Origin of the sequence: Bradyrhizobium canariense, from assembly GCF_019402665.1 — a bacterium.
GTDB classification, from domain to species: Bacteria; Pseudomonadota; Alphaproteobacteria; order Rhizobiales; family Xanthobacteraceae; genus Bradyrhizobium; species Bradyrhizobium canariense.
Window position 1 is genome coordinate 1 of sequence record NZ_VSST01000006.1, and the last position, 57484, is coordinate 57484.

The window sequence follows — 57484 nt, forward strand, 5'->3', positions numbered from 1 at the left end:
CCCAACGGTAGAGCGGGAAAGGAACTCTCAGCACGTAGGAAAAGAGGAGACAGCCGGCGACGGTGACGACAGCGGCCAGAACGGCGGAACCTCTGACGGTAGCGGTCCGGTCGCCGAGCGCGGAGACGAAGACGCACATGAAGGTGGCCGCGGCCATGCCGAAATAGACGCCGAAGAGGACGAACATCAGCGGACCCGCGAGGATGCAGGCCCAGCCTCGCCATTCCATCGCGGCCGGCAAGATGCGCTCTCCCTCTTCAAGAGGCGTCGCCAATCCCGTGACGAAGATCAACGCTCCGACGATCACCATCATGACACCGAGCATGAACGGAAACATGCCCGGTCCCATGTGCGCGAAGGTCCCGAGCGAATAGGTCGTAGAGTTGATATCGATCCCGGCGCCCAGCAGCACCATGAGTAGCCCGGCGTAGAAATCCTTCTTTCGCAACGTGATCGGCATTCTCGGCACCTCTATGCGGTTTTGCTCGCTATCACGACGAGCGCCGATGCCGGTTCGGAAGACACCTGGATCAGCTTGTGCGGGATCGTGGAATCGAACTGAATGCAGTCGCCCGGATTGAGCGTTTCCTTGCGCTTCCCGATGACGAGTTCGATCCGGCCTGTGAGGATGAACAAGATCTCCTCACCTTCGTGGTGGCTCATGATGCGACCGCGTTTTGCCGTTTTGGTCGGCCTCACGACGAAGGCGCGCATCGTGCGTTCGGGAGCGAGTCCAGCGACGAGCGACAGGTGCGTGTCGATATCGCCCGCCTTCCCGTTCTTCGCGCGGACAATCGTGATCGGATCGTGGTCGTCGGGCTGGCCGTAGAAGTGGTCCAAAGTCGTTCCGAGAGCCTCGGCGATCTTGATCGCGGAGCCTATCGATGGAGAAGAGAGCCCGCGTTCCAACTTGGAAAGATAGCTGCGGGTCAGACCGGAATCGGCCGCAAGCTGCTCCAGCGTCATGCCGCTCTGCACGCGGAGGAATTTGAGGTTGAGTGTCATTGCGCCCGGATCTTTCCGAAATGATTGCCTGCATCGATCTCGCACCAAACCATCGACAATTCAAACCGTGAACCAAGCGCCTCAACCGACTACAGGTCGAGCACCAGTCGCTGTCCCGCGCAGTCGCCCACGCAGACGATGAGTTCATTCTGCCGTTCGGCGGGCGACAGCACGCGATCGCGATGGATGGGCGGTCCCTCGGACCAGCGCGTGCGGCAAGCGCCACAAATACCGCCGCCGCAGGACACGGGTACGTCGACGCCGAGCGCGTCCAACGTCCCGAGAAGACCGACATCCGGCGTGACGGTCGCCAGCTTCTTGCTCGCCGATAGATAGAGTTCGTAGGGAGGCACATCGCTTTTGGCGGAGACTTTCGGCGGCGTGAACATCTCAATGTGCTTTCGCTCTTCCGGCCAGGCCGAAACGGCATCTTCGAAGGCCTGCAGCATCGGGGCAGGTCCGCAGCAGGCCGCCAGACCAGACCCGACGAACTCCCGCACGATCGCGGCGATGACGGGCTTGGCCTGGGTGGTCGTGTCGTACAGGCGAACACGGCCCGCTTCGATCGCCGGCACAATCATGTCGGGCAGGACCGGCTGCCCGCGACTGGTCCAATGCAGCACGTAATTCGAACGCCCCCGACGCTCGAGATGCCGGATCGCAGAGATGAACGGGGTCACGCCGATGCCTCCGGCGACGAACACGTTCGTCCCTTCCGGATCCAGCGCGATTCCTCCGCGCGGCAGCGAGACGGAAATCGGCTGCCCTGCCTCGACACGGTCGTGCAGGAAGTTCGAGCCGCCGCGGCCTTCGCGTTCGCGCTTCACCGCGATCACGTAACGCCGATTGTCATCCGGCTCATTGCAAAGCGAATAGGTCCTGACGAGACCCTGCCCCAGATGAACGTCGATGTGCGCCCCGGGCCGGAACGGTGGCAGCTCCCAATCGTCCTGATCGACCAGCGTGAAGCGCTTAGTGTCGTTGCCGAGATCCTCGACCTTAGAGACAACGGTGGAGACCGTCTTGATCGCCTTCGCCATCTATATCGGCCTCACCGCATCGCCGACGCGCAGCGTGCCCCCCGCGATGATCTTGCAGTTCAGCCCCGACCGGTTGATCAGTGGATCGAAGACCGACTTGCCGAGTATCTCTTCGATGTGCCGGCACGGCGTCGAAAGACGGGTCGCCTCAACGATCGTCTCTCCCAGTCGGAAGCGATGGCCGACGAGATGATTCAGCGGGACGCCTTCGACCGTCACGTTGCGGCGATGTTCCTCCGGCAGCAACTCGATCTTGTGGTCGCGTCGCAGCGCCTCGAGCGTCTCCATCTCAAACAGGGTGACCTGCCGTCCCTCCTCCGGCTTGTGGGAGTAGAATCCGGTTTCGTGACCGACGAAATATCGATCGCCCTCGATCCCGCGTCCGGCGACGAGCTCGAGCGAAGGAAACGAGCGCATCGGCAGAAACGCGCGCGGGGTCTTGTGCAAGAAGCGCACGACGCCCTGCCAGGACATCGCGACCTCGGGTTTCTCGATAGCGATCGCGTCCATCTTGGTTCTCCTAGGGTTCAGTTCGAAGGAACTCTGCGTGAGGCGGCGAGCGACTTGTCGAGTGTCTGGCGCACGTCCGATCGCACCTCGATGACGACCGGTCCCCCGGCCGTCATGGCCTCTGCGATCGTCGACGGAGCGCTCTCCGCGTCCTCGACGACGAATCCCTTCGCGCCGAAGGCACGCGCCAAGGCGGCGAAGTCGGGGTTAGAGAGGTCAGTGCCGTAAGGACGATCTGGAAAGGCCCGCTCCTGGTGCGATCGGATCGTCCCGTAGGACCAGTTGTTCGATACTACGATCTTGAGGTCCGCCCCTCTGGCGACGGCCGTCGCCAGTTCGTTGCCCGTCATCAGGAAGCCTCCGTCTCCGCAAAAGGCTACGACCTGTCGCCCCGGAAAGCGAAGGCTCGCGGCGAGCCCGGACGGGACCCCGCTGCCCATCGCGCCACAAGCCGAGCCGAGTAGTCGTGCGGTCGGCTCGAAGCTGAAGATGCGATGGACCCATCCGGCGAAATTGCCGGAGTCCGTCGTGACGACGCCGTCGGGCTTGAAGTGTATGGCGATGGCCGCCACGGCGTGACCGAAGACGTCTGCGGACGGTACGCCGAAACGAGGCCAACCGTGGGTGGCCGTCCGCACCGCGGCTGCTGCTCTGAGCCACTCGGTCCGGTCCGGCGCTGCCGTGGAAACGGCCAGCATGGCCGACACGAACGCATGCGATCCGGAAACGACCGCGACGTCGGTCTGGACGCGCTTTCCGATCGCATCGGGATCCGGATAGACGTGGACCAACGGCTGGCGCGGCTCGGCCTGCCTCGGAAACGCAAAGCCGAGCGAGGACAGGTCGCCCAGACGCGTTCCGACGGCAACGACGAGGTCGGCTCGTTCGAGCAGTTTGGCGTGAGGTTGGGAGGGAAAGAACCCAAACTGACCGCCCCACAGCGGGTGAGCGTTCGGAAATTGGTCCTGCATCTTGTTCATGGTGACGACCGGGACGTTCCACATCTCGGAGAACGCGACCAGATCTTTGCGAAAAGATGCCGTGCGGCATTCGCCGCCGACCAGCAGGATGGGCCGCTCCGCCGCCGTCAACGCCGCCGCCGCCTTTTCGATGGCCGCACTGCCCGGCTCCGGACGTGCGAGTCCGTTGATCCTGACGGCAAACCCCTCTGCGGCTTCCTCAAGGAGATCCTCAGGCAGTTCGACGGCGACCGGGCCGGGCGTTCCCACACTGGCCACCGCGAACGCGCGGGCCATCATCTCAGGAACGAGATCCGCCGAGTTCAGACGCACGGACCATTTCAGCACGCCATCGAACGAACGGCCACAGTCGATCTCCTGCACAGCGTCCCGCGCAAGGTTCGGACGGTCGACTTGACCGACCAGCATCACCAGCGGAATCGCTTCCTGCGCGGCGACATGCAGTCCAACCGCGGCGTTGAAGGCGCCTGGGCCACGGCTCGCCATCACGACTCCGGCGCGACCCGTGAGCTTGGCGTCGGCGACGGCCGCAAGGCTTGCACTTCCTTCGTGCCGACAGGTCACCAGATCGAAATCGCTGCGGTCGCGCAGCGCATCCAGCAGCGCCAGAAAGCTTTCTCCCGGCACGCCGAAGGCCCGGTCGATCCCATGGGCGACGAGACTGTCGGCGACCAGTTCGGCGACGCGATAGGTCATGCGACGCTCCCGTCCTGCTTGATGGTCCGGACCTCGCCGGCGACGTGCAGCGGCGCCTCCGTCCGATCGCGCAGCGCCTCGATCGTGAGGCCCTCGAGCAGCGCCTGGACCGCCAGCCCTTCCCCGGTGACCTCGATGATGGCGAGGCTGGTGAATATCCGGGTCACCACTCTACGCGCGGTGAGTGGATACCCGCATCGCTCCACGATGCGGGAACGACCATCCTTCGTGGTGTGATCCATCATCACCCAGATCGACTTCGCGCCGACGGCTAGATCGATTGCTCCACCGATGCCGGGCGGAGACCCATTGTCTCCGGTCGTCCAGTTGGCAAGGTCGCCGTCCTTGGAGACCTGGAACGCGCCGAGCACGGCGACGTCGAGATGGCCGCCCCGCATCATCGCGAATGAGAGGCTGGAGTCGAAGTAGGAGCCACCGGTCCGAAGCGAGATCGGCATTTTCCCGGCGTTGATGAGATCCCAGTCCTCTTCGCCTGCCGCCGGTTTTGGGCCCACGTTGAGGATGCCGTTCTCGCTGTGAAGGATTACGCCCGAACCGGCCGGCAAGTAATCGGCCACGTGCGTAGGAGCGCCGATCCCGAGATTCACGAAGCCCTCCGCCGGCAGATGAAGCGCGACCATGCGCGCCAATGCGTCGCGTGAAAGCGGGGTCATCGAAGGCTCCTTGCGAAAACGCGGTCGACGAAGATGCAGGGCGTGACAATGGCTTCCGGATCCAGATCGCCGGCTTCAACCACGCGGTCGACCTCCACGGCCACCGTCCGGCCCGCGGTCGCCATGACCGCGCAATGATTGCGCGCCGTCTTGTTGTAGGTGACGTTGCCGAGCGTGTCGGCGAGATGCCCCTTGACGAAAGCAAAATCTGCCCGAAGCGGAAGCTCGAGAATGAACTCTCGTCCTTCGACGACGATCTTCTCCTTGCCCTCCGCGAACACCGTTCCGACGCCGACGGGAGAAAGGAAGCCGCCAAGACCGGCGCCACCCGCTCGGATGCGTTCGACCAGCGTTCCTTGCGGAACGAGCTCGAGTTCGACGGTGCCGGCACGATATTGTTCGGCAAACTGCTTGGCGCTGCGGGGATAGGAGCAGACGATCTTGCGGACGATCCTGGCCTCGAACCACAGCGACAGATCGTCCTCCGTGGAGCCGGCATTGTTCGATATCAGCGTCAAGTCGCGGACGCCCCTGTCGAGCACCGCCTTGACCACTCCCAGCGGAAGGCCCGCCCCGCCGAACCCGCCCATCATGACGGTGTCGCCGTCCTTGATGCCTTCCACGGCCGCTGCCGCATTCTCAACCACTACGTTGCGCATCGTTTCGTCCGCCGTGTTTGCTACGGGATTGACTTGGGGTACGTCGTCGACAGGCCGCGACCGACCCGATCGAGCAGCATCTCGTTGGTGCCGTCGGCGTAGGCCGCCATCCGGACCTCGGCGAAATGCATATTCAAGCGGTGGGCCGCGCTGGCGCCGGTCGCGCCCACGATCCGGACACACTGATCGATGCCCCAGAGCGCGGTATCGACGGCGAACTTCTTGGCTTGCGCCGCGAGCGCGACCGGATTGCCTCCGGTCTGTATCTGTTCAGCGGCTCGGAAGACGAGTGAGTTGGCGGCCTCGAGCCTGACCGACACCTCGGCGAGTTCCCATCGCAGGCCCTGATGCCCGGTCAGCGGTTTTCCGAAGGCCTGCCGGCCTTCGCAGTAATCGACCGCCTCGCACAGCGCCGCATGCAGCGTCGCGACGCACATGGCAGCCACGTGGACGCGAGCCGCGTTGACGGAAGTCATCGATGCTTTTAGCGCGGCGCCCGGCGCGGCGATCAGACACCACTCCGGAATGAAGTGAGCGTCGAAGGCCACCTCGGCCAGGCGGAAGGAACGCGCTCCCGGAACGACAATCTCGCTTCGCCGGACCGTATTGGCCTCACCGAACGGCACGTAGAAACTGGCGATGTCCCCTGCCCCCGCCGCATCGCCCACGCGGGCCAGGACGATCAAGCCTCCGACCAGCAGGCCGTCCGTCATCCAGGCCTTGGTGCCGCTCAGAGCCCAGCCACCGTCGACCGGAACGGCCGTCGTGGTAAGCGCGGAGACATCGCTCCCGCCCGCAGGCTCGGTCATGGCCGTCGTCAGGAGAAGCTCCCCGCGCAGCGCGGGCTGCAACAATCGCTCGATCTGGATCGGCGTACCTGTCTGGGAAAGGCGCGTCGCTCCGCCCTGGTGATGGTTCAGGCAGAACGCCGCTGCGAAGCCGTGGCGCGCCATTTCCTGCGCGACCCGGATCTTGCAGAAGTAGGACGCTTCCAGACCACCGTGAACTCGCTTGGCCTGAAGCCCCAGCATGCCGAGCGCTGCCCACTCGGCAACCCACTTTTCCGGAAACGCCTCGCCCGCCATGTGCGCGGCCAAGACGCTCTCGGAAAAGGCACCGGCACAAAACGCCCGTGCCGTCGCCACGTGATCGCGCTCGTCGGCGGAAAGATGAGCGTCGTACTGCTGATAGAAGTCCATGGGTTATCCTTCGGGGGCTACTTCTGCAGAGGCGCCCCGATATCCTTGGCCCACTTATTCCAGTAGGCCTCTTCCTTTCCGACATCGGACGTGAAGCTCTCCACCGTCGAACCGGTGATCAGGGTGGCGCCGATCGTTTCCAGTTGCTTCAGGAACTCTGGATCACTCGAAGCCTTGTCGAGGGCAGCGCCAACCTTGGCGACGACGTCGGCGGGAAGGCCCGGCGGACCCGCGACCCCGAACCACGGGGAGATATCGATAGGCTTGCCACCCGCCTGTTCGATCGTCGGCAGATCCGGGAAGGCCGGCGACCGCTCGGCTGACGTCACCGCGAGCGCCTTGAGGGTGCCGGCCTTGACCTGCTGACCGATCGTGGCTTCGGTAAAGAAGCCCACCTGCAAAATCCCCGACATGGAATCGACTATCGGTTGATTGCCGCCCGAATAGTTGATGAACGACATTTTCGTGTCGTAGGCCATATCGAACAGCGTGCCGCCAATGTGGGATGTCGCCCCGAACGTACCGCCGAAGTTTACTTCTCCCGGGTGCGCCTTCAGATAGGCGACGAGCTCCGGTACGCTGGACACGGGAAAATTCGGGTTCACGACTAGCAGATTCCGCTGCTTCGCGACCTTCCGGATGTAGGTGAAGCCCTTCTGCTGATCATAGCGCACAGACGCATAGAGCGCCTTGGCGCGAGTATTCGAGGACTCCACCGCGACGAGGAGCGTGTACCCGTCGGGCTTCGCGCGGGAAACGTTTGACGCGGCGATCATTCCGCCGGCACCGCCGTTGTTCTCGATGATGACGGTCTGGTTCAACTCCTTCGAGAGAAGGCGGCCGATCACGCGGCCAATGATGTCCGTCGGACCTCCAGGCGGGAAACCGACGACCAGCTTGATCGTGGTGGAGGGATAAACATCGGCCGCCTCGGCCGGATCGGCGATATGTCCGACGCAAAGAACAGCCACGCCGACGACGATGGACGCGGCTTTTCGGAACAAGCGAAACATGCAGCACCTCTCTCGAAGAATGGCCAACCTTCGAACTAAGGACACTTTGTGTCAAGTATGAAACTTACATGACGTGACGCGGAACCGCACAATGACTCGGCAAAAACCGCGGAAAAAGCTTTCACTTGCAGCATTTTGCGGCATTTTCAGCGCTATTTCGGTTTCTAGTTCGTCAGGTATTGCGGTTCCATGCTTGCTCAAAGTCGGCTTTTGTGTTCTAGACGATCGGTCTATTAAGGACACAAATGGCAAAATCTTCAGATAATCGCCGCCAACCGGCCGAGGCGTGGCGACACGACATCGGATACGCGCCGACACGCGACGTTCTGATCCGTTGCGGAATGGAAGTGATGACTCAACAGGGATTTGCCGCCACGGGCCTGGACGCACTGCTGCGCCGCGCCACCGTGCCGAAGGGCTCGTTCTACCATTACTTCGAGAGCAAGGCGGAATACGGCCGCGAAATCATGAAGGAGTACGATTCCTTTTTCCGGCACAAGCTGGACCGCGCCCTCAACGACGAAAGGCTCGCGCCGCTGGCACGCATGCGAGCCTTCGTCGAAGACGCCAAGGCAGGTATGGCGAAATACAGCTACACGCGCGGCTGCCTCGTCGGAAATCTCAGCCAGGAAGTCGAGGCGCTACCCGACGATTACAGGTCCGCTTTGGACGAAATCATCAAGGGCTGGCAGCGGAAGGTGGCGCATTGCCTGGAACTCGCGCGCGACGTCGGCGAGATCGGAGATGCCGCGGACTGCGATGCCTTGGCCGAGTTCTTCTGGATCGGCTGGGAGGGGGCGGTGATGCGGGCGCGCCTCGTCAGGAACGGCGTGCCGCTCGATACCTTCATCTCCGGCTTCCTCGCCGGTCTCCCGCGCCCGGACGGGGCGAAGCCGCGGTCCAAAAGAAACGTGAAATAGGAGTTCAAGTTGTTCAAAGCCGTTTTGATCGAAAAGGACGAGCAAGGATACCGCGCCGGGGTGGCCGAGTTGCCCGAGGCTCGCCTTCCCGAAGGAAACGTGACCGTCGACGTCGAGTACAGCACCCTGAACTACAAGGACGGCCTTGCGATCACCGGCAAGGGTCCGATCGTCAGATCCTTCCCGCTGGTGCCGGGGATCGACTTCGCGGGTCTGGTCTCGTCGAGTTCCGACTCGACCTTCTCGCCGGGAGACCGGGTCGTTCTCAACGGCTGGGGGGTCGGCGAACAACACTGGGGCGGCCTGGCTCAGCGAGCCAGCGTCAAGGCCGACTGGTTGATCAAGCTGCCGGCTTCGATGCCTTCCCGCCGGGCGATGATCATCGGCACCGCCGGCTACACGGCGATGCTATCGATCATCGCCCTCGAGAAGTTTGGCATCCGCCCTGGCACGGGCGACGTGCTGGTGACCGGTGCCGGCGGGGGCGTCGGCAGCATTGCGATCATGCTGTTGCACAAGCTCGGATTTCACGTCGTGGCTTCGACTGGAAGACCCGACGAAGGGCCGTACCTCAAGAGCCTGGGCGCAACCGAGATCATCGACCGGTCCCAATTGTCGCAACCAGGCAAGCCGCTGCAGAAGGAACGGTGGATCGCCGCGATCGACTCGGTAGGCAGCCACACCCTCGCCAACGTGTGCGCCGGCATCAAAGCGGACGGAGCCGTCGCAGCTTGTGGCATGGCGCAAGGGTTGGACTTTCCCGCAAGCGTTGCCCCCTTCATCCTGCGCGGAATCGCACTGTTCGGCATCAACAGCGTGACGCGCCCGAAGGCGGAACGCGTCGAAGCCTGGGATCGTCTTGCCGCCTTGCTCACCGAAGCCGATCTGGAGAGATCGGCGGTCGAAATCGGTCTGAGTGACGTCGTCGCCTCCGCGGAGCGCCTCATGAGTGGCCAAGTGCGCGGGCGCACGGTCGTCGACGTCAACAGGTGACTTCGACCCTGAAAAACTGCGATGCGACTGTAGCGGACCGGGCTTCGAAAACCAGACGACGACTACGGCCCACCCAAACGGGAGATTTCGAAACGATGGCCGTCCTCGCGGCGGTATCGCCACCACACGACGGCGGCGAGCATGCCCGCGAGGACCACGCCGGGGAGCAATCCGCCGGTGAACAGCGCCGAGATCGACACGCCCGCGACTGGTTCCGGCGCTCGCTGCGGCCGCAGACAGGTGGCGAGAGCGGCCAGCAGGACGACCTCTACGAGATCTTCCTGTTCGGACCCCACGGCTGACGACTTCGCCCAAGCGCCGGCGCTCGAGCTTCCCCTGACACTGAAGGTAATCAGACAAGACCGACGCTGCGCTGCAGCTCGCCGAGACGGGCCGCCGCCTCGACGCCATCGACCGCAAGATACTGACGGTGCTTCAAGAGGACGCCTCGCTCTCGGTCGCGGAGATTGGCGACCGGGTCGGCCTGTCGTCCACGCCGTGCTGGAAGCGCATTCAGCGGCTGGAGGCCGACGGGGTGATCCTCAAGCGCGTCTCTTTGGTCGACCAGAACAAGAACGGCCTCGGTCTCTCTGTGTTGGTCTCCGTGGAAAGCTCCGATCACTCCGGTGTCTGGCTGAAGCGCTTCGCGGCGGCGGTCAGCGCCATGCCCGAGGTGATGGAGTTTACCGAATGGCCGGCGACATCGACTATATGCTGCGCGTCGTCATTCCGGACATGCAGAGCTACGACGTTTTCTACAAGAAGCTGATCCACGTCGCCCCGCTCAAGAACGTCACCTCGCGCTTTGCGATGGAGAAGATCAAGTCGATTACGGCCCTGCCGGTGCCGGCCCTGATGACCGAGTAAACGCCGCACCGTTTGCGGGAAGCGACACTCCGCGGGTACAGGCAGAACAGATTGTCCCTTTGCTCGCCCGGATATCCTGTTCTACGATGAGCACCTGATCCTGTACCACCGAGTCTGCACACTCTATGGAACGGGTATGAGTACAAAAACGGAGAAGGAGTCGCGTAGCGATGGCGATGCGGTCGATATAGAAAACGTCGCACGAGATCCATTTTGTCTCGGCGATCACTTCGCGAAGATCTCGGAAAATAAGACGTTTCCAATGGTCGGCGCACCAAGGCTCGAACCTGGGCCCCGCTGATTAAGAGTCTCATCTTTCATCAGCAAAGTCAGAGCTTTACCAGTAAAAAGCACTCGAAGCCAGACTTTATGGATCAATAGGTTGCAGCGGGAATGTAAATCGCATCCGGCGTTTTTTCCGACCTGCTATCCCTGCATCCCGCACGTAAGTAGCGATCGAAAAGCTCAACAAAGCAATGAAACTTGCACCTTGCCTGGAAAACAGAGGACTGGTCACGAGATCCTCGAATGGTACGGCATGACCGAGACCGGCATGATCGCCTCCAATCCGTATGAAGGACCGCGCATCCCCGGCTCCGTGGGCCGCTCCCTGTCCGCCGTTGAAGTTCGCATCACGGATCCCGATACTGGCTCCCAGGCAAGCTCTCGGGCCTTTTCTGAAAGCTGATATCCTCTTTCTAGCTCAGCTCGAGGATAATTGCCGATCATCGAGGCCGTGGCGAATGGTTGTCGCTGCATCATCGTCACCAGTCGCACCCGCGATGTGACGGCCGGCAATATAGCCAAAGGTCATCGCCGGACCGAGATTGATGCCGCCTGAGGGGTAATAACCGCCCATCACGCTCGCCATGTCGGCGCCGACCGCGTGCAGCCCCGGTATCGGTCGGCCTTCACAGTTGAGAACCCGGCTACGTTCGTCCGTCTTCAGGCCGGCGAACGTGCCGAAGCTGCCGGGCAGCACCTTCACAGCGTAGAATGGTCCGATTTCGATCGGTGCTACGCAGGGATTGGGTTTCACGTTCGCATCGCCCCCCTTGCGGTTGAAGGGCGTCGAGCCGCGTCCGAATGCAGGATCCTCGCCCCGTCGCGCGTGATGATTGTATCCGTCGAGCGTCCGGCACAGGCCTTCCGGATCGATGCCGCAGGCGCGCGCCAATTCTTCCGCGGTCCGGCCGACTTTGATGTAGCCAGATCTAATATAGGGCGCAACGGGCAAGGGAGCCGGCCGCGAGATGCCAAGACCGTACCGTCGCTGGAAGCTGCGGGTGCAGATTAGCCAGGATGCGACCTCCTGACCCGGCAGCGTTTCACGGATCATGGCGCTGACGTAATCGTAGTAGCCGTCGGCCTCGTTCACAAAGCGGCGACCGTCCGCCAAGACCGCAATAATGCCGGGCTTCGCCCGTTCGATGATATGGGGAAAGCGTCCCACCTTCCCGTCCGGATAGGGGACCAGCGAGACCGGGCACCAAGCGCCCGAGGAAGCGAGGGATCTGTCTACTTCACCGCCTGCCCGTTCGCCGAGACGCAGACCGTCGCCCGAGACAGAGTCCGGCGTGACCGACCAATGTTCTTCTCCCGAGGGCGTGTAGCCGAACAGCTCGCGTCGGCGCTCCCGATCGTGCGGAAAGCCGCCACTCGCCAGAATCGTCCCACGACGAGCGCGGATAGCGTAGTCGGCGTTCGGACCACCGACAATCGCACCTGTCACCACACCAGCCTCGACGATGAGACGCCTTGCGGGCGCCGACACGCGGATTTCGACGCCGAGGTCCGCGGCTGAGAGGCCGAGCCGTGCGGCCAATGCATTGCCGTTCACGAGTTGAGTCGCCCGGCCAAACAGTGCCAGGTCGAGAAGGTGGCGACCAACCCGTCGCGCGACGTGGAATGTGGAGCGAACCGAGCGCGTGACGCTCATGAACGCTGCCAGATCCGCGCCCGCCATGATCGGCAATCCCAGAAAGGACGTTTCGCGCAGCGGCCGCCTGAGCTTGCCGAATAGAGCACCGAGCTTCCGTCCGTTGAAAGGCGCCGCGCAGACCTGGTGGCCGCCTGTTGCGGCCCCTGGCGTCGCGCCATGCATATCCGGGATGGCGTTGCCATCTACGAATTGGAGTTGGGTGTGACGCTCAAAGAACGCGACCATGCGTGGTGCTGCATCGAGAAACGCATCTACCTTGGCCGGGACGTATCGATTGCCGAGTTCGTTGCGGAGATAAGTGCGTGGAGCCTCTGGGTCTTCGTGGATGCCGGCACGGCGGGCAAGCGGATTGCCTGGCACCCACATCCAGCCGCCTGACCACGCCGTCGCGCCGCCGAACACAGCTTCCTTCTCGACGACGATCACCTTCAGGCCGTGCCATGCCGCGGTGACAGCCGCTGACAAGCCGCCGGCGCCCGAGCCGATGACAAGCACATCACACTCATCCGGTTTGCTTGCATCTGATCTCAAGGGCATGGTGACATCCTTCTCATCGCGCATTTGCGTTGGCTTGTGATGAATTCAAGAGCGCGCGCGCCCGCCCTGGGGCGTGCTACCTCGCGGCATGCCGTTCGAAGAACCTTCTGGACGAACCGGCGACGGACTGAATGCGCCGGATGGTCGACCAATTCGCTTCTGCCGCAATCGGCGTCTCGATTACGAGCTGCGTCGCTTTTGGAAGCGCGTCCACTAGTTCATGAAGCGGCATGCTCCCCGTTCCAAGATGCAGCCGCGAACCGCGGGCTTCGGTAGGCAGATCTTTCAGTTCGGGAGAGATTTGAATTGCATCGGAGAGCTGCGCATAGGCGATACGGTTGGCGGAAATGCCCGCGACATCTTGCGGCGTGCCACCCGCGCGATACAGATGCAGGGTGTCGATAATCAGCCCAGCATTCGAACGGCCCGCAGCCTCGACTAGGTCAAGCGCGTCCTTCCAGGTGGCAATATCGCGGTAAAGCATGAACTCGACCCCGACATGCAAGCCGAACCGGGCCGCCTCGTCGCAGAGGCGCCCGAACAGGTCGATACGCTGTGTCGGTTCGAGATATGCGCTGTTGCCGATCACCTCTGTGCCAATAGATGAAATGTGAGTGGCACCCAGTTCCGCTCCAACTTCAAGCGCAGGACGAAACTTTTCAAAATCGCTGGCTGGCGAGAGGATAAACGCTTCGACGTCGAATATGCGCATGTTGTGCGACTTCAACGCCGATTTGACTTTGCGGACGACCTCCGGCCGTCCGACAACCTCGTGCTGGAGGGGGTGCGCGGTGGCGCTCATCAACAATAGCCCTACAGCACCAAAGCCACCGCTTGCGGCGCTTTCAATGAATTCGACGGGATCAACGCGACCGGCAGTAAGGTTGGCGACCGAGACCCGATCGAGTGTAACTTCGTTCTTCATATTCAATTCCGTCAGCGGCTCGATGATTTCGGTTGCCGGTTGCTCTGCTGCCCGCTCTTAGCGATAGCTAAAGCCAGTGCTTGCCGCCCACCAGTTCAAGATGGTGTCACGGTCCTTGAGTGCCTTTTCAAGATCCAGGCTCAGCAGCTTGACCTCGGCCAGGACTGGCAGCCCCTTTGGCGGCGTAACGCCATTGCGCACCGGATAAACACCGGCTTCGGCGAAGATCGTCTGCATCTCGTGACCCAGTGCGAAATCGGCCAGCAGACGGGCCGCATTTGGATGCGGCGCGTTTTTGCTGAGACCGATTGCGTTGAACTGAGCGACGCCACCGGACACCGGCACTGCCATCGTGACTGGAGCTCCCTTGGCGATGATGCCGGAGATCGCAGTCGTGATGTTGAAAAAGTCAAGCGGCCGTTCGCCCGTTTGCAGCTTCGTGGCCATGACGCCCATCGAAGGGTTCAATTCACCCTTGGCGCTGCGGAAGCCTTTTAGGATGGCGCCGCCTTTTTCGGGGCCGAATGTCTGATAGATCGCTGCGACGGTCGCGAACGTCGCCGAGGACGAGCCCGGATTCGACATGGCGCCGAGGCCATCCCATTCGGCCGGCGGGCTGATGTAATCCGTCCAATCCTTCGGCACTTGCTTGTTAGCCATGGAATCGTGGTTGTAGGCAAACAAAATGAGGTTTCCATTGCCGCGAACATAGCCGCCGCCTGGTGGAAGACCGAGCTCGCTTAAACTCCCGGCTTCATCGCTCGCAAAGTCCGCCAAGTACCCCGAAGTTTTCGCCGTGATGACGGTATCCTCGGCCTGATACATCACATCTAACAACGGCTTTCCAGCCGCGTTCTCGGCGACAAAGCGGTTGTATATCTGCCACGCATCACCGGTGGCGGACGTTACTTTGATCTTCGGGTATTTGGCGCCAAACGCCTTAAGCAACAACGGAACGGTGAATGGATCGCCGTAGACGACCAACTGGCCTTCCTTTTCCGCTGCCGCGACAAGCGTCGCATCTGCTGCGAACGCCGTCTGAGCAGTGGACAATCCACCCAATGCGCTGAGGACACCTGCGACTGCCAAACTTTGAAATACTTTGAAGCTGGCCCTTTTCATTCCCATTTGGTTTTCTCCCTGTAAATTTCAATATGATGAATTGTTGTCTTGTCCGCTCCGCTTCATACTTGGACGGCGCCCTGGCGCGGAACACTCCAAAGCCACGTCGAGCTACACCTCGCTGTCGAACAGATGGACATGCTCGGGAGCGATAGAGAGCGAGAGCTGATCGTTGATGGCGAACCGTTCGTATCCGTAAGTCACAACCAATTGCGGTCCTATTGGCGTGTCGACGCGTAGCTCGCGCCGGTCGCCGACAAACGTGACTTCTTGAACGTTGGCCGAGAGCCCGGAACCGGCGCCCTTGGCCACGCGCCAGGATTCTGGCCGCACCATGCACAAGGCATCGCGTTGCGAGGACGCATTCGCCATCTGACCTCGTGAAATGATTTCACCGGAGGGCAATGCGGCGACACTAGCCCCCTCGCTATTCGGGCGTACTGCTACCCGAAACAGATTCGCCTTGCCCAGGAATTCCGCGACGTAGCGAGCCGTTGGTCGGAAATATAGCTCCTCCGGCGGTCCCTTCTGGACCACCTTGCCTTTGCTGAACAGGAAGATCTCGTCACCCAGTGACATCGCCTCTTCCTGATCGTGCGTGACGAACAGGATCGTGGCGCCGATCCGTTGCTGTAGCTGTCGAATCTCATGACGCATCTCGACACGAAGCCGCGCATCGAGATTGCTCAACGGCTCATCCATCAGGATAAGCCTAGGATTGCCGACGAGGCACCGGGCAATCGAGACCCGTTGCTGCTGGCCGCCTGATAATTTCATAGCGCTCTTTTCGGCCTGATCGCTCAAGCCGACAATCCTGAGCGTCTCTTGCACACGCCGTTCAATCTCGGCTTTGCCCAGTTTTTGCGCTCGCAGTGGCATCGCGACGTTGCCGGCGACTGTCAGGTGCGGCCAGACCGCATATGACTGAAACACCATGCCAAGACGTCGCTTCTCCGGCTGGATATCAACGCCGCGGTCCGAATTGAAAACAGTATCGTCGTCGATGATGATTGAACCGCCGTTGGGTCGCTCCAGCCCGGCGATGCAGCGGAGTGTCGTCGTCTTGCCGCAGCCGCTGGCTCCCAGCAACACCGAGATCTTTCCGGTTTGAAATCCTACGCTCAGATCATCGATCGCGCGTAATGGACCGAATGTCTTCGTCAGCCCTTCCACTCGAACGCTCATGTCGTACCTCTCTCGTGGAGCGTCACGGTCAAACCGCCGCGACCTGCCGCTGCTTTGTTATGAGTGTCACGGTCCACATGACGCCCACGCCCATGACGAGCTGCAGCAATGAAAGTGCCGCAACCATGGAGAATTCACCGACGGCCCAGGTATCGAAGCTGAGGATGGATAACGTCCGCGTTTCCGCCGTATAAAGAGGAAGCACCATCGACAGCTCAGAGATGAAAATGCTGTAGACCATGACCCAACTCGAAATGATGGCCGGCATCACCAGAGGCAATGTCACGCGGAACATCGTATTGCCCCAACCGAATCCGGAGATGCGGGCGCTCTCCTCAAGTTCGGGATGGATTTGAATGAGACTGCTGGTAATCGTGCGAACGGAATAGCTCACGTAGCGACCGATAAGCCCTACAATGATGATCCACATCGTCCCGTAGATGCTCAACGGCATCCAAAGCCAAAAGAAGCTGACTCCAAGCGCGAACGCAAGGCTTGGAACGGACATCGGTAGTAGCACCACGTGTTCAACGAGCCGACGCCCCCACATGCGGGTCCGCGTCGTGATCCAGGCAACGGCGAGCCCCAGCATCGTTGCCGCCGTTGCAGCGATGACCGTGACTAACAGGCTGTTGACGACTGTCGCCCGTACATCTTCTGACTGCCATAAATACGCAACGTTGGCCGATGTGAACCGGCCTGACCACGTAAAAGTCGAAAATGCTGCCGCGGTGATGATAACGATCGGTCCGATGACAGTGAGCGTGAGATAGAACCAAATGACCGCAGCCACGACATAGCGACCGCCCGTCAGCTCAATGATTTTTGGCCGAAACCCCTTGCCAGTTACGGTGATGAAGGAACGCCCACGCAGTGCAATGCTTTGCAATATGTTCGCGAGCGTCGACATGAACATCAGGTAAATCGCGAGCACCGCAACGATCCCGAAGCTCGGTGGAAAATGCTGTAATTCCAGGTAAATCCGCGACGTGATTAGATAGATCTCTTTCGTCATGCCGAGGAGCACCGGCGTGCCAAACAACCCGATGCTGATGACGAAGGCGAGAACGGCTCCGGAAAGGATCGAGGGGGCAACCACAGGGAGCGTGACGCTCAGCATAGTGCGTAGGCGACTGAGCCCGCACACCTGTGCTGCCTCTTCCAGGCTCGGGTCCATGTTTCTTAGCGCCGCCGCCACGATCATCATGACATAGGGCGCGATGTAGATGCCTGTGGTCCAGATGATGCCCGTGTAGGTGTATATATCCATTGGGTCACCGAGCCCGAGACCGCGCGCGGGCAGATTGAACAGCCCCACCCGCGGCGCGCCGATCAAGACCCAGGCAAAGGCACCAATGAACGGTGGAATGAAGATCGGCAACGTCGCCAGTTGCTCGAGCGTGCGCGCAAACGGAACATTGGTTCGCACCAGACACCACGCCAGAACGACACCAATCGCCGTTGCGAGCATCATTGCACCAAGAGAGATCACGACGGTGTTCCACGTCGCCATCCAGTAGCCTGACTCTTTCAGAACGGCGTGCAGCGCTTCGAAGGAGAGAACTGTGCGTCCATCCTGCGTCTCTAAGAAGCCACGGAGCACGAGGGCGACGAGCGGCATCAGCGCAAAAACGGCCAGAACCACGCAGAACAGCGTCAGCCAACCTCTCTGCACGAGGACGCGCGACGGTGTCGGGGCGAAGACGTTTCGGGCTCGGCTCGCACCCGATCGCTGTGCTATCGTGGAGGTGGAAAGCATCATGTGTTCGGCCTCACGAGAAACATCACATTGCAGGGTCGCGAAGTTCGATCTGCCTGCTCCGCGCCGACTGAAGCTGCGGCTCAGCAATCCACAGTCATGGCTAATAGGTCGCGCGACCGCCGGTCAGATCGAATGTAAAGCCGGTGGTGAAGCTGCAATCAGGGCCTACGGCAAACGCGACCATCGCGGCCACTTCGGGAGCCGTTATGAAGCGCCCCATCGGAATCTTTGCCTTGATCGTGGAGATAAATTCGGGCGTCATCTCGCGAAGCAACTCGGTCTCCGCCATAGTCGGCGCGACGCAATTCACCAGCACGCCAGATTTCGCGAGCTCCTTCGAAATCGATTTCGTATAGGCAATCACGCCGCCTTTCGCAGCTGCGTAGGCGCTGCCGCCGGGATTACCTTCCTTGCCCGCAATCGAAGCGACGTTGACGATGCGGCCGTAAGCCTGTTCACGCATGTGAGGAATCACGGTACGGCAACAATAGAACACGCCCGTCAGATCGATTGCGAGGACGCGATCCCAACTCTCAATCGGGTACTCCCAGGCGGCAGCAATCGGGCCGTTGATCCCTGCATTGTTGACCAAAATCTCAACTGAGCCTGCAGCAGCCAGCGCATCCTGAAAAGCAAGCTGAACCGCGGCCAGATCCGCGACATTGACCGTTTGCTGGAGCACCGGCGTGAAGCCGGCTGTCGATCCATCGAAGGCTGGGATATCCAAGTCCCAAAGGATGATCCGGCAGCCTTCGGCCGATAGCCGCTGCGCAATGGCCAGACCAAGGCCGCGGGCACCGCCAGTGACAATGGCGGTTTGCCCCTCAAGATTCCTACGCGTGGCAGTGACCGTCATGATTTCATTTCTTCCCTTAAGCCGCCAGCTGGCGCCTTTCCTGCGCTATTCTCGACTATGGAAGCGCTTCCATAATGACTATTTGGCTTGTTTCCCGGAGTCAAGCCTTTTTGGAAGCGCTTCCATGGCCTACCATGCGGATTCGGTGGAAGCCGGTTTCCGCTGGGATTGAGCGAAGGTGTCAAATTTGAGCCAGGAGATCGTCAAAGGCGCCATTCGCATCGCCGATGTTGCCCGCCACGCCAAGGTCGGGGCCGGAACTGTATCCCGGGTCCTCAACGGCTCCCAAAACGTCGCCCCGGAAACGCGTGACCGGGTTTTGGCGACGATCAGCAAACTCGGGTACGTGCCCAATCTCGTGGCCCGCGGCCTCGCCGCCAACCGCACTGGCGTCATCGCGGCGATCATTCCGGTGATTGGATATTCCCAACACTCCGAGGTCATTCAGGGAATGACGGAAGTTCTCCATGAGCACGGAGTGACCGTCATGATTGGCTCATCGGGCTACTCGCAGGAGATGGAGGAAAAGATCGTCGCGACGTTCCTCGCGCGGCGTCCCGACGCTTTCTACGTGACCGGCACATGGCATTCCCAGAAAACCCGTAAGTTGCTGAGCGCGAGCAGCATACCGGTCATCGAAGGGAGCAATCTGACCGACGATCCGATCGACACAGTCGTTGGTTATTCGAACTTTGCAGCCGCCAGGGAGCTGACCCTGATGCTTGCATCGCGCGGCCATCAACGTATCGCGCACGTGACCGTCAAGCGTGATCTAAATGATCGCATCGGAGATCGATTGACAGGTTATCGTGCTGCGTGCAACGACGGAGAGAATACTCAGCCTGCGCTGGTGATCGAATGTGAGAACAGCTTTTCAGGCGGAGCGGATGCCGTCGCCTGGACGCTGGAATCCTCCGATACGATCGATGCACTGTTTTTTGCGACCGACGTGATGGCGGTCGGAGGTCTTCTCGAATGTCAGCGGCGCGGCATCGCAGTACCCAAGCAATTGGCGATTGCAGGATTCGACGATCTGCCGATCGCATCATCCGTTATCCCCACTCTAACCACCGTGCAGGTCGATCGCGTCGGCATGGGGCGAAAGATTGCGAACGTTCTATTGCAACGAATCAATGGAGAGCCTTCTCCATCAAACAGGATAGACGTTGGGTTCCAGATTAGGGAGCGCGACAGCACCCTCAAGCCGAGGCTTGTATAAGGTCGTCGTATCATAGGCGATGCGTGCCTAAGAACGGTCGCCAGTTCGCGCGGGCCGCTGACATGCACAGGTCAGATCCAAGCTTCGCAATCAGCGATGCTGACGTTCGCTCGATTGAATGTAGCACGGCTCTCAGACAGGAGCTCCGAAGCAGTACTTCAGCTAACGAATTGAAGCTTTGATGTCGGTTAGAACGCCGACGCCAGCGTTACGCGCCAGGCTCGCGGTTCGGCCGGATGCACATGACGGTCGGCGATGCCGCCGATCGGCTCACCCGGTAGCCGCGATAGATAGTAATATTCGATCTGGTTCGTCTGGGCGTCGAACAGGTTGAGCACGTCCAGCTGCAATCGCGCACCATTGTCAAATCGGTAGCCTCCGCGCGCATTGAAGATCAGCGAGGAAGCCGAACGCACGCTATCGTCCTCAATCAATGGACGGGGACCGAAATAGCGCGCCTTCAGCGCGCCGAACCAGCCAATTTCACGACCGACGATGATGCTGCCGCTGGCGATCCAGGCCGGGGCACCGGGAATGCGGTCGCCCGCGAGATCGAGATCGCTGAAGCGCGCCCGGGTATAGGCAAGATCAAGGTCGAAGGTCAGCCAGGACGCGGGCTTGTAACTATTGGTCCACTCCACTCCGGCACGTCGGCTCGGCCGGCTGGGTTCGGTCGTTCCGGCATCGCCAACGAACAGGAGCTCAGACTCGAAGTCGAGCACGAAGACTGCGACCGAGCTGGTAAGGCCATCGATCGCCCTGGTGCGGATGCCTAGCTCGGCGCCACGCGAGCGCACCAGGAGCGGAACACGATCGAGCGGGGTTACCTTATCGCGGGGATCAACGCTGATGGTCGCGCCGCGGATATCATTGCTGTGCAGGCCGTAGCCGGCATTGCCGTAGAATTCGGTCTTGAACCAGGGTCCAAACACGATGCCAGCTTTCGGACTCATCATCGACGCCTGGGCGTTACCAGAGTTCTGCGGCGTATCGCTGAGAACGCGTCCGGCAAAGATGTCCTCGCGAATTCCAACAGTGGTCCGCAACCACTCGGCCAAGCGTGTGGTGCTATCCATCCAGAGGCCGACATTTCCTTCCTCCACACGGTCCGCGCGTACGGTCGAAAGCCACGCGCGCTGCTCGGTCGCGAATAGGCCGATCTGGATATGATCGTGGCGGCCCTCCACGCCAAAACGGGTATGTGTTTCAAACCCACCAAAGCGCCAGTCGAACGCATGCCGCGCATCAAAGCCGCCGAGTGTGCGACGATCGAGCTGACTGAATTGGTCGCCGTTCAGCGGATCATCGAGGACATAGGTGAAATTGTTGAAGAGCTGTAGCTCAGAACGGACGACATAGGCGCTGATATTGCTTTGACCGTACTCGCTTGAACCAGCCCAACTGCCGGAGAGACTGAAGCGGCTGGAGGTGCCGCCGTCGGTCGGATCGAGCGAGCCGAAGCGGCCGATGACACCCAGCTCAACGGCACGCTGCGCGATCTGATCAGTCGAATTCCAGCCGTTGGAGTAGGCCATTCCAGTGAACGTGAATCCGTCGGTTACGGTACCCTGACTATAACGCAAGACGCTGTTGATTTTCCGCACATTGTCCGGCACGTCCCAGGGACCGTCGTATTTGCTACTCTCGACCGCGGCGAGCAGTGTAGCGTCGCTCACCGTGGTGGAACCCGCCACCAGCGCACGGCGATACCCAAAACTGCCAATGGTCATCTCGGCGATGCTTTTCGGCAGCTTGTTCATGTAGTCGATGCTGACCGCGCCGGCGGAAGCGAAATCGCCGACGTCGGCGAAGTATGGACCTTTGCGGATACCAACCGACTGGATCAGCTCGGGGATCAGGAAATTGATGTCGGCGTAGCCCTGCCCGTGTCCGTGCGTTGGCATGTTGACAGGCATGCCGTCGAGACTGATCGCGAGGTCCGTACCGTGATCCAGATTGAAGCCCCGCAGAAAATATTGGTTGGCTTTGCCTTCGCCGGAATGCTGCGTGACGATCAGTCCAGGAACGACCTCCAGCGCCTCGCCTGGCCGCGCGAACGGAATGGCATTCACCTGCTCGCTGCTCACAAGCAAGGCGCTCGCGGCGGTAGGCTGAATGGGCCCTACTGCGTTGCGCGACGCACCCGGCATGACCCCGCCGGTGCCTGCAGTCGCTATTTCCGGCTGATCAGAGTGCACCACATTGCTACTTCGCGACGGCCTATCTTGCGCCGCTTTTGGCCTGGCGGCCCGCCTACGCGGCGTGACATCCGGCGACGTCACCGTGACCGAAGGAAGCTGCATTGGCTGAGCCGCCGCAAGCTCTTGCGCAGCCGACGGCACCGCGGGCCCAGTTAGGGCGGCGAAAGCTCCCCAGCAGAGCGATCCTCGCAGGAATTGCTTCGTCCGGTCAACTCTCACGGGGCCGCTCTGACGCACCTCTGGAACAGCAATGCATAGAGACCGGCAGAGCTCGCAAGCACGAACGGCTCCAATCATACCCGGCCAAAGCGCATGTCATCTAATTTGTCGCGAAACTGTAGGCGATTGCCGTGGTATAGACAGTCAGAGCCCCCAGTCCGATCGTGACAGCGCCGACGACACCCTGGATTGCACGATTGGTCCAAGTCAGCCAGCGGGCCGAGATCGCCAGCGGCACGGCGATGATGATCGAAAGGCAGGCCATTCCAAACATCGATCCGACGCCGAACAGCCCGACGTACAGCATTCCGTAAACGGGATTGCTGATTTGCGATACCGCGAGCACCAGCAACGCGGCCGAACCGGCAATCCCATGGACAAGCCCCACCATCAACGAACGCCAGCGAAACCCGTGCGCATGGGTGTGCGCGCTTCGCTGATCTATCGATCTTTCATTCCGATGGCTATGAACATGTGTGTGCTTTGTTCCGTCGAAATGCCCGTGGCGATGAAAGTGAACGCGATCACGCCGTAGCTTCCAGAGAACATTGATCCCGAGGCCGATCAACATCACGCCAACCGCAGTTTCAAGTGGTTGTGCAAGGCTTTCGGGGATCGCATGACCTAGCAGGATGGCGACGCCAGCGAAGACGAAAAGCGCGAGCGTATGTCCGAGCCCCCAGGTCAGCCCATGCCTGACGATATCGCCGATATTGGTACGCCGGGCTGCGATGCTGGAGACTGCAGCGATATGATCCGCTTCCAGCGCATGTTGCATGCCGAGCAGGAATCCCAGCCCCAAAATCCCGAACATCTGCGCCCCCGCGGTCTGTGGCAGACATACCCCGTTGCACATCGGGGAACAGCCGGCCGTTCGCACAACAATCAAGGTTCGCGCAGATCGCGTATGTCCATCTGCGACAGAGAAGCGTCAGAGCAGAACACTGAAGCGAGGCGCTAATCGGCGCCATCAATGCTCTAGGCGAACACCGCCTCGCCCGCTTTGCTCAATTCACGGCGCAACCAGCCGTACCAATCGGCAAGTCCCTCGCCAGTTCGCGCTGAAAGCTGAAACACAGTGATGTCCGGGTTAACAGTCCGCGCATTAGTCACCGCCTGCGAGACGTCAAAATCGACATGCGGCAGCAGATCGATCTTGTTCAAAACCATGATCTCTGCAGCACGGAACATGTGGGGATATTTCAGCGGCTTGTCTTCGCCCTCGGTCACCGAGAGGATCACAACCTTCGCGCGCTCTCCGAGGTCGAACATCGAAGGACATACCAGATTGCCGACATTCTCGATCATCACCACTGATCCCGCCCCGGGTTGCAGCTCGCGCAACCCGCGGGCAACCATGTCGGCCTCGAGATGGCACCCCGTGCCGGTGTTGACTTGGACGGCCGGCGCTCCTGCGGCCCGAATCCGCTCGCCGTCATTGGCGGTCGCCTGGTCGCCCTCGACCACGTAGATCTTTAGCTCGGCAGACAGGTCGCGAATGGTGTGCTCCAGCAGCGTCGTTTTGCCCGAACCCGGCGAACTGACCAGATTGAGCGCGAGAATTTCGCGACCCGCAAACCATGCCCGGTTTTTGGCTGCCAGCGCATCGTTCCTGGCGAGGATCCGTGTCTCGAGCTCGATCAAGCTGCCGGCAGCGTGATCGTGTCGATGCTCCACGCTGTGATCATCGTGGGCTGCATGACTATGGCTGTGCCGTGTGCCATCGGCGTGGACATGGTCGTGGCCATGATGATGGTCGTGGGGACCGTCATGGGGGTGGTGGTGATCGTGACTATGCATGACACCATCGCCCAGCAAATGATCATGTTTGAGGTGATGCGCGTGATCATGGCTATGATCGTCGTGGTGGGAATGGCCGCTCATATCGATTTCCTTCCCGGTCTGAAGATTTAGGACTGTGGCGCCTCGCTTGTCTCCGCATCCGCAATGACCACACATCAAGCGACCTCCTCTTCCAGTTCCATGCTCTTGATGTTCAATTCTTCGCCCTGCAATCGCGTCAGCCGGCGGGAACCGCAGCTGCACGCGGTGAACAGGGTCCGGGTGACGAGCTCCAGCCCACAAGAATCGCAGCGGGCGCGTCCCTCAATCTTTCTGATCTCCAGCGTTGCGCCTTCCAGCATCGTCCCCCGGGCAACCGTCTCGAAGCAGAAGGCGATCGCGTCCGGCATCACGCCGGACAATTCGCCAACATCAAGATTGACGCGGCGAACCCGACGGCCCTTGGCGGCGTCGCCAACGATCGCGATAACGTTGCGAGTAATGCCTAGTTCGTGCATGAGCAGCCTCAGCAAATCCGCGGCAATTGCTCGCCCACCAGCATGTCGACGATTCGTCGTCCGCCAAACACGGTGCGCATGGTGACACGCCCTGGCTCTCCCCGATTGACCCTGCCGACGACTGCGGCCCCCGCGCCCAGTGGATGAGCCCGCATGGCTGAGAGTGCGGCGTCGGCCTGTTCGGGAGGCGCGATCACCACAATCTTCCCCTCATTTGCGAGATAAAGCGGATCAAGGCCAAGTATTTCGCAAAAGGCCTTCACCTCCTCGCGAATAGGAGTGGCGCGCTCGTCGATTTCAATCGCAACCTGAGAGGCTTCGGCGATCTCGTTGAGTACGGTCGCCAATCCACCGCGTGTCGCATCGCGCATGAATCTAACTTCGGGCGCTGCCTCTAAAAGTGCCCCGATCAGATCATGAAGGCAGGCGCAATCGCTTTCGATCGTCGTATCAAGTGCCATGTCCCCGCGCGCGCACAAGATCGCTGCGCCGTGGTCACCGAGCAGACCATTGACCATCACGACATCACCTGGCCTGGCGCTGCCGACTTCGAGCGCAAGGCCTCTGCGGATCACGCCGATCCCCGTCGTCGTGATGAACAGTTTGTCGCAGGCGCCACGTTGCACCACCTTGGTGTCGCCGGTGCAGATGCTAACGCCGGCTGCATGGGCGGTCATTGCCATCGAGCGCGCGATTTTGCGCAGGAGCTCGATGCTCGTTCCCTCCTCGATGATTACTGCACACGATAAGTAGAGCGGCTTCGCTCCGCCAACCGCGAGGTCGTTGATCGTGCCGCAAACCGCAAGTTCGCCAATGTCGCCGCCGGGGAAGAATAACGGATCGACCACAAAGGAGTCCGTCGTGAAGGCGAGCTGGTCTCCATGGCCAGCAAGTTCGGCAAGGCTGAACCGGGCCTGGTCTTCCAGGGGCGCGAGCGAACGATTATCGAAAGCCGCGACGAACACGTCATCGATCAGATCCTTCATCGCCTTGCCTCCACCACCGTGGGCAAGCGTGACCTTATCGACACTGACTTTGCCGAGCTTGCGAGCATGAATGAACGGTGCGACGTTCATACTGCCTCCTTGTAGCTCTTGTGGCCGCCATATTGGTAATAGGCTGCACAGGCGCCCTCGGACGAAACCATCAGCGACCCGAGCGGCATCTCCGGCGTACACGCCGATCCGAATACCTTGCACTGCCACGGTTTGATAACGCCCTTGAGCACCTCGCCGCACTGGCACGACTTCGGATCGGCGATCTTTAAGTTGGGGATGGCGAACTTTCGCTCAGCGTCGTAGCCAGCATACTTTTCGCGTAGCTTGACACCGGAGTGGTCGATCGAGCCAAGCCCGCGCCATTCGAAGAACTCACGCAGTTCATAGACGCGTGAGACCGCTTGCAGCGCGGCTGCATTTCCGCCATCCGGAACGATGCGGGCATACTGATTTTCGACTTCGCTGCGGCCATCCTTGATCTGCTTCAACACCATCCAGATGGACTGAAGGATATCGAGCGGCTCAAACCCGGCCACCACCATCGGCTTTCGGTAGAATTTGGCGATGAATTCGTAGGGAGCTGTGCCGATCACCATCGAGACGTGACCGGGTCCAAGGAAGCCATCGAGCTGGAGGCCCGGGCTGTCCAGGATCGCCTTGATTGTGGGAACGATGGTGATGTGATTGCAGAAGACCGAGAAGTTGGTAATTTCCTCGGCTTCCGCCTGCAGGACGGTCAACGCCGTCGATGGCATCGTGGTCTCGAACCCGAGCCCGAAGAAAACGACCTCGCGATCCCTGTTCTTGCGGGCGAGCGCCAGCGCATCCATCGGCGAATAGACCATCCGAACGTCGGCGCCATCGGCTTTCGCTTGTAGCAGGCTCTTCTTCGAACCCGGAACCCGCATGGCGTCGCCGAAAGTCGCAAAGATGACGCCAGGGTTCTCTGCAATCGACACGCAATCATCCACGCGTCCCATCGGCAACACGCAAACCGGGCAGCCCGGTCCATGGATCAGTTCGATCTCCTTGGGCAACATGCCCTCGAGGCCGTAGCGGAAGATTGAATGCGTGTGACCGCCACAGACCTCCATGATATAAATCGGCCTGCCGGGCGGCAGCGTCATGGTTGAGACCAGCGCTTCGATTTCCCGGACGAGGAAGCCAGCCTTTTCAGAATCGCGAAATTCATCGACATATTTCATGCTGCGGCCCCCTTCGTGGTGGCTGATCCGCGATCGTCCGCGAGCAGCGTGTGCACCAGATCCCACAAGATGTGATAGGCCGCCACGTGACATTCCTGGACCCGGTGGATGGATGTCGTTGGCACTACTAGGCAGAAATCGACCAGGCCTGATGATTTCATCTTGCCGCCTTCGCCGCCGGCAAGGCCGATCGTGAGAATGCCGATTTCCGTGGCCTTGGCGAACGCAGCCATCAGATTGGTAGAATTGCCGCTGGTGGAGATGCCAACCAGCGCGTCACCGGCTTTTCCCTGCGCCAACAGCTGACGGACAAAGACGTGCTCGAAGCCGAGATCGTTGCCAACGGCGGAGATCATTGCGAGGTCCGCAACGAGATTAGTTGCGGCGAGCGCCGGCCGGCCTGCAGTGATGGGATGAACAAATTCGACCGCCACATGGGAAGCATCGCAACTCGACCCGCCATTGCCCATCGAGAACAGCCGGCCGCCCCGCCGGTAGACGTGGGCCAGAGCCTTGGCGGCGGCGACCAGAACCGGCCCCTGCTCGTCGAAGAAGCGGGAGTTGGTCTCGCGGGAGTCGCGAGCCTTCTCATTGACGGAATGCAGGAGTGCCGCGTCTAACCGCTCCGGTGACTGCGGTTGTCCATGCAAAAATGGATAAAGTGCCGTGAGATCGCTCTCGTTGGACATGGTGAGACCCTCCTTACTGGGCCGCCGACAGCTTCATTGCCTCGATCTCGGCCTGGGCTTCGCCGAGTTCGATCAGTATTTTCAAGGTCTGGGCCGCCTCTTCCTCGTTGATCCGGCTCATCGCAAAACCGACGTGAACCAGCACCCAGTCGCCGACGCACGACTCGACCGGATGGTCGTCGTTCACGATGCAGGCGATGTTGATTTGTCGCTTGACGCCACCAACGTCGACCGTTGCGAGGCGCTTGGTCACATCGTCGATCTTCACGATGCGTCCGGGAATGCCGAGACACATGACCTGCTTCCTTCTGTTGACGGCCTTTGTTTATCGATCAGATGCGCGGCAGCGATGGCCGCTTGCCCCAATGCAAGCCCACCGTCATTGGCGGGAACCTGGGCATGCGAGAGCACCGAAAACTTCGCCTGTCCAAGGCGGCGGCTGACTTCCTGGAATAGAACCCTGTTCTGGAAGCAGCCGCCCGACAAGGCGACTGTCGAGAAACGCGGTTGCGTCGCATCGTCCTCGCCGCCGGCGAGCTTTCTCGTCATGGCGACTATCGATATCGCCAAGCCCTTATGGAAGCGTGCGGCCATGACTGGCGCCGGCGTGTTCAAGATGAGATCACCGAGCACCGCGGCCCACATTGCCCGCGGCTCGATGTAAGGCAGTCCTGACCCGGGCAGGTTCGGAATTGTCAGGGGGTAGCCGAGCTCATCCCCCTCATTCAGCATCGTATCCGGGTCGACCATGGCTTCCAATCGCGCCGCGGCCTCGCCCTCGTAGGCCTGTCGCTCGCGGCAAACATCCAGCGCCGCGGCAAAGGCATCGAACAGCCGACCACATGACGACGCCGGCAGCGCGTTGATGCCCTTCTTGATCATGGCATCGAGGGTGCCGCGCGGCTTGCCTGACAAATAACCATGAAGTGCGAGCTGGTCGAAATTCATGGAGAATTCCGGCCACTTCATCTCGGCCATCAGGTGCGCGTACAGGTTTCGCCAAGGCTCGCGGGCTGCAGTAGCCCCACCAACCATCGCGACCGGCTTGAACGTGCCAAGCCGTTGGTAGCGCCGGTAGTCGGCGAGCAAGAATTCACCGCCCCACAACGTACCGTCGCCGCCCCAACCCAAGCCGTCGAGCACGATACCGAGCACCGCGGGGGCATCCAGCGGATAATTGTTCTCGGCCAGGCAGGAGGCGACATGGGCGTGGTGGTGCTGAACTTCAACAAGCGGCAGCCGATCGGCGACGGCACGCTCATGGGCGAACTTCGAGGACAGATATTCGGGATGCAAGTCGACGGCCAGAGCGGCCGGTGCGTGATCGAACAAGCGAGCATAAAGCACGAGATTCTTCCGGTAGTCATCGAAACATCTCGCATCCTCGAGATCGCCCTGATGCTGCGACAGGATAGCGGCACCATTATTGAGGAGGCAGAAGGTCGACTTCAACTCGCCGCCCATCGCCAGCACATCTGGCGCTGCCTCGAATCCCCTGGGCAGGACTATCCACTCCGGTGCGTAGCCGCGGGCTCGGCGCAGTAGCCTCACGCGGCCGCCGACAACGCGCACGACAGAATCGTCAATTCGGTTGGCGATTTCACGATCGTGGATCAGCGCATAAGAGGCGATCCCGCCAAGCCGTTCGCCCGCTTCCGCGTCTAGTACGACCTGCGGCTCGTCCGAGAGGTTTCCGCTGGTCATCACCACCGGCCGCGCCATCCTTCGCAACATGAGAAGATGCATCGGGGTCGTCGGCAGCATGAAGCCCAGCGTGGCAAGGCCCGGCGCAATTGTGTCCGGTAATCTTTCCGGGCCATTGGCCTCGAGCAGGACGATCGGCGCCGTGGGAGCCGTCAACAGTGCTTCTTCCTCGGCGCTCACGCTGCAATAGCGACGAATCACCTCGAGATCGCGCGCCATCAGTGCGAACGGCTTGGCATCACGATGCTTCGTTCGGCGTAGCCTTGCTACGACGTCGGTCTTGGTGGCGTCGCAGGCCAATTGATAGCCTCCGAGACCCTTGATCGCGACGATCTCGCCATGCTTTATCAGGCCACACGCGGCATCAACATCATCCATCATCGAGAACTGGTCGAAGGTAAACGCGTGACCGTCGAAACGAACCAACTTCGCCTTCGGCCCGCAGGCATGACAGGCGATTGCTTCGGCATGGAAGCGGCGATCGGCAGGATCTTCGTACTCGGCCCGGCAAGCTGCGCACATCACAAATGGCGCCATTGTGGTAGTGGCGCGGTCATAGGGGATAGCGTTGACGATGCTAAGCCGTGGTCCGCAATTGGTGCAGTTTGTGAAGGGATAGCGATAGCGGCGGCCGAACGGGCTGGTGATCTCCTCGGCACATTCGGCGCAAATTGCAGCGTCAGGCGCAACTTGGGTATTTGCGCCGCCGGTAAGGCTCCCCGCAATGACGAACTGCCCTGGCAGACCGCCACGACCCGGCCCTGTCTCGACTGCATCGATACGGGCCAGTGGTGGCGAGTCAGTGTGGATGCGGGCGATGAGCGCAGCTATGGTGCGCTCGCTGCCGTAAAGGCGGATCAGCACGCCGTCCGCGTCATTTCGAACGTCGCCTGACAAACCAAGCTCACGCGCGAAACGCCAGATCGCCGGCCGAAAGCCAACCCCTTGCACGCGGCCGCGCACGCGAATCTCCGCTCCGACATTAGCGTCTGGTTGCGCGATGCTGCTACAATCGGTCACGAAACCGCCTCCCAAAGGAGTACGCGGTTATTGCCGGCGTCTGCCACGACCAGCAGATCATCGCACGCTGAAGCAGCGTAGGGCCAGCAAAGGCTGTCGCGCGTGGCAGAACGCCACCGATTGTCTCCTTTGGCCGAGAACATGGGCTGCCCAGCCAGCGCTATGGCAGGAGAATCCATTGATAGCCCGTCCAGTTCGAATCCAAGCAATCGCGAATTGGCGGTATCGGTCACGATCAGCATTCCGCCTTGCACGGTCAGTCCGTACGGCATGTTCATCGCGCCAGATGTCGGATGATAGGAGGCGCGGTTGTGATCGAGGTGCGTGAAGTCGCACTGGCCGAGCACGAAATCGCAGGCTTGTCCGATGGAACGCGGAAACGTTCGCCACGCCATGACTCGATTATTGCCAGCGTCGGAGACGAATAGCATTCCGTTGCAGGCAGCAATGCCGTGGGGCCAGCGCATGCCGACCGCGCCGCCGGCCTGCCCTGCATTGTCATCGCGGGTCACAAAGTCGAGCTGCCCCAAGACCAGATCGGCCGGCGTGCCGTTCGAGGTTGGAATACGATCCCAAATCAGTACCCGGCGATTGCCCGTGTCGCAGACGATCAATTTTCCGTCCACGATCGCCACTCCGTAACACCAGTTCAATGTGTCCGCTCGGGGCGCGTCCGCGCCGCGATTGGCGAGCCCGCTGGAGCAATCTGGCTGGCCAAGCACCACATCTGGGGGCTGGTTGGATGTTTCGGGGTAGCTATGCCAGATCAGAATGCGATGATTCCATGCATCGGCTACAGCAAGGACGCCATTGGACGCTGCGATTCCAGTCGGCATGTTGAGCGTCGTCGGCCCCACATCGCTCTTGGCGTTGCGTCCTTCTCGCGAAAAGTCCGGTTGACCAATTATCAGATCCGCTGGTGTCTGATCGGCCATTGGCAAAGATCGCCAGATCATGAGCCGATGATGGCCTGTGTCACAGACAAACAGTGGTCCGTGAGCGCTGGCAAGGCATGCCCCACGCGGGCCGAACAGCGTGGTCGGTCCCGGCACGATTGATTGCGCCAGACCATTCGGCAGCGCCTCGCCCCCAAGGACAGTGCGCGCGCCGTCATGAGCCAAGAGCGGCCGCGCGACGTGATTGTCTCCGGCCCGCGCAAGAGCCCTATCCAATCGGCGAGGGGCAAAGGAAACCTGCATGGCTACACCGAAATCCTGACCTCGACCCGAGCGCCTATAACGCGAACAGCATGGGATTGGAGCGCCACCTCCGGCGCGGTGAGGCATTCACCGCTTGAAAGGTCATACTGAAAACCATGATGCGGACAGGTGATGATGCCGCTCTCCACCTCGCCGTCGTGGATCGGAAATCCGAGATGGGCGCAGGCATCCTGGAAGCAAGTGACACTCGCACCCGCGCGCGACAACAATAGCTTCTCTCCCCCAACGGTGATCGCGCGAACCCCACCTTCCGGAATGTCGGCCAAAAGACCAGCCGAGAGCCAGTTCCCTTGTGCGTCAAGCGCGAACGGACTGACAAAGCGAACGCCGTTGTCGGTGGAGCTGCCCAGTCCCTTCACCTGTACAATCTCTATAATCTCTGGACATGCTTCCTGAACGGCCTTTTTCACGCCGGCGTGGAACGTCAATGCGGACGCGGGGCAGCCGTCGCACGCCCCAATGAAACGCACTTCCACCTTGGGTGGGTTCACTTGGACGAGCTCCACGTTGCCGCCATGCGAACCCAACATGGGCCGGACGCCCTCAAGCGCCGCTTCGACTCGTTCGTTGAGGCTGGGTTTGACGATCTGATGCCGGCGCAAAACCGCGTAGACGACCTCGTCGGCGACCGCATTTTTCATTGCCGCAAGCGCAGCAGGATCAGTCTTGAGCGCCCGGATCAACCGGCGCAACGCTTCTCCATCCAACGCCTCGATGGCCAGTTTGTAGGCGCCGACAGCCGCCCGCTGGGTATCGTCCCATGTCGCAAATATGGCCTCCAGTCGCTCGATGTCGCCGACCAAGCCGGCAAGATCGTCGCGCGTCGTCGAGATCATATCGTGGGCGTTCATATCGTTCTCACATGCGGACTCCCGCAGCATCACCGATAGCGGAGGTTCCGAAACAGATAGGGCTGCAACCCACCGCCGACGAACGCCGCGACCGGTGCCGCCATCCACAACGGGGCACCCAGCTTTGCGATCATGACCAGCAACGATGCAGTCACTAGCACGCCTACAAAAATCATGAGGAATGCTTTGCGCGGTTCGGCAAACAACTTGCCGCGGAAGAACAGAACGATTGAATTCTGAGCCATTGCCCACATGATATCGTCCTCCTCAGCCGACAATCGTAAGGATGGCGAGCCCAAGAAAGACGCCGGCAACGCCGGCCAGGGGCCCATAGAAGCCCCCCAGTAGCGCTGCCAGTTCATTCCCCAACACCTTGCCGCCGACGACTACGCCTCCGATGACGCCACCGCCAATCGAGGCAACGACGCCCAGGATAAACGAAACAACCAACATTTCTGGAGAAGACGGTAGGGTCATAGATCGGAAGCTCCGGTTTCGCTCGATTGACGATTGCTGGGATGAGAACGCACGACCTGGCCATCGGCCGAATTCGACGCCAGCAACTCGCGCTGAATCTGGTCGATCGCTTCGGCAACAACCTTTCCCTTCTCCAAGTCGCCATGCGCCATGAAGATCTCCCGCGCTTCGCCGTAGTAGTCGCGCGCTTGTAGAAGGTTGGATCGATTACCACCGTCTGGATCGGAGGGATCGTCGGGCAAATTCCACAGACAGTTGGCTTTGTTGCAAATAGTGTTCGCGTATTCGAGCGGGGTCGTCTCGCGCGTCCGCACTTTCAGCGCTTCGTCGTAGGCTTCAAGTGCGCGTATGTTGTTCGCGATCGTGTGGCTCGAAGACACATATTGCAGAGCGTTGCCGAGATTGTTCTGCAGCATCGCATATTCGGTCGGATTGTCGATCAGCGTGATGACTTTGAGACCTTCTTCGAAAGCCTGCACCGCAAGCGCTTCACGCATTTTTCCGCGTTCGTCCGTCATGGGGATCGAGAGAAACGCCGTGGCAAGGTTGTTCTGCAGGATCACGAACTCCTGCGGAAACTCAGATCGCGTGAAGGTCCGCAGCGCGCGTTGATAGGCGGAAATGGCATCTGTGATGCGAGCCCTGTTTGCGCCCGCAAGGTTCTGCAATACCAGACCGAAGTTCATCTCTGCTTCGGCAAGCTCCTCAGGCCTGCCGAGCTCGGTCATAGTCCGGATTGCCTGCTCAAAGGCCGAGCGCGCCTGCTCAAGCGCCGCTGTACCTTCCTCCGGTATGGCCTGTAGCGCAGTGCCTTTACGCGCCAGAATTCGAGCCGACAGAAGCCGCATGTCCTCAGGACAAATCGCCAGCGCCTTGTCATAGAGGGCAACCGCAGCATGAAGCTGATCTGGCGATTTGGGCTGCCGCTGCAGACCCATCGCAATCTCCATCAGCATCTCGGCCCGCTCGGAGGGGCTTGCCTCGGCGTCATCAGCAGCCGCAAGCGCCGCACGCACTTCATCGCCGAGAAGTCCTGTAATCACTGCTTCCTCCGACCGGCGCATTATGGGCTGCACGCTTGGTACGAGAGCCACTCTAACAGCTCGAAATCCGAACTGTCTATCTATTATGCGTTATGTAAACTTAGTTTGCAGGAAAGCGCCAGCGGCGATGAGCGCACCAGCTTCCGGCGACCACGCGACCGGCAGCTGCGACCCAACGTATTCATCGACCGCGTGCTCGCGCAGGAAATCTGGTGCATGCACCACTCGGTCTCCTCGGCTGTTGCGAAGCTTGAGGAGATAACCCCCGGCGGCGGCGTGACGGACTGGCATGATCCAGAGGTCATCGGCGCGGCGTAACAGGATGACCGCCTCCAACCCTGCAAAATAGCGGTCGTATGTTTCGCGGCTCAGATAAAGTGCCCCGCGCGCTATTCTGACAAAAAAGACAGCGTTCACGACGATCCCTCTGGGCCAAGACGCGCATCGATCAGCGTGGCAATGCGGTCGGTCACTTTCGCGACAGCGGCTGATGCGGCATCAGATAGGCCGATCCCCAATTCGACTGTCTGCGCTTCAATCAAAAGCACGACGACGTCCGAGGGAAAGTCGTCGCGAAAGATCTTCCGGCCTGCGAAAAGTGCGTGATCCCACCGGAAATCGTGCAGGTTAAGCGATGGCTCGTACCGCTGCTCCAGCTCGCTTCCTGGCACTTCGAAAACCGCCCCTGGCGGAGAGCCCGAGCGACACGCATCCACAACAATCAGCGTCCGGCACCCACGCGCCGCAAACATGGTCGCCATGCCGTCAGTTCCTGCAGCCAGCAGACGGACGTTTGGTAGGCCCGCTCCAACACCGCGCGCCTCCAGCAGGCGCAGGACTTCAAGACCCGCACCGTCATCGAGGCGATTTGGATTTCCACATCCTATGACCACGATCATGGGGAGTCCGCTACGCAATGCGTCACCATCTGCGATCCCGCACCAGGCGGCAATACCTCATCGTGACATGATGCGCTGATAACGACGCGGCGCATCCGGTATCGGTGACCTGGGCCCGCAACATCGAGAGCTAAATGCGCCAGAGGCGACAGGACCATTGCGGCTCAACCGGCAGATCAAGCTCGGGCAGCTCGCAATAACGGCGGTGAACCTTGTAATACATGCACGTTTCACACAGTTGCTCGAGACCCTCGTGTTCAACCGGCTCGAGGGTAAACCCTCCGAGGACGAGCTTCGTTTTCAGCTCATTACCCGCGGCTTTCAATCGAGAAACGATCGTCTGAACTTCTTCATGAGAATCTGCCCGCGGAAGTACCTCCGTTTTGAGGCCACCAGCCAGAAGAACACGAATCTCGTCTCGGATCTGTACGTCGCGCACGGCGTGTTCTCCTGAGGTTCGCTCTCGCGGCTGTCAGTCGACACATCAGATTCGCCACAATCGGCACCACCACTCTGGCTCGACGGGGACCGCAAGCTCCGGCAGGTCGCACCATCTTCGATGCACCAGATAGTACATGCACTCCAGGCATCGCTGGTTATCCGGGCCGTACGGATGGTTTACAAAGCCTCCGACGACAAGCTTGCCTTTGAGATCCTTTGGATCGAGCCGGCGAAGCTGGAGCAAAATGTCGCCAAACTCCTTGTCGGTTTCGGGAAAGGGCTCGACTTCCGTTTTGAGCCCATTCTCGAGCATGTCGGCGATCGCCTTGAGCACAACCTCTTTGTCAGACGCCATGCGCGACCGCCTTTCGCTCTAAAAATTCAGCATATGACGTTACTACTGGCAATTTAAGCACCAGCGCTACGATACCCACAGCGTGCCCGATGAGCGAACGTCAGGCCGTTCGGAAGCGCGCCAATTCCTCGCCTGTCTTTGCGTCATGTGCGTGGACGGTGCAAACCAGACACGAATCGTAGGAGCGGCAAACGTGACCGACCTCGACCGGGTCGTGCGGGTCCCTGATCGGAGAACCGATCAAGGCCTGCTCCATCGGGCCCCGAACGCCGTCAGCGGACCTTGGACCAACATTCCAAGTCGTCGGCGCAATGATCTGGTAATTCTTGATCTTGCCGTCCTTGACCTCGATCCAGTGGCAGAGTGCGCCACGAATGGCCTCTGTAGCTCCCCAGCCCCGTCCATCCCGTTCCGTGGGCTTGATATACCAGGGATCATTGAGCCGGAATTCACGCAACGCGCGTTCGGCCTGGCGATAAAGCTTAACCCCTTCATGCATGCGGGCGAAGTGCCGCAACATGACGTTTGCCCCACCCAACTTCCTGTACATGTCGAGTACCAGTGGATCGAAGTGCTGCCAGGCTTCCCCATGCGTGCCGCCGGCGATGAGCTGACGAGACAGCGGACCAGCTTCCAGGCGTCCTGATTCGTCGTGGCGCACAGCCGTCGACCAGGAATATTGGCCGTCCATATTGATGGTGTTCTTTTGCGTAGGCACCGTCTTGCGATCGAACGGATGCACCCCACCCGGCTCATCGTACCAGGACCGCATCGTATCTTCGCGCGTGTGCTTCTGATCCATCAGCTTGAAGCTGTTGGCGTTGCCGTCATAAACACCGCTCTTCATGATCAAAGCCGCGTTACGCCCATCGATCGTCGGCTTCTGATATTTATCTTCATGCGGCAAGTAGCCCCACGAGACGAACTTTTCGTGGCCCTTCCCGAACTTGTCCATCCCACAGTCAACGCTCATCCGCCAGAACATTCCTAGATCGGAATTTGCGTGCTCGGGCTTCTCGTCGAGCCAGGCCATGAAGTCGTCATAAGATTTGATCTCTTCGTAGCGCTCCAATGAACAACCGAGCCAGATTTTCTCCATCCAGTCACGGCGGAAATACTCCAGGATCGACCACGCTCTGGTGACGTCGGTCAGGGTCGGTGCGCACATCACGCCGCCCGGCACCATGTAGCTCGAGTGCGGCCACTGGCCGCCCAAGAGTGCGTAAATTTCTACCGGCTTGCCAGAGATCGTGACGCCGATTTCGTAATTGCTTCCGGTAAACGGCGCCCAGCGCTTGACGGCTTCCTCGTAGTATTTCGATTTCGAGTAGTTCTTGTGCGTGTAATCGATCATGAAAAGACCGTAGTGATGACGCGGCAAGCTCTGAAGGCTCTCGACAAGCTGGCCGAGATTCCGCGCCAGGATCGCATTGCGCGGCACTTCCGTTTGCCACGCCGTATCAAGCGCCCACGCCGCGCATGTCAGATGTGAAGCACCGCAAATGCCGCAGGCCCTGGGCGTAACGACAAGACCCGCCTGGGGGTCCTTGTCACGCAGGATCACTTCGAAGCCGCGGAACAACTCCGCTTGGGTCCAGGCGTCGACGACGACCCCATCTTGAATGTTGACGCGAACATCAAGGTCGCCTTCGACGCGCCCGACGGGAGAAATATCAAGTGTTTGAACGGCTGAGGGCATAGGAATGCATCCTGAATTTTCAAGGTGAAATGTCTGCGCGGTGTTGGGCGAGCTCGCAGCTCAAACGACGAAGATGTCTTCCTCGGCCCAGGCGGGAGACGCCGCCTTGGCTGCTGCCGTGAGCTTGATGTAGCCGGCCTTGTCGACGCCGAGCGGCATGTCCTTTGGAACACCCATCATCGTTTGCGTCTTGAAAACCGTCCCCGGCATCAGATCGAAGAACGGGAATTCCGGCTCCGTGCACCCCATGCAGGGCATACCCGCGCGCGTCTTTGACGACTGGCGATTCCAGAGGATGCGGTTACAAGGCGAGTGTGTCATCGGACCGCGACACCCAAGATCATAGAACAGGCACCCCTTGCGCTGCCCGTATTCGGTCGCGGATACCTTGTAGGCGAAGTGCATGTTACGGGTGCAGCCCGTCTGGGTGAAGCTGGTAAAGAACGTTTTCGGACGCTGGAATTCGTCAAGCGTCAGGTCGCCGCCGCGTCCCGTAGCGACCGCAACAACGATTTGCGTTATCCAGTCAGGATGCGCGGGGCAGCCGGGCACATTGATGACGGGCAGCCCGGCCTTGGATTTATAGGTCGGCCCGAGAAATCCGCCGTGCTTTCGCTTCAGGAACTGCAGTCCCTCGCTTTCTGACGGGTTCGGGGCTGTTGCCGGGATCCCGCCCCAGGTCGCGCAATCGCCGATTGCGACCGTATATCCGGCGACCTTCGCAAGATCGGAGACCCAATCCTTCATCGGGCGGCCCGCGAACCGATTCCATTCGCCCGTGCCGTTCGGCGCGTTGACGACTGAGCCTTCGAAGACGAAAATATCAAGCGGCATTGCACCAGATACGAGCGCATGCAGCATTTTTCTGAGGTTTTCGCCGAGCTCCATGCCGAGCGAAGGATGCCAGAGAACATTGATGCCAAAATCAGTGACCAGGTCGCAGGCGCTCGGCTCCTCCGCGTTGAGGAACGACATCGTATTTCCTGAACATGCGCCGCCCTGGAGCCAAAGTAGATTAGCCATCAATTTCCTCCGCCATGTTCTATCGCCAACCAATACGGCGCTTGAACAATAGTACAGCAAGACCTGTGCCGGATTGGGCGACCCTGAAAAGACCTCGTAAAGACAGATGCTTAGTGTGAAGTGGTATAAGCCCCCGAGGTGTTTCTTCAAGCGCATTGGCTGCAAAGAAAGTTGGCTATGCAAAGTTAGTTTTCAAATTCACTGACCGATGTAACGCGATTATGCGCGTCAACGAGCGGGTGCTCACGAGGGAATGACTCTCTCAGGAAGAACAGGAGGCCAACGTGGAGGGCGCGCTGCGCGCACCTCGGGTCTCTTCAGAATTCGCCGCGCGCCTGGCGCGCTTCAACGCACCGGATGTTCTCGAAGATGCTGCGTTTGGGTGCCGCGTAGCCAATGTCCTGTTGAGCTCCGCGCGTTGCACGCCAGCGAACCTCGATCAGACCGGAAGGCGCATCGCACAGCGGCTTGCGGCTATCCGTGACGGTTGCCACATGCCGGGCAAGCTACCTCCAGCAAGTATCCATACCAGATGCCGCGACACCGGCTGCACCAATGGCCGGTAGCCTGACGCTCGGGCAAGCCAAGAGCTTTCGAAAGCTGGCTGGTGCCAAGCTCCCTAAAAGGCTCGGAGCTTCCCGCCGGGTTTACACGCGATTGCGGGAAGCGGACAATCTGCGCTGAGGGATCGCTGCCGATTGCATTCTTGTCGTCGGGCATCGCAAACTCTCACTTAGCTTCGTCGAGACCATATCGCTTGATCTTGTTGGCTAGGCCAACGCGCGACAGACCAAGTTCGTTCGCAGCCCGGCTTTGGTTCCAGCGATGGCGGCCCAGCGCTTCGTTCAGAACCTGCTTCTCGAGGCTTTCGACTTTATCCTTCAATGTTGTTCCCTGCGGCACAAATGCTAGCGTTGTGTTCGATCGCGGACGTGGTGGCGCTGCGAAAATGGAGGGCGACATATACTTTGTCGTCAAATACTCACCATCTTCCGCCAAGGAGACCATCCTGCGGATTTCGTTTTCAAGCTCGCGAACGTTGCCCGGAAAGTCGAACGCCGCCAGCTTTTCGAGGGTCCCAGCGGAAATCCCAAGAATTTTGCGACCCATCGCATCGGCATGTTTGGCTGCGAAAAACTCCGCAAGGGCCGGAATATCGACAGGGCGGTCACGAAGCGGGGGCACCTCGAGCTCGAAACCCTTGAGACGGAAATAGAGGTCCTGCCGATATTTTCCCGCGGCAACGAGCGCCTGCAACGGCCGATTTGATGCAGCGATGATGCGGACGTTGCAGGTCTGCGTTTTGTCGGAACCGAGTGGTTTGACCTCGCCCTCCTGAAGAAACCGTAGCAGGCTCACCTGAAAGGATGGCGACACTTCCGATATTTCGTCCAGAAAAACCGTTCCGCCGTCGCCGGCCCGAAACAAACCGAGGCGATCGGAGATGGCGCCCGTAAACGCACCGCGCTTATGGCCAAACAATTCCGAATGAAGCAACTCATCGGACATGCCGCCGCAATTCTGGACCATCAACGGACTGGTCTTACGGGTCGAATTGTAGTGAATTGCGCGAGCCAGCAATTCCTTGCCTGTGCCGGTCTCTCCTTGGATCAGAATAGGCAATTCTGTTCGCGCCGCCTTCCTCGCAAGATCGCACAGCTCACTGAGCTTTTCGCTCACATAGACCAATTTTTCGAAACGCTGGCTCTCGACATGCAACGAAGCGCCATTTCGTTGATGAACTCCTACCGTATCGCCTCGAATCTTGAACTCGCGCGACAGCATGCGATGCCGGCGTGAAAGCTCCCGCGACTCCAGGCCGCGCTCGACAACCAAGCCGATTTGCTTTGCATCCAACGGTTTTCGCACAAATTGATAGATCGCCGCCGGTGAAATGGCTTGTTGGCTCAGCTCCGTTTTAGCCTCAAGGGCGAGGACACGAACGATGTCCGGATGGCTGACACGCAAGCCGACGAGGAAGGTCAAACCTTCTCCGCCTGACCCGTGTTCTGCGAGAACGAGATCTACATGAGCGTCCGCCAAGGCGCTCGTGGCATCTTCCGCCGAGCGGACGACCAGGACGCGATAGCCATACTCATCCGATAAAACCGCCTCGGCCGCGGACCATTGCGGTCCGCCTCGGGCGACGATGAGGACTGTTCCCTGCGTTTCCATGCAATGCATCTTAGCTAATTGAAAACCTTCTTAGCAGCAGCCAGCGGAACCTTCAATGGGCACTCAGAAGGCTTTCAGTTTTCGAAAAATGTCGCTGGAGGCGGACGATCATCAGCGAACCGAAGCGCCGTATGCGCAGCACTCTCACATCCGACTACTGCCATGGTCCGGAGCGTTTCATTGAGTCGTCATCCCTCATCGCTGACATGCTTTCGCCGGATCCGCCGGACGATCGACCAAATCATGATCGTGGCAACCGGAACAAATCCCGCAATCATGTAGTTCGGTTCAATCGATACCCGTCCGCTGTCATGAGCAGCTTTGACGAAATATGCAAATAGCCCCACGACGTAATAAGTTATGGCCGCGACAGACAAGCCCTCGACCGTTGTCTGCAGACGCAATTGCAGGCGTGTCCGGGCATTCATTGATTGCAGGAGTTCCTGGTTCTGTTGCTCGAGCTCAACATCGACACGCGTTCGCAGGAGGTCTGCAGCGCGCGAAAGTTTGACCGAGAGATTGCCTTGCCGCGCATCGAGGGTGATGCAAGTGCGCATAGCAGGTGCCATTCGGCGTGCCAGAAAGGATGACCAAGTCGGGAATCCGCTCAGCTTCCTCTCCCCGATCGTCTGCAGCCGTTGCGCAACTATCTCTTCATAAGCACGACTGGCTCCAAAGCGGAAACCGCTGGCGGCCGCCCCCGCCTCGACCTCCGCCGCCATCTCCGTTAGCTCATTCAACAGCTGCCTGTTGCTGGCAATGTCCTTCGCCCCGCGCATTTCGTCCATTACTTCGGCTAACCGCTTTTCAATAAGACCTACGGTGGGCGCGAGCCGATGAGCTTCGGGCAAGCCAAGAAGGGCGAATGTGCGGTAGGTCTCAACCTCAATGACCCGCTGAACGAGCGCTCCCGCGCGCTCTCGGTCTAGTCCTCGGTCGATAACGAGAACGCGAACAAACCCGCACGAATCAGGCTGGAAATCAGTGGCATAAATGGCCTTTCCATCCGAGTTCTCCGCCATTGCCAAACTTGCGCGATCGAACAAAAGCCGCGGTGCTGGCCGATCTTGCTGTTCAGGGAGCAGATGCAAATCGAGAGCAACTAACAGCGGACCCGGTTGGGGAACGAGCCCCATTACCGCTGCGAGCGACTCAGCTCTTGGGCTGAATGGCTCAACATCAACGTCCGATGGGATTTCCCAGGTGTAAGTCGTGAATTCTGAATGCTGTTCCCACCGCAAAGCCGTCGTGCCGAGTTGCACGCGATGGTATCTTTCCTCCAGCGACGGCAGGGTCACGCCATGTTTGCTGCAGAGCTCCGCGAGATTCACACGATCCGTTTGTGCACGTCCTTCCGACGTATCGAAAGCGAAGTGGAGGATACGACTGGAAACGGCGATTGGCGTGAATGGACGAGCATGCAACTCGCCCAAAACCGCCGAACGCAACTTATGGGTTGATAGACTGCGCGGTTCGTTATCAACGAGCAAAACGACGTCATTCATTTGCAATTCCCGTGATTCTGAAACATCGAGACTTCATCAAACGACCGGCACGCAAACTCCAGTGTACGGGTGGGCTTCACTACGGCTGCGTCGTAACATCCCACATCCCACAGCCGAATTCAGAAAGGGACGACTGTTCAAGGTTATCTTGCCGCAAGCCGACGCCGTTCTGGCTGAACTATGTCAACATTGTCATGATATTCGGCGGTACGCCTGGGTTGCTGCCGTGCTCGGAGCAATGGTTCGGCTCCTAGCTGCCCACGATGGGTCCTGCTGAACTCACCGCCTAAGATTTGTCTTTGTGGCAGCGGACGTTTCGCCGCGCGTACCGGCTTGGTTTGCATCAACAGCTGCGATGATCAGACCTTGTCGGGCTCAGGTCCGTCTACAGGCCGCAGGCGATCATCGATGTAGCGTCGAAGCGCTGCGGCAGCGTTCAACATGTGGGCGCGCATTCTGCGCGAAGCCGTATCGCCATCCCCCTCGGCGATCGCCTGCATGATGGCATCATGCTCGTCGCGGGACTTGCGGATGCGATCGCCCTGGCGCAATTGCGTGCGGCGGAAGGCGCTGAGGCGCGCGCGGACCTCCTGCGCCTGCTCCGCCATGAACGCGTTGTGCGTTGCGCTGTAGATGCCTTCGTGGAACAGGCGGTTGAACGCGTCATAGGCATCGACGTCGTTGGCCTCGACCATCGCCAGGGAGCCATCGTGAAGCTCGATCAGGTCGCTGCGCTCGAGCGGGGTCATGCGATAGGTGGCGAGCCTGACGCACATGGCTTCCACCTCTGCGCTCGTCTCGAACATGTCCATGATGCGTTCGGGCGTCATCCGTGCCACGACAAGCCCGCGACGGCCCCGCACCTCGACGAGCCCGCTGACGACGAGTTGCCGGAGCGCCTCCCGCACCGGAGTGCGGGAAGCCCCAAAGCGATCGGCAAGCTGCTGCTCTTCCAGCGCTGAACCGGCAACGAGCGCACCGGATGCAATCTCGTCGGTGAGCGCGTTCCGGATGCGATCGGAGAGCAGCCCGCCATCCTCTTCCGCTTCGGCCGCGACCTTGAACAAACCCGCCATTCACTCTCCTACGATCGCACGTACCGCAAAATAGAGGATTGACGGCGCGACCAGGCAACCCAATCCGGTGTGAAATGTCGCCGTCAACGCACCATAAGGCACCAGACGCCGGTCAGTCGCCGCAAGCCCTCCGGAAACGCCACTGACCGTTCCCATCAAGCCGCCAAACACCATTGCGCTGCGCGGATTATTCAGGCCGATCATCTTCGCCACAAAGGGGGTACCGATCATGACGATCACTGCCTTGAATACACCGGTCGCAATCGAGAGCGCAATGACCGGTGACGATGCTCCAATCGCGGCTCCGGTGACCGGCCCCACAATATAGGTCACCGCGCCGGCACCAATCGTCGTCATCGACACCGCATCGGTATAGCCAAATGCAGCGGCCACGAACACGCCGAGAATGAAGGGAACGACCGTTCCCAGTCCAAGCGCGATCGCGCCGATCGCGCCGGCCTTGCGCGCATGGATGACGTCGACCTCGAAGGCCGTGGCAACGATCGCGAAATCCCGCAGCATCGCGCCTCCCATCAAGCCGATCCCGGTCAGTGCCGGCAGGTCGGCCACACCCTTTTCGCCACCGGTGGCAAGCCCCCCGAAAAAAGCCAGCGCAAGGCCAAGCATGATCGCGATTGCGGAGGCGTGGATCCGGCCGAAGGTGAGGTATTTCGAGATCGCTCCCGATATCCACATCAGGATCCCCACAGCCGCGAAAGCGGTGATCAGCGCATTGGCGGCGAGTACGTGAGACATCATGTTCATCCGATCCTCCCGGACTTGAAGTGGGGCACGTTGGCCTCAATCAACTCTCGCGCTTCGATCTCGTCCATGGTCTCGACACGGCCGCTCAGTCGGCCGATCAGGGCCACCATCGCGAAACACACCGCGACCGCGCCGACACCCGCGATGACAACGACCGGTCCGCCTTTGACGGCGGCGACCACGTTCTGCTGCGCCGCCATGGCGACCACGATCGGGATGTAGAAGCTGCCCCAGAACTCGACGCCGGTCTTGAGCCCGTGACTGAGCTGGCCATGCCGAATCAGCCAAAGCCGGCCCGCGATCAGGAAGATCATCGCGATGCCGACGCCGCCAACATTGGCCTTTACGCCGAGGGCGGCACCAAGCAGGTCACCGAGCAGGCCGCCGAGAAGGGTGCAGATCGCGAGCAGTGCTACGCCGGAAATGGTCACGCCCGCCTCCCCCCAGTGAGAGTGGAAGCAACTCCTGGATATGGACGCCTTGCATGCAATCGCATCTTAGATTCCCTCCTGTGTATGCGAATATCCATCGCTTATGGAATTGTGCATACATTAATTGACAATAGAAGGCAATACGCATACATTAAACAGCATCGAAGCCAATTCCGCATGCCAAGGAGCCGAGATGAGCGATTGGGGTATGCAAAAGGTCGCCTTGGGCGAGCGCCTCACGGCCGGCCGCCGGTACGCCAAGGGCAAGATCGTCCCGCTTCCGAGCCTGCCTGCGTTTCTGAAGGCGGTGATCCGGTCAGGCGACCGGGTGTGCCTCGAGGGCGACAATCAGAAGCAGGCCGACATCCTCGCCTCGGCGCTCGCAAACCTCGACCCTGCCGAGGTTCATGACCTGCACATGGTCCAGTCCGGTGTGGTGCTGCCCGCGCATCTCGACATCTTCGAGAAGGGCATCGCGCGCCGGCTCGACTTCTCCTATTCCGGCCCGCAGGCGGCGCGCATCGCGAAGATGCTGTTCGGCCGCAAGATCGAGCTCGGTGCCGTCCATACCTACCTGGAGCTGTTCGCCCGCTATTTCATCGATCTCACGCCGAACGTTGCGCTGATCGCCGCGGTGAGCGCCGACAAGGACGGCAACCTCTATACCGGACCGAACACCGAAGACACGCCGACTGTCGTGGAAGCGACGAGCTACAAGAACGGCCTCGTCGTGGCGCAGGTCACCGAGATCGTCGACAAGGTGCCCCGCGTCGACATTCCCGGCGACCTCGTGCATTTCGTGGTCGAAGCCGGGCGCCCCTTCTATGTCGAACCGCTCTTCACCCGCGATCCCGCCGCCATCACCGAGACCCAGATCCTGACGGCGATGCTGGCCATCAAGGGCATCTACGCCCCCTATGGCGTGCGCAGACTCAATCACGGTATCGGCTTCAACACCGCCGCAATCGAGCTGCTGCTCCCGACCTATGGCGAGAAACTCGGTCTCAAGGGCAAGATCTGCACCCACTTCGCGCTCAATCCGCATCCAACGCTGATTCCGGCGATCGAATGCGGCTGGGTCGAGCAGATCCATTGCTTCGGATCGGAAGTCGGCATGGAGGACTATGTCGCCGCGCGATCGGATATCTTCTTCACGGGACCTGACGGGTCGCTGCGATCCAATCGCGCCTTCTGCCAGACCGCGGGCCTCTATGCTTGCGACATGTTCATCGGATCGACGCTCCAGATCGACCTTGTGGGCCACAGCTCGACGGTCACGACCAGCCGCATCGCCGGATTCGGCGGTGCCCCCAACATGGGATCCGATCCACGGGGCCGCCGCCACCCGAGCGAACCCTGGCTCAAGGCCGGCGCCGAGGCTGCGCCCGACGCCGATGCAGCGCTGCGCCGCGGCCGCAAGCTGGTGGTGCAGATCGGCGAGACCTTTGGCGAGCGCAACGCCCCGCTGTTCGTCGAGCGGCTGGACGCGCTCGAGCTGGCGCGCGAGCTCAAGCTCGATCTCGCGCCAGTGATGGTCTATTCCGACGACGTGACCCACATCGTAACCGAGGAAGGTATCGCCAACCTCCTGATGTGCCGCACCAAGGACGAGCGCGAGCAGGCGATACGCGGAGTTGCCGGATACACCGGCATCGGCCGGGCCCGCGATCCGAAACTTGTCGAGCAGCTCAGGCAGCGTGGTGTGATTCAGCGCCCCGAAGATCTCGGCATAGATCCGCTCGACGCCGACCGGAATCTGCTGGCGGCCCGGTCGATCAAGGACCTCATGCTGGCCTCCGGCAGCCTCTACCGCCCGCCCAGCCGCTTCCGCAATTGGTGAGGAGTTTTGCATGGAAAAGCTCAGCTTCAGACTGTCTTCCCCGAGCAGCGCCAGCGGCACTCGCCCGCAGGCGATCGTCGGCGTCGTCGCGTCCGGCAATCTCGAGGTCCTGCTGGAACGGACCTCGCCCCCCGATGTCTGCACCATCGAGATCGCTACGGCCGCGCATGGCTTCGGCATGGTGTGGGATGCCGTGGTCCGCGACTTCGTCGCCCGCCGGTCGGCGGGTGGCTTGCGCATTTCCATCAATGACGGCGGAGCCCGGCCCGACACTGTCGCGCTGCGGCTCGCACAGGGCGTCCGCAAGATCGAGGAGCCGGAACGATGACAGCCGCCACAGCCAACAATGTTTCGCTGAGCTGGTATGAGGCTAGCGCCCGGCAGCGCATCGATGCTCTCGTCGATGCCGGCAGCTTTTCCGAGTTCATCGGTCCCGAGCTGCGGGAGACCAGTCCGCATCTTTCGATCTTCGATCTGCCCGAGCAGTTCGACGACGGCATCGTCATCGGCTGCGGTCGCGTGAACGGTTCGTCCGTGCTGGTTGCCGCGCAGGAGGGACGCTTCATGGGCGGCGCCTTCGGTGAAGTCCACGGCGCGAAACTCACCGGGCTGCTGCGCGCGGCGTGCACGCTCAAGCAGAACGTGCTGATCCTGTTCGACACCGGCGGCGTGCGCCTTCAGGAGGCCAATGCCGGCGAGCTCGCGATCGCCGAGATCATGCGGGCTATCGTCGCGGCGCGGCGCGCGGGCATCAGCGTCATCGGGCTGATCGGTGGACGCGCTGGATGCTACGGCGGCGGCAGCCTGATCGCCGGCACCTGCTCGCGCCTGATCGTGTCGGAGCAGGGGCGGATCAGCGTCAGCGGCCCCGAGGTGATCGAGACCAACAGGGGGATCGAGGAGTTCGACTCGCGCGACCGCGCGCTGGTCTGGCGCACGATGGGCGGCAAGCATCGCTACCTGATCGGCGGCGCCGACATGTTCGTCGACGACGAAGCGTCGGCATTCCGTCTGGCCGCAATCGATGCGCTCGAGTTCAGGCGACGATGGGACCTAGCTGTTCTCAAGGCGGAGCAGAAGCGCCTCGAGCGGCGGCTACAGCGTTTCGGCGACGCTGAGGATGCCGTCGATATCTGGCAGGTACTCGGCCTCAACGAGCCGACAAATATCCCCGCGCTTCCAACGGACGTGTTCCTTCGCGCGGCAGGCAACAGGGAGAACGCCGATGACGCTCGATGACATCCTGGCTGGCCTCTTCCCGAACGGCAGCAAGATCGAGGTGATCGGCGCGATGATCGCCGGAAAGGCCACAATGGCCGATGGAAAGCCGATCCATGTGCTCGGCATCATTCAAGGTCAGAACCTTGGCGTCGACGAAGCGATCGTGCTCGCAGGGCATGTGATCGAGATCATCGGATCGCATGACCGGGCCCCGATCCTGGTCTTGGTGGATTCCGCCAGCCAGCGCATGAGCCGGCGCGACGAGCTGCTCGGCCTCAACGAGTACCTGTCGCATCTCGCCAAGTCCCTGCTGCTGGCGGAGGCAGAAGGTCACCGCACCGTCGGCCTGCTCTACGGCGGCAGCGCGGCCGGCGCATTCATCGCGACGGCGCTGGCCGCCGGCACGCTGGTGGCGCTTCCCGGCGCTCATCCCGCCGTGATGGATCTGCCGTCGATGGCGCGGGTCACCAAGCTTCCGATCGAGGTTTTGAAGGCCAAGGCGGAAGCGACGCCGGTATTCGCTCCCGGGCTCGACAACATGGTTCGCACCGGCGGCATTCAAATTATCTGGGACGAAACTGCGCCGTTGGCGCCGCAGCTTGCGGCCGTGCTGGAACGGCCGGCAGGACGGGATGATCGGGACCGGCTCGGCGCCGAACGAGGTGGACGTCGGAAGGCGGTCGATATCGCCGACCGGGTCGTCGCAATGGCGACGAGCTCATCTCGGGAGCTGCGCCATGGCTGATCCTCTCGAACGCCATACGATGGTGAAGACTTCCCCGGCAGCCTGGACCGCAGTGATGGTACGGCACCCGGAGTTGGCCGAGCATGTGATCGTCGAAGGCTGGGCGCGCGCCGGCCGTCCGCTCGTCGTGCGGCGGTCGGGCTGCAGCGATCCCGCGGGAACGATTCCGCTCGGAATGCCGCTGCCGCCCTCTCACGGCAAGCGGCGCATCGCGGTCGCGCTCGATCCCGGCGAGATCATCGAACAGAAGCCGCCTCCCTTGCTGGCCGACGCGGCCGCGTCCGCCCCGTCGGCGTGGCAGGACACGATCGACCGCCTTCTGGGACTTTATCCGGAGACCCGGACGTTCGGCAGCTTGGCTTGGCAACATCTCACCGGCCTGCCCTATCTTTCAGATCAGTCGGACCTCGACCTGCTGTGGCCCGCACTGCCACCCGAGCAGGCGAGCACCCTGCCCTTCGAGATCGCCGGCATTGCGCACCTGGCGCCGATGCGGTTGGACGGAGAGATCATCTGTGCCGCAGGCGGCGTGCAATGGCGTGAACTGACAGGCGCGAACGCGGACGAAGTTCTCGTGAAGCGGCACAGCGGTGTCCACAGCATGACTAGAGCCGCTTTTCTCGCAGGCAGGACGCCATGACTATTTCGCTGAGATGGCAATCACAGCCGGGCCGCGAGCTCCATGCTGAGCGGATCGGTGATCTCGCATCGCTTTGCCTCAAGCTCGAGGTTGCAACGCATCCGAAGCCGGGGCTCGTCAGCCAGATCGACAACGGCGCACACAGCGACATGGACGCCGAGCTGCTGTGCCGAAGCGCCGATACCTTGGCGCCTTTCTTCAGCGGTCTGGCAGCGGCAGGCGCCGAGGGCGCCGGCATGAGCCGGCTGCGCGCGATCGGGGTCGCCGCCGAGCGCGCCATGCTCGCGGCGACGGCAGGTGTGAACACGCACCGGGGCGCGATCTTCGGACTAGGCCTGCTCTGCGCCGCGGCCGGCTTTCGCGGCGCGCTCGGCCTTCGCAAATCGCTCGGTGGGTTGGTGTCGCAACGTTGGGGCGACGACATCCTGTCCGGCCCCGTATCGCTGCGCAGCCATGGCGCCGTGGCCGCCCGGCGCTACGGCGCCGGCGGCGCCAGGGCGGAAGCGGCCGATGGCTTTCCGTCGGTCTATGACATCGCACTGCCCGCGTTGCGCGCGGCGCGGACGCGCGCACCTGACGATGAGGAAGCGGTGCGCATTCAGGCATGTATGACGCTCATCGCCAATGTTGCCGACACCAACTTGCTCCATCGGGGCGGACCCGAGGGATTGCGCTTCGCGCAAGCCAGCGCATCGGCATTCCTCTCCGCTGGAGGCGTCGGGTCTGCGGAGTGGCGCGCGCGCGCCGTCGATATTCATCACGCGTTCGTGGCGCGCAATCTCAGCCCGGGCGGCTCGGCGGATCTGCTTGCGATGACCCTGTTTGTCGATCGGCTGGAGCGCTGATGCTTGCACTGCTCTGCGGCGGACAAGGTACGCTTTCGGACAAGACCTTCGATCTGGTCGCGGGTCAGCCTGCCGCAGAGCCGGTCTTTGCTGCGGCGACCGCCTGTCTCGGCGAGGATCCCCGGAAGCTGGTCAGGACGCAAGGCAGCGACGAACTGTCCGCCAACCATGTCAGCCAGATCCTGACCGTCACATCGGCGCTGGCGATCCACGGCTGCATTGCCGACCTGTTGACCGGGCAAACTGCCGTCACGGGTTACAGCGTCGGCGAGATGGCGGCCTGGAGCATTGCCGGAATATGGGCGGTCGACGAAACCTTGCGGCTGACGGATCTCCGCGCGCAGCTGATGGACCGTGTGGCCGGACCGGGCGGTCGCCTCGGCTATGTACGCGGCCTCGATCAGGCCGCGCTCGAACCTCTGCTCGGAACCTATCGCTGCGAGATCGCGATCAGGAATCCCGATCGTCTCATCGTAGTCGGGGGCTCTGAGCAGGACGTGATCGATCTCTGCCAGGAGGCAGTTCGACGGGGCGCCGTGCGCAGCGGTCTTCTCGCAGTGAAGATCGCTTCCCACACCTCACGGCTCGCGAGAGCCTGCAAACCCTTGCAAGAGGCGCTCGACGCCAGCAGGCGCGTTCCGATCGCAAGCGGGCGAATCCTGCTCGCGGGAGGCGACGGCGAGCGCATCTTGTCGGCAAGCGATGCGACAGTGAAGCTTGCCTGCCAGGTCGCACAGTTCATTGACTGGGAAGCGACTCTGGAAGCCCTCGCAGAGCTGGGAACCACCAGGGTGCTGGACCTCGGTCCGGGACATGCGCTCGCCGAAATGATGCAGGCCTTCCGTCCCGAATTGCGCTGCTACGCGGCCGATGGATTTCGCACCATAGAGGGCCTGCGCCACTGGGTTGCCTCCGAATAGCTTTCCGCTACAACGCGTCGTCCAGGCTATCGAACAATTCCTCGGGCCTGTGGAACGGTGAATCCCGCATCGGACGGTGTAGACGACGCGATCGCCATCGCGTTGCAGCGACCGTCCTCGGGGTTTCCGCAAGCGCCGGGCCAAGAACTGAAATCCCGGGAGAGCTGCCGACGCAAGCTCGGAAGTCTGGTCGCGGATCACGGGCCTAATGCCGAATCCGCCGCACTTGGATTTATCAAGGCGATTTCTTCCGGAGCTGGCCGCTCTCCAGCCGATCCGATATTTATTCGTACGCTAACGCCATCGGCCGAGAAGTAACACGGTCGGCGAGGAGACCAGCTTCGGTTCCGCATTCCTTGGCCGCTCCGCTAAATCGGTTAGAGCATCCGGGTCGATCGCTATGGGGACTGCCGATCTGTCCCCGCCATCGTGCGCGGCATCGGGCAGCACCAGCGCCATTACCCAAATGCGAGCGGATATACACGCCTTGCTTTAATACGGATCGTATCGTATTGACACGTGGAAATAGTGTTGGATCTGGGCCTTCGAAGCTACGGAGACCAACTGGCTCCATTTTGATTCAACCGCTCAGAACCTTCAATGGCATTAATCCAACCGAAACGCGCATCGAGGAAACCTGTCACTGAAGCAGAGATAAATTCTCAAGGGTCCGACGCCTCTGATCCGAGGCCCGCCGGACGACCGCGCGATCTCGCCTCGCGGCGATCGATCCTGTCGGCGACGATGAGCCTGCTCCAGACCATGTCGGTCACAGACCTTGCGATCGAAGCGGTTGCGCGGGAGGCGCGCGTTTCGAAGGCCACGATTTATCGATGGTGGGACGGCAAGGGCGCACTCGTGATCGACGCGTTCATGGAATCCCATTTCAGCAACACGCCCATGCCGACCGCAGTCGATCCGCGGACTGCCCTCAAACGACATCTCACCTCACTCGTACAATATTTCAGTGGGCGCGCCGGGAAGCTGGTCGTGCAGATCCTGAGCGAAGGCCACAACAACAATGCACTTCTCGCCGACTTTAACGAACGATTCTCCAAGAACCGGCGGCGCCTCGTGCAGGAGACTTTTCAGCGAGGACAGCGGGAGGGCTTGTTCAGAATCGATGTCGATGCGGCATGGGCAGTCGAGATGCTTTATTCGCCGATCTACCGCCGACTGATCTTTGGCCAGCCGCTCGACGATGAGTTCGTCGGCCTGCTCTGCAAGAGCGTGGATTCCCTATTCTCCACTGACACGAAACCAAAGGCGCCGCAGCCGGGCCCGAAGAAGTAGCGTCTCGCCATCGGCGACGGCACGCACGCGGTGCGTGGAAACACGGGCGATGCTTCCAGCATCCGGGCGCGGCTGATAGGCTGGGGAAAGAGCGGATTGACGGAGGAAGTCATGAGGCAGGCTGTGCTCCCGCCGGATCAGGTGAGAACGACGTTGCCTCCGCGGTGCTCTCGATCGCACGCCCGGCATTCCAGCAAACCCTGCTCGACACATCGCGACACATAGCCGGTATCGGTCACTGTATGGTCTTTGCCTTGGCCGACGGGTTGTCCGCGCTGTGTTCTTGATGTCGACAACATCTCCTCCTGTCGATAGCGTCGCGCGATTCCGGCTCGACCGGCTTCCACCTGCGTGGGAGGCTCGAACTTGCGTTCTGGATCATGTCTGAAGCTTGTTCCCGATCATGATGCTTGCACGCTGCAAGCGTGTGCCACTGGATCGCAAGCCGCACAGCAACACATTGTTCAAATCGTGGTAACTTCTTCAGTCCCTCTTGGCCGAACTCGACACCGATGCCGGACTGCTTGACCCGCCGAACGGTGCGTTCGGCGTGGCGCACGATGAAAAGCTCGTCATTACCGTCGATCGCGTTGTGTCTGATAGGGGAGTCCCGACCAACTCTTCGGCTTGATGCGGTCTTCCATCGGGATCACGCCCAAGCCGATCTTGATCTTCGGCGTGCCCGTACGGAAACTAGTGTTCGGGCCGCGCAATCGTGTGAACGGCAGCGTCAATCTTCGATCCTGCCGCCGTTCTCTCGCCTGCAAGGTTGGCCAGCCCCTCTCGAAAGACCGACAAGCGTCCAATGAGGCTGAGAATGGAAGCACTCAGCATGCTGCAAGCCGCCAGAGCGAACCAGGGGAGATAGTTGCCTGCCGCGTCGTATGCGAGGCCAGCCACCAGCGGCCCCGCGCTGCCACCGATCGACACGGCAAGCATGATGCCGCCGAAGAGCGAGCTGAAATGCTTCGACGGAAAGCGCCGACCGATCAGGTAGAAGGCCAGATCGAGTTCAGATCCAATCGTGAAGCCCACCGCCAAGGCGCCCGGCAAGATCAACTCGGAGTTGCCCGACGCCAACATGACCACACCACACGCGGACAGTCCGAAGATCGTCGCCGCGAGCAAGTTCGCCTCCAGGCGGTCCAGCAAAAACCCGGTGATCAGCCGCCCGACAATGACGGCGAAGCCCATAAGTCCGGCCAACTGCGCTGCGTCGGCCGCCGACAGGCCACGATCTGTCAGCATCGGAACAAGGTGAACGATCGTTCCGAATATCCCTATCGAGGCCAACAGGAAAACCAGCGCTAACAACATGAAGCGCTTGTTGGCGTACAACTGCCATTTCCATTGCGTGGCACCGGCCTCGGCAGGATCACGCGCGGACTGGTTCTTCAGGAGCCAAGCCACGATCGGGATTGCCGCAACGACGAGCCCGGATAAGCCAATGTAGGCGCCGCGCCACGTGTAGGCAGTCAGCAACTTGTTGACCAGCGATGGAAACAGCAGAGCGCCAAGACCGGGTCCGCAATAGACGATTCCATAGGCGAGGCCCAAATGTCTCGGAAAATTGGCGAGCACGAAGCGCCCGTACGAGACCGGGGTGGTCGCGTTGCCAAGGATAGCAAGAAAGAACGTGAGAACGAGGAAGCTCAGCAATCCCGTTGTTGCGATTCCGAGCAAGAGAAATGACAGCGCCAATCCACCCGCGGACACAAGCGCCATTCGGTAAGCGCCGAACCTGTCGACCAATTGACCCGAAAAGGGGCTGATGATGCCGATCGTCAGCATCGGGATCAAAACACCAAGCGACGCCATTCCGCGGCTCCAGCCGAACTCGGTTGCGAGCGGCTTCAGGAACAGCCCCGAACTATAGAAGAAGATTGATGTAATCCCAGTCGTCATCCCGAGCAGACAGCCAAGAATGACGTCGCGACCGCGCCACAGCTCGCCGTGCAAACCACTTTGAGTGTCCATCCCGGATTCCCCAGCTTTCCCGCCCTATGTGATTTTTTATTACAGTACGGATCGTTTCATATCTAAGAAGTCCGGTCAACCGGTTCATGGGCTGATGAGACTGCGACGGACAATGAGGCAGCCCAGTTGTGTGGCGCGTCTAAGCAAGGGCGACAGAAATTGCGCTGCGCTATCATGCCGGCATCGAACTGTCCGCGTGTTCTGCCCCCTGACGGCTCGCGGAACTTGGAACGTCTAAAGATGAGCACGATCTGCCGTTCGACGCTGTCCGCCGAGTCGCAGGTTTCTATGTGGCATGCGACCGATATCGGATCGCGGTGCGCGACGCCGGCAATGGCGTCGGATCATCGATGCGTTCTGGTCAGCCCTGCGATTCCAGATCGTTTCCCAGCTTCAACGGCTCACGACGAAAGGCGAAGCGATGTAGCCGCGACACCTTATCGTTTGTAAAGGCGATGTGGTGGGCAATATCTTGAGTAAGAATTAGCCTTCTCACGACCGGGCGGATACAACGTGTCCGTTGTCTGGTCGGTCACTACGATGCCGAGCGCGCCGGCGTGAATGTCACGGCTGGCGGTGGTAGCGAGAGCTCGTCTCTCCTGCTTCAGCCGACGAGTCCCAACTGGCCGTACAGACGCTTAAGCTTGTGTGCCAGATCGTTTTCGTCCTGCACCGTGGCATAGACATAGCGATCGGGACGCACGACCACCGCTGCCGTATCGTTGGCGGCGGCCCATCTGGCAAAGATGTCGCCAGCTTCGACTAGCGCAACGACACCATCCGGCACTGGCTCTGCGGACGATTGAATGACAATCCGTTGCCCCCCAATGCGACGCCAGGCATCCGCATGAGGTTCCATCCAGGTCTGCGCCGCCGGATTTGCCGTCACATACAGAAAAGCCATCGGGCAAATGTCATCCATCAACCGGGTGCGGCCGCTGATGACGACCTCCGGCTGAACCATGAGGCTTCCCGACAATAGATCGTTGGTGAGAATGCCATTCGTCAGATTGGGAATGAAGGCCTGGCGCGTCGTCGTCATCCGCCCTTCGCGCAGTTCCGCGCGTAGTATCCGGTCTCGCTCGCGCGCGCGTGCCTCGTCCATTTCGCCGATGATGAGGCCGAACTCCTTGGCGTGTTGGATGACTTTTGCGACATGCGGCTTCCGCTCGGTCTCGTAAGTTGACAGCAGGATATCGGACCCGCCGTGACGCTGCGCAAGAACGAGCTTCCATGCGAGATTGAAGGCGTCACGCAGGCCTGCGCAGAGACCCTGGCCAAGGAAAGGCGGCATCTGATGGACGGCGTCACCGGCCAGGAACACGCGTCGGCTCGCCCAGCGATCTCCAACCCGTGCCGCAAAGCGGTAGGTTGCGCTGCGCCAGATGTCGAAGCAGCGGATGTCGACATAATTGGCCATCACGGCGCGCACCCGCGCCGGATCGTCGAACTCAGCCGGGCTCTCCTGCGCCAGCAACTTGATCTCCCATCGGCGCAGATTGCGGGGACCGACGACATAGGTCGCGGGCCGCGACGGCCAGCAATATTGCGTGGTCTTGCGCGGCAGGTCGGTGTCGCGAAGCTGCCAAGCGTCGATGACGATCCACCATTCGTCAAACCGATAGTCTTCGAGATTGACACCGAGACGCTTGCGGATCTCGCTGTTTGCCCCCTCGCAGCCGACCAGAAACGTGGCCGTCGCGGTCTCGCTGGCGCCGGTCGCATTGTTGGCAATTGTTACAACGACACGGGCACTATCTTCGGCGAAGTCTGTAACGGTACAGCCGAGTTTCGTCGTGACGTTCGCCCGCAGGCTGAGCGCACGACGGAGCATTTTTTCGAGCTCCGGCTGGACGAAGGTCGAAGTCGACGGCCAGCCGAGCGCATACGGCGGCGGGGCCGGATCAAACAGCTTGATGATCTCACCATCGACCCCGAGGAAGTCCGTTCCAGGATGCGGCCGCGTGCTGGGGAAGAGCGTGTGGGCGACGCCGCAATATTGCAGCGTGCGCATCGCTTCCCAGTCCAGAACAATGGCGCGCGGAGTCGGGTATACCTCCGGAAACCGCTCTACGACGCAGACGCTCAGACCCTGCGCGGCAAGGAGGTTTGACAGCACGCCGCCGGTCGGTCCACACCCTGAAACAAGGACGTCAAAATGCTGCAAATAATCTCCAATGCGCCTCCTAGCGGTGACGATCGATAGATGCCGTTTGCGATCACCCGCTTGCTAACCATTTCTTTGGCACATCCGCCGAGGGGCCACTCCCCGCAAGAACCATATCAGTAGCGTCCATCCCAACATACCCATCCCGAAATCGCTGCCGCAAGGCCGCCTTCGCCAGGGTAGTACTGGATGCAGCACGTCTTTAACAAAGCAGCGACATTCGAAAAGGAGCTTGGCGGTTCGGTCCCTGTCGTCCTCGACATCAGTCACGCTTAGTCAGGCCCATCACGTCGTCCGGCAAGCCAGCCCAACACTCTAGATCACACCGGTGTCCGACAAAAATTTCGTGATAGCCTTTGTTGCACCGGCAGGGTTTTCAAATTGAAGAGCGTAGTGTCCCTCGACGTCCACCACTTGGGCGTTTCGCCAAAAGCGCGCGATTTCATCAGCTTGCTCGCGTGAGAGCGCAGCACCGAGACTCGCCCGCATGATCAAGACGGGACATTCGACCCGTGCTGCGTAAGGACGCAGATTATTGCTGAGGTGCGCAAGCCCCTGCGCCACGCGTATCTTGTCATACCGCGGGATCAATCGACCGTCCCCGATATGCACATAGTTGTGTTCAATGCGATGATGGAGCGCAGCATCTGGATCGTGAGTGAAAGGCTTTCTCGGCCTCATGAAAGCATAGGCCTCTTCCTTCGACTTGAATTCATCAGGATGACTTATCGTGCTGCAGGCACCTTCGAGGACACTCTGCGCACTCTCGCGTGTACCATAGAAGTTGCTGAGATGAGGACCGGCGATCAGCGCAAGGGCTGACACGCGCTGCGGATACCGGGCCGCGAACACTTGGGCAACGCGCCCGCCGAGGGAGTGCCCGACAAGGATCGCACGATCAATCCCCAGTTCCTGCATGAAGATTGCAAGATCTTCCGTGTATTCTTGCGCCGAATAGTCGCCGGCGGCCTTGTCCGTGCGGCCATGCCCTCGCTGGTCGGGAGCGTGGACGTGAAACCGATCCCCCATAGCATCGGCCATGAACTCAAACATCCGACCATAGCCAAGGGAGGGATGCAAAAATATCAGGTTTGGTCCCTGCCCCGCCCATTCGTGGTAGTGCACCGCAAGTCCATTCGACAGCTTGACGGTATCTTGCCTGAAGTGACGCCGCATTCAAAAATCCTCCCAGATCACTGCCTCGTCAGCCCCGGGGGCAGACGGCATCGGCTCGTCCGAGCTTGCGCGTGCCGGCACGACGAGCCGCGCCCTCATCTGCTGTCGTCATCCGGAAGCGCAAGAAGCACAAAGGCCATGCGGCATGGCTTGCTCGAGCGGTTCGACCAGCTGTGGCTGGTTGCGCGTTGGATCAGGACATCACCGGCGCGCATCAGCGTCTCGCCTTTGTCCATCATGGCGTAGATCTCGCCCTCAAG

57 protein-coding genes and 3 pseudogenes (1 of these 60 cut by a window edge) are annotated in these 57484 nt (G+C 60.7%); 14 read left to right on the plus strand and 46 right to left on the minus strand.

Going from position 1 to position 57484, the window contains the following annotated elements; all coding sequences use genetic code 11:
• The 9 genes from FXB41_RS02380 to FXB41_RS02420 form a co-directional block, all read right to left on the minus strand.
• Positions 1–460 (minus strand): tripartite tricarboxylate transporter TctB family protein (locus tag FXB41_RS02380; RefSeq protein WP_219679190.1); only part of this gene is annotated, 460 nt, incomplete at its 3' end.
• Positions 461–471: 11 nt separating this feature from the next.
• The gene (locus tag FXB41_RS02385; RefSeq protein WP_219679191.1) at positions 472–1005 is read right to left on the minus strand and encodes a helix-turn-helix domain-containing protein; all 534 of its coding nucleotides are present in this window, start codon (positions 1003–1005) and stop codon (positions 472–474) included.
• An 89-nt stretch (positions 1006–1094) separates the two neighbouring features.
• Positions 1095–2045 carry a PDR/VanB family oxidoreductase gene (locus tag FXB41_RS02390; RefSeq protein WP_219679194.1) on the minus strand — a complete coding sequence of 317 codons (951 nt, stop codon included), beginning with the start codon at positions 2043–2045 and terminating at the stop codon, positions 1095–1097.
• The gene (locus tag FXB41_RS02395; RefSeq protein ID WP_219679197.1) at positions 2046–2555 is read right to left on the minus strand and encodes an MOSC domain-containing protein; all 510 of its coding nucleotides are present in this window, start codon (positions 2553–2555) and stop codon (positions 2046–2048) included.
• Positions 2556–2572: 17 nt separating this feature from the next.
• On the minus strand, positions 2573–4231 hold the full coding sequence (locus FXB41_RS02400) for a thiamine pyrophosphate-dependent enzyme (RefSeq protein ID WP_219679199.1): 1659 nt from the start codon (positions 4229–4231) through the stop codon (positions 2573–2575).
• Positions 4228–4905, minus strand: a complete 678-nt coding sequence (locus FXB41_RS02405; protein WP_219679201.1) for a 3-oxoacid CoA-transferase subunit B — start codon at positions 4903–4905, stop codon at positions 4228–4230. Before FXB41_RS02405 ends, FXB41_RS02400 begins: the two co-directional genes overlap by 4 nt.
• The gene (locus tag FXB41_RS02410) at positions 4902–5564 is read right to left on the minus strand and encodes a 3-oxoacid CoA-transferase subunit A (protein ID WP_219679204.1); all 663 of its coding nucleotides are present in this window, start codon (positions 5562–5564) and stop codon (positions 4902–4904) included. The genes FXB41_RS02405 and FXB41_RS02410 overlap by 4 nt, the downstream gene beginning before the upstream one ends.
• Before the next feature lie 20 nt (positions 5565–5584).
• A complete protein-coding gene (locus FXB41_RS02415; RefSeq protein WP_219679206.1) occupies positions 5585–6763 on the minus strand; it encodes an acyl-CoA dehydrogenase family protein in 1179 nt (392 codons plus the stop codon).
• 17 nt (positions 6764–6780) lie between these two features.
• Entirely contained in the window at positions 6781–7776 is a 996-nt protein-coding gene (locus tag FXB41_RS02420; protein ID WP_219679209.1) for a Bug family tripartite tricarboxylate transporter substrate binding protein, read from the minus strand.
• Positions 7777–8021: 245 nt separating this feature from the next.
• Between FXB41_RS02420 and acuR the strand changes: the two genes are divergently transcribed.
• The gene (gene acuR / locus FXB41_RS02425) at positions 8022–8696 is read left to right on the plus strand and encodes an acrylate utilization transcriptional regulator AcuR (RefSeq protein ID WP_219679211.1); all 675 of its coding nucleotides are present in this window, start codon (positions 8022–8024) and stop codon (positions 8694–8696) included.
• Between the two features lie 9 nt (positions 8697–8705).
• The gene (acuI, locus tag FXB41_RS02430) at positions 8706–9689 is read left to right on the plus strand and encodes an acrylyl-CoA reductase (NADPH) (protein WP_219679213.1); all 984 of its coding nucleotides are present in this window, start codon (positions 8706–8708) and stop codon (positions 9687–9689) included.
• A gap of 101 nt (positions 9690–9790) precedes the next feature.
• On the opposite strand, the pseudogene FXB41_RS40450 reads toward acuI, so the two are convergent.
• Positions 9791–9898: pseudogene (locus FXB41_RS40450) on the minus strand (TRAP transporter large permease subunit); the annotation flags it as partial.
• Between the two features lie 164 nt (positions 9899–10062).
• Here FXB41_RS40450 and FXB41_RS02440 point away from each other — a divergent pair.
• Positions 10063–10556 (plus strand): annotated as a pseudogene (locus FXB41_RS02440) (Lrp/AsnC family transcriptional regulator).
• Positions 10557–11109: 553 nt separating this feature from the next.
• Positions 11110–11244 (plus strand): hypothetical protein, encoded by a 135-nt coding sequence (locus tag FXB41_RS02445; RefSeq protein ID WP_376707477.1) that lies wholly within the window; start codon positions 11110–11112, stop codon positions 11242–11244.
• A 15-nt stretch (positions 11245–11259) separates the two neighbouring features.
• Here the strand turns inward: FXB41_RS02445 and FXB41_RS02450 are convergent, their stop codons facing one another.
• From FXB41_RS02450 to FXB41_RS02475, 6 genes are all read right to left on the minus strand, one after another.
• Positions 11260–13059, minus strand: coding sequence for an FAD-dependent oxidoreductase (locus FXB41_RS02450; protein ID WP_246648530.1), 1800 nt, complete (start codon positions 13057–13059; stop codon positions 11260–11262).
• Positions 13060–13111: 52 nt separating this feature from the next.
• Positions 13112–13960, minus strand: a complete 849-nt coding sequence (locus FXB41_RS02455; protein WP_219679218.1) for a sugar phosphate isomerase/epimerase family protein — start codon at positions 13958–13960, stop codon at positions 13112–13114.
• A 57-nt stretch (positions 13961–14017) separates the two neighbouring features.
• Complete coding sequence (locus tag FXB41_RS02460; protein WP_219679220.1) at positions 14018–15088, minus strand: ABC transporter substrate-binding protein; 1071 nt, start codon at positions 15086–15088, stop codon at positions 14018–14020.
• A gap of 105 nt (positions 15089–15193) precedes the next feature.
• On the minus strand, positions 15194–16267 hold the full coding sequence (locus FXB41_RS02465; protein WP_007594335.1) for an ABC transporter ATP-binding protein: 1074 nt from the start codon (positions 16265–16267) through the stop codon (positions 15194–15196).
• A gap of 28 nt (positions 16268–16295) precedes the next feature.
• Positions 16296–18029, minus strand: a complete 1734-nt coding sequence (locus FXB41_RS02470) for an ABC transporter permease (protein WP_219679221.1) — start codon at positions 18027–18029, stop codon at positions 16296–16298.
• 100 nt (positions 18030–18129) lie between these two features.
• Positions 18130–18885, minus strand: coding sequence for an SDR family NAD(P)-dependent oxidoreductase (locus FXB41_RS02475; RefSeq protein WP_219679223.1), 756 nt, complete (start codon positions 18883–18885; stop codon positions 18130–18132).
• A 178-nt stretch (positions 18886–19063) separates the two neighbouring features.
• On the opposite strand from FXB41_RS02475, the gene FXB41_RS02480 reads away from it, so the two are divergent.
• On the plus strand, positions 19064–20104 hold the full coding sequence (locus FXB41_RS02480) for a LacI family DNA-binding transcriptional regulator (protein WP_219679225.1): 1041 nt from the start codon (positions 19064–19066) through the stop codon (positions 20102–20104).
• A gap of 188 nt (positions 20105–20292) precedes the next feature.
• On the opposite strand, the gene FXB41_RS02485 is transcribed toward FXB41_RS02480, so the two are convergent.
• From FXB41_RS02485 to madL, 25 genes are all read right to left on the minus strand, one after another.
• Positions 20293–22407 carry a TonB-dependent receptor gene (locus tag FXB41_RS02485; RefSeq protein WP_283843403.1) on the minus strand — a complete coding sequence of 705 codons (2115 nt, stop codon included), beginning with the start codon at positions 22405–22407 and terminating at the stop codon, positions 20293–20295.
• Positions 22408–22624: 217 nt separating this feature from the next.
• Entirely contained in the window at positions 22625–23338 is a 714-nt protein-coding gene (locus FXB41_RS02490) for a HoxN/HupN/NixA family nickel/cobalt transporter (RefSeq protein WP_219679227.1), read from the minus strand.
• Positions 23339–23502: 164 nt separating this feature from the next.
• Positions 23503–24483: a hydrogenase nickel incorporation protein HypB gene (hypB, locus tag FXB41_RS02495; protein WP_219679229.1), complete on the minus strand. Its 981-nt coding sequence runs from the start codon at positions 24481–24483 to the stop codon at positions 23503–23505.
• Positions 24483–24824: a hydrogenase maturation nickel metallochaperone HypA/HybF gene (locus tag FXB41_RS02500; RefSeq protein WP_219679232.1), complete on the minus strand. Its 342-nt coding sequence runs from the start codon at positions 24822–24824 to the stop codon at positions 24483–24485. The genes hypB and FXB41_RS02500 overlap by 1 nt, the downstream gene beginning before the upstream one ends.
• A gap of 8 nt (positions 24825–24832) precedes the next feature.
• Positions 24833–25900 (minus strand): hydrogenase expression/formation protein HypE, encoded by a 1068-nt coding sequence (hypE, locus tag FXB41_RS02505; protein ID WP_219679234.1) that lies wholly within the window; start codon positions 25898–25900, stop codon positions 24833–24835.
• Entirely contained in the window at positions 25897–27027 is a 1131-nt protein-coding gene (gene hypD, locus FXB41_RS02510; RefSeq protein ID WP_219679237.1) for a hydrogenase formation protein HypD, read from the minus strand. The genes hypE and hypD overlap by 4 nt, the downstream gene beginning before the upstream one ends.
• Positions 27024–27716, minus strand: a complete 693-nt coding sequence (locus FXB41_RS02515) for a D-sedoheptulose-7-phosphate isomerase (protein ID WP_219679239.1) — start codon at positions 27714–27716, stop codon at positions 27024–27026. The genes hypD and FXB41_RS02515 overlap by 4 nt, the downstream gene beginning before the upstream one ends.
• Before the next feature lie 13 nt (positions 27717–27729).
• A complete protein-coding gene (locus tag FXB41_RS02520; protein WP_007594357.1) occupies positions 27730–28011 on the minus strand; it encodes a HypC/HybG/HupF family hydrogenase formation chaperone in 282 nt (93 codons plus the stop codon).
• Positions 27981–30440, minus strand: a complete 2460-nt coding sequence (gene hypF / locus FXB41_RS02525; protein ID WP_219679241.1) for a carbamoyltransferase HypF — start codon at positions 30438–30440, stop codon at positions 27981–27983. Before hypF ends, FXB41_RS02520 begins: the two co-directional genes overlap by 31 nt.
• Positions 30437–31375, minus strand: a complete 939-nt coding sequence (locus FXB41_RS02530; RefSeq protein ID WP_246648532.1) for an NHL repeat-containing protein — start codon at positions 31373–31375, stop codon at positions 30437–30439. Before FXB41_RS02530 ends, hypF begins: the two co-directional genes overlap by 4 nt.
• Before the next feature lie 266 nt (positions 31376–31641).
• Positions 31642–32511, minus strand: a complete 870-nt coding sequence (locus FXB41_RS02535; RefSeq protein WP_219679246.1) for a NifU family protein — start codon at positions 32509–32511, stop codon at positions 31642–31644.
• Between the two features lie 29 nt (positions 32512–32540).
• Complete coding sequence (locus tag FXB41_RS02540; protein WP_085359213.1) at positions 32541–32765, minus strand: hypothetical protein; 225 nt, start codon at positions 32763–32765, stop codon at positions 32541–32543.
• Between the two features lie 13 nt (positions 32766–32778).
• Positions 32779–32988, minus strand: a complete 210-nt coding sequence (locus tag FXB41_RS02545) for a hypothetical protein (protein ID WP_219679247.1) — start codon at positions 32986–32988, stop codon at positions 32779–32781.
• On the minus strand, positions 32985–34031 hold the full coding sequence (locus FXB41_RS02550; protein WP_246648533.1) for a tetratricopeptide repeat protein: 1047 nt from the start codon (positions 34029–34031) through the stop codon (positions 32985–32987). The genes FXB41_RS02545 and FXB41_RS02550 overlap by 4 nt, the downstream gene beginning before the upstream one ends.
• A 90-nt stretch (positions 34032–34121) precedes the next feature.
• Entirely contained in the window at positions 34122–34448 is a 327-nt protein-coding gene (locus FXB41_RS02555; protein WP_219679251.1) for a hypothetical protein, read from the minus strand.
• Positions 34445–34930 (minus strand): hydrogenase maturation protease, encoded by a 486-nt coding sequence (locus FXB41_RS02560; protein ID WP_085359219.1) that lies wholly within the window; start codon positions 34928–34930, stop codon positions 34445–34447. Before FXB41_RS02560 ends, FXB41_RS02555 begins: the two co-directional genes overlap by 4 nt.
• A 130-nt stretch (positions 34931–35060) precedes the next feature.
• Positions 35061–35369, minus strand: coding sequence for a hypothetical protein (locus tag FXB41_RS02565; protein ID WP_219679253.1), 309 nt, complete (start codon positions 35367–35369; stop codon positions 35061–35063).
• 45 nt (positions 35370–35414) lie between these two features.
• On the minus strand, positions 35415–35726 hold the full coding sequence (locus FXB41_RS02570) for a hypothetical protein (protein ID WP_085359223.1): 312 nt from the start codon (positions 35724–35726) through the stop codon (positions 35415–35417).
• Between the two features lie 100 nt (positions 35727–35826).
• On the minus strand, positions 35827–37425 hold the full coding sequence (locus FXB41_RS02575; protein ID WP_007594382.1) for a nickel-dependent hydrogenase large subunit: 1599 nt from the start codon (positions 37423–37425) through the stop codon (positions 35827–35829).
• Between the two features lie 60 nt (positions 37426–37485).
• A complete protein-coding gene (locus FXB41_RS02580) occupies positions 37486–38598 on the minus strand; it encodes an NADH-quinone oxidoreductase subunit B family protein (RefSeq protein ID WP_246648535.1) in 1113 nt (370 codons plus the stop codon).
• Positions 38599–39177: 579 nt separating this feature from the next.
• On the minus strand, positions 39178–40623 hold the full coding sequence (locus FXB41_RS02585; protein ID WP_219679255.1) for a sigma-54 dependent transcriptional regulator: 1446 nt from the start codon (positions 40621–40623) through the stop codon (positions 39178–39180).
• Between the two features lie 188 nt (positions 40624–40811).
• Positions 40812–42128: a DUF3422 family protein gene (locus FXB41_RS02590; RefSeq protein ID WP_219679257.1), complete on the minus strand. Its 1317-nt coding sequence runs from the start codon at positions 42126–42128 to the stop codon at positions 40812–40814.
• Positions 42129–42487: 359 nt separating this feature from the next.
• Entirely contained in the window at positions 42488–43204 is a 717-nt protein-coding gene (locus FXB41_RS02595) for a GntR family transcriptional regulator (protein WP_085359233.1), read from the minus strand.
• The gene (madM, locus tag FXB41_RS02600) at positions 43205–43969 is read right to left on the minus strand and encodes a malonate transporter subunit MadM (RefSeq protein ID WP_219679258.1); all 765 of its coding nucleotides are present in this window, start codon (positions 43967–43969) and stop codon (positions 43205–43207) included.
• Positions 43966–44400, minus strand: coding sequence for a malonate transporter subunit MadL (madL, locus tag FXB41_RS02605; RefSeq protein ID WP_219679261.1), 435 nt, complete (start codon positions 44398–44400; stop codon positions 43966–43968). The genes madM and madL overlap by 4 nt, the downstream gene beginning before the upstream one ends.
• Positions 44401–44593: 193 nt before the next feature.
• On the opposite strand from madL, the gene mdcA reads away from it, so the two are divergent.
• From mdcA to FXB41_RS41865, 9 genes and pseudogenes are all read left to right on the plus strand, one after another.
• Positions 44594–46240, plus strand: coding sequence for a malonate decarboxylase subunit alpha (gene mdcA, locus FXB41_RS02610; RefSeq protein ID WP_219679263.1), 1647 nt, complete (start codon positions 44594–44596; stop codon positions 46238–46240).
• Positions 46241–46250: 10 nt separating this feature from the next.
• A complete protein-coding gene (gene mdcC, locus FXB41_RS02615; protein WP_007594395.1) occupies positions 46251–46568 on the plus strand; it encodes a malonate decarboxylase acyl carrier protein in 318 nt (105 codons plus the stop codon).
• Entirely contained in the window at positions 46565–47479 is a 915-nt protein-coding gene (locus tag FXB41_RS02620) for a biotin-independent malonate decarboxylase subunit beta (protein WP_219679265.1), read from the plus strand. The genes mdcC and FXB41_RS02620 overlap by 4 nt, the downstream gene beginning before the upstream one ends.
• Positions 47466–48206 (plus strand): biotin-independent malonate decarboxylase subunit gamma, encoded by a 741-nt coding sequence (gene mdcE, locus FXB41_RS02625; RefSeq protein ID WP_219679268.1) that lies wholly within the window; start codon positions 47466–47468, stop codon positions 48204–48206. Before FXB41_RS02620 ends, mdcE begins: the two co-directional genes overlap by 14 nt.
• The gene (gene mdcG, locus FXB41_RS02630; protein ID WP_219679271.1) at positions 48199–48846 is read left to right on the plus strand and encodes a malonate decarboxylase holo-[acyl-carrier-protein] synthase; all 648 of its coding nucleotides are present in this window, start codon (positions 48199–48201) and stop codon (positions 48844–48846) included. Before mdcE ends, mdcG begins: the two co-directional genes overlap by 8 nt.
• Positions 48843–49691 carry a triphosphoribosyl-dephospho-CoA synthase MdcB gene (gene mdcB, locus FXB41_RS02635; protein ID WP_219679273.1) on the plus strand — a complete coding sequence of 283 codons (849 nt, stop codon included), beginning with the start codon at positions 48843–48845 and terminating at the stop codon, positions 49689–49691. The genes mdcG and mdcB overlap by 4 nt, the downstream gene beginning before the upstream one ends.
• Complete coding sequence (locus tag FXB41_RS02640) at positions 49691–50611, plus strand: acyltransferase domain-containing protein (protein WP_219679276.1); 921 nt, start codon at positions 49691–49693, stop codon at positions 50609–50611. The genes mdcB and FXB41_RS02640 overlap by 1 nt, the downstream gene beginning before the upstream one ends.
• Positions 50612–51211: 600 nt before the next feature.
• A pseudogene (locus tag FXB41_RS41860) lies at positions 51212–51463 on the plus strand (TetR/AcrR family transcriptional regulator); the annotation flags it as partial.
• 6 nt (positions 51464–51469) lie between these two features.
• Entirely contained in the window at positions 51470–51904 is a 435-nt protein-coding gene (locus tag FXB41_RS41865; RefSeq protein WP_376707478.1) for a TetR-like C-terminal domain-containing protein, read from the plus strand.
• A 235-nt stretch (positions 51905–52139) separates the two neighbouring features.
• Here FXB41_RS41865 and FXB41_RS02650 read toward each other — a convergent pair whose 3' ends face one another.
• The 5 genes from FXB41_RS02650 to FXB41_RS02670 all read right to left on the minus strand — a co-directional run.
• The gene (locus tag FXB41_RS02650; RefSeq protein WP_219679277.1) at positions 52140–52463 is read right to left on the minus strand and encodes a hypothetical protein; all 324 of its coding nucleotides are present in this window, start codon (positions 52461–52463) and stop codon (positions 52140–52142) included.
• A 134-nt stretch (positions 52464–52597) separates the two neighbouring features.
• Complete coding sequence (locus FXB41_RS02655; protein ID WP_219679278.1) at positions 52598–53881, minus strand: MFS transporter; 1284 nt, start codon at positions 53879–53881, stop codon at positions 52598–52600.
• 604 nt (positions 53882–54485) lie between these two features.
• Positions 54486–56048: a bifunctional 3-(3-hydroxy-phenyl)propionate/3-hydroxycinnamic acid hydroxylase gene (locus FXB41_RS02660; RefSeq protein WP_219679280.1), complete on the minus strand. Its 1563-nt coding sequence runs from the start codon at positions 56046–56048 to the stop codon at positions 54486–54488.
• Positions 56049–56363: 315 nt separating this feature from the next.
• Entirely contained in the window at positions 56364–57224 is an 861-nt protein-coding gene (locus FXB41_RS02665) for an alpha/beta fold hydrolase (RefSeq protein WP_219679282.1), read from the minus strand.
• A 95-nt stretch (positions 57225–57319) separates the two neighbouring features.
• Positions 57320–57484, minus strand: the 3' end of a protein-coding gene (locus FXB41_RS02670; protein WP_246648537.1) for a cupin domain-containing protein. The gene runs 432 nt beyond the window's last position; only the last 165 of its 597 coding nucleotides appear in the window; its start codon lies beyond the right edge, outside the window; it ends in the stop codon at positions 57320–57322.

Excerpts from the sequence above, each read along its gene's own strand:
- FXB41_RS02455 (WP_219679218.1), bottom strand. The coding sequence starts at position 13,960 with ATGAAGAACGAAGTTACACTCGATCGGGTCTCGGTCGCCAACCTTACT.
- FXB41_RS02500 (WP_219679232.1), bottom strand. The coding sequence starts at position 24,824 with ATGCACGAACTAGGCATTACTCGCAACGTTATCGCGATCGTTGGCGAC.
- FXB41_RS02475 (WP_219679223.1), bottom strand. The coding sequence starts at position 18,885 with ATGACGGTCACTGCCACGCGTAGGAATCTTGAGGGGCAAACCGCCATT.
- mdcA (WP_219679263.1), top strand. The coding sequence starts at position 44,594 with ATGAGCGATTGGGGTATGCAAAAGGTCGCCTTGGGCGAGCGCCTCACG.
- FXB41_RS02665 (WP_219679282.1), bottom strand. The coding sequence starts at position 57,224 with ATGCGGCGTCACTTCAGGCAAGATACCGTCAAGCTGTCGAATGGACTT.
- FXB41_RS02385 (WP_219679191.1), bottom strand. The coding sequence starts at position 1,005 with ATGACACTCAACCTCAAATTCCTCCGCGTGCAGAGCGGCATGACGCTG.
- FXB41_RS02590 (WP_219679257.1), bottom strand. The coding sequence starts at position 42,128 with ATGAATGACGTCGTTTTGCTCGTTGATAACGAACCGCGCAGTCTATCA.
- madM (WP_219679258.1), bottom strand. The coding sequence starts at position 43,969 with ATGAACATGATGTCTCACGTACTCGCCGCCAATGCGCTGATCACCGCT.
- FXB41_RS02420 (WP_219679209.1), bottom strand. The coding sequence starts at position 7,776 with ATGTTTCGCTTGTTCCGAAAAGCCGCGTCCATCGTCGTCGGCGTGGCT.
- FXB41_RS02470 (WP_219679221.1), bottom strand. The coding sequence starts at position 18,029 with ATGATGCTTTCCACCTCCACGATAGCACAGCGATCGGGTGCGAGCCGA.
- FXB41_RS02390 (WP_219679194.1), bottom strand. The coding sequence starts at position 2,045 with ATGGCGAAGGCGATCAAGACGGTCTCCACCGTTGTCTCTAAGGTCGAG.
- hypB (WP_219679229.1), bottom strand. The coding sequence starts at position 24,483 with ATGTGTGGTCATTGCGGATGCGGAGACAAGCGAGGCGCCACAGTCCTA.
- mdcE (WP_219679268.1), top strand. The coding sequence starts at position 47,466 with ATGACGCTCGATGACATCCTGGCTGGCCTCTTCCCGAACGGCAGCAAG.
- FXB41_RS02515 (WP_219679239.1), bottom strand. The coding sequence starts at position 27,716 with ATGTCCAACGAGAGCGATCTCACGGCACTTTATCCATTTTTGCATGGA.
- FXB41_RS02570 (WP_085359223.1), bottom strand. The coding sequence starts at position 35,726 with ATGGCGTCTGACAAAGAGGTTGTGCTCAAGGCGATCGCCGACATGCTC.
- FXB41_RS02530 (WP_246648532.1), bottom strand. The coding sequence starts at position 31,375 with ATGGCCGATCAGACACCAGCGGATCTGATAATTGGTCAACCGGACTTT.
- FXB41_RS02465 (WP_007594335.1), bottom strand. The coding sequence starts at position 16,267 with ATGAGCGTTCGAGTGGAAGGGCTGACGAAGACATTCGGTCCATTACGC.
- FXB41_RS02395 (WP_219679197.1), bottom strand. The coding sequence starts at position 2,555 with ATGGACGCGATCGCTATCGAGAAACCCGAGGTCGCGATGTCCTGGCAG.
- FXB41_RS02655 (WP_219679278.1), bottom strand. The coding sequence starts at position 53,881 with ATGGACACTCAAAGTGGTTTGCACGGCGAGCTGTGGCGCGGTCGCGAC.
- FXB41_RS02460 (WP_219679220.1), bottom strand. The coding sequence starts at position 15,088 with ATGGGAATGAAAAGGGCCAGCTTCAAAGTATTTCAAAGTTTGGCAGTC.
- FXB41_RS02415 (WP_219679206.1), bottom strand. The coding sequence starts at position 6,763 with ATGGACTTCTATCAGCAGTACGACGCTCATCTTTCCGCCGACGAGCGC.
- mdcC (WP_007594395.1), top strand. The coding sequence starts at position 46,251 with ATGGAAAAGCTCAGCTTCAGACTGTCTTCCCCGAGCAGCGCCAGCGGC.
- FXB41_RS02490 (WP_219679227.1), bottom strand. The coding sequence starts at position 23,338 with ATGTTCGGGATTTTGGGGCTGGGATTCCTGCTCGGCATGCAACATGCG.
- mdcB (WP_219679273.1), top strand. The coding sequence starts at position 48,843 with ATGACTATTTCGCTGAGATGGCAATCACAGCCGGGCCGCGAGCTCCAT.
- FXB41_RS02405 (WP_219679201.1), bottom strand. The coding sequence starts at position 4,905 with ATGACCCCGCTTTCACGCGACGCATTGGCGCGCATGGTCGCGCTTCAT.
- FXB41_RS02410 (WP_219679204.1), bottom strand. The coding sequence starts at position 5,564 with ATGCGCAACGTAGTGGTTGAGAATGCGGCAGCGGCCGTGGAAGGCATC.
- FXB41_RS02595 (WP_085359233.1), bottom strand. The coding sequence starts at position 43,204 with ATGGCGGGTTTGTTCAAGGTCGCGGCCGAAGCGGAAGAGGATGGCGGG.
- FXB41_RS02545 (WP_219679247.1), bottom strand. The coding sequence starts at position 32,988 with ATGACCCTACCGTCTTCTCCAGAAATGTTGGTTGTTTCGTTTATCCTG.
- FXB41_RS02560 (WP_085359219.1), bottom strand. The coding sequence starts at position 34,930 with ATGATCGTGGTCATAGGATGTGGAAATCCAAATCGCCTCGATGACGGT.
- FXB41_RS02640 (WP_219679276.1), top strand. The coding sequence starts at position 49,691 with ATGCTTGCACTGCTCTGCGGCGGACAAGGTACGCTTTCGGACAAGACC.
- FXB41_RS02535 (WP_219679246.1), bottom strand. The coding sequence starts at position 32,511 with ATGAACGCCCACGATATGATCTCGACGACGCGCGACGATCTTGCCGGC.
- FXB41_RS02400 (WP_219679199.1), bottom strand. The coding sequence starts at position 4,231 with ATGACCTATCGCGTCGCCGAACTGGTCGCCGACAGTCTCGTCGCCCAT.
- FXB41_RS02585 (WP_219679255.1), bottom strand. The coding sequence starts at position 40,623 with ATGGAAACGCAGGGAACAGTCCTCATCGTCGCCCGAGGCGGACCGCAA.
- FXB41_RS02520 (WP_007594357.1), bottom strand. The coding sequence starts at position 28,011 with ATGTGTCTCGGCATTCCCGGACGCATCGTGAAGATCGACGATGTGACC.
- mdcG (WP_219679271.1), top strand. The coding sequence starts at position 48,199 with ATGGCTGATCCTCTCGAACGCCATACGATGGTGAAGACTTCCCCGGCA.
- hypD (WP_219679237.1), bottom strand. The coding sequence starts at position 27,027 with ATGAAATATGTCGATGAATTTCGCGATTCTGAAAAGGCTGGCTTCCTC.
- hypE (WP_219679234.1), bottom strand. The coding sequence starts at position 25,900 with ATGAACGTCGCACCGTTCATTCATGCTCGCAAGCTCGGCAAAGTCAGT.
- FXB41_RS02540 (WP_085359213.1), bottom strand. The coding sequence starts at position 32,765 with ATGTGGGCAATGGCTCAGAATTCAATCGTTCTGTTCTTCCGCGGCAAG.
- FXB41_RS02445 (WP_376707477.1), top strand. The coding sequence starts at position 11,110 with ATGATCGCCTCCAATCCGTATGAAGGACCGCGCATCCCCGGCTCCGTG.
- FXB41_RS02575 (WP_007594382.1), bottom strand. The coding sequence starts at position 37,425 with ATGCCCTCAGCCGTTCAAACACTTGATATTTCTCCCGTCGGGCGCGTC.
- FXB41_RS02450 (WP_246648530.1), bottom strand. The coding sequence starts at position 13,059 with ATGCGCGATGAGAAGGATGTCACCATGCCCTTGAGATCAGATGCAAGC.
- FXB41_RS02620 (WP_219679265.1), top strand. The coding sequence starts at position 46,565 with ATGACAGCCGCCACAGCCAACAATGTTTCGCTGAGCTGGTATGAGGCT.
- FXB41_RS02485 (WP_283843403.1), bottom strand. The coding sequence starts at position 22,407 with ATGCAGCTTCCTTCGGTCACGGTGACGTCGCCGGATGTCACGCCGCGT.
- acuR (WP_219679211.1), top strand. The coding sequence starts at position 8,022 with ATGGCAAAATCTTCAGATAATCGCCGCCAACCGGCCGAGGCGTGGCGA.